General features: G+C 60.7%; 60 protein-coding genes, 1 other RNA gene and 1 riboswitch (2 of these 62 only partly in view). Of the genes, 38 read left to right on the top strand and 23 right to left on the bottom strand.

The genetic code is table 11. The features are described 5' to 3' along the window. The 4 genes in view from ACVWZP_RS15815 to ACVWZP_RS15800 are tightly spaced (at most 33 nt apart) and all read left to right on the top strand, a layout consistent with a single transcriptional unit that may run on beyond the window. Positions 1-933, top strand: the 3' portion of a protein-coding gene (locus ACVWZP_RS15815) for a class II fumarate hydratase (protein ID WP_457369921.1). Its footprint begins 444 nt before the window's first position; 933 of the gene's 1,377 nt are visible here — the last part of the coding sequence; its start codon lies beyond the left edge, outside the window; its stop codon occupies positions 931-933. A gap of 27 nt (positions 934-960) precedes the next feature. Further along, positions 961-1,389 (top strand): hypothetical protein, encoded by a 429-nt coding sequence (locus tag ACVWZP_RS15810; RefSeq protein ID WP_017845989.1) that lies wholly within the window; start codon positions 961-963, stop codon positions 1,387-1,389. Between the two features lies 1 nt (position 1,390). Continuing rightward, entirely contained in the window at positions 1,391-2,002 is a 612-nt protein-coding gene (locus tag ACVWZP_RS15805; RefSeq protein ID WP_457369920.1) for a superoxide dismutase, read from the top strand. Positions 2,003-2,035: 33 nt separating this feature from the next. Continuing rightward, positions 2,036-2,929, top strand: a complete 894-nt coding sequence (locus tag ACVWZP_RS15800) for a ZIP family metal transporter (protein WP_046384678.1) — start codon at positions 2,036-2,038, stop codon at positions 2,927-2,929. A 38-nt stretch (positions 2,930-2,967) separates the two neighbouring features. Here ACVWZP_RS15800 and ACVWZP_RS15795 read toward each other — a convergent pair whose 3' ends face one another. The 10 genes from ACVWZP_RS15795 to ACVWZP_RS15750 form a co-directional block, all read right to left on the bottom strand. Further along, on the bottom strand, positions 2,968-3,240 hold the full coding sequence (locus ACVWZP_RS15795; RefSeq protein WP_017845986.1) for an HPr family phosphocarrier protein: 273 nt from the start codon (positions 3,238-3,240) through the stop codon (positions 2,968-2,970). A gap of 16 nt (positions 3,241-3,256) precedes the next feature. Beyond that, entirely contained in the window at positions 3,257-4,114 is an 858-nt protein-coding gene (rapZ, locus tag ACVWZP_RS15790) for an RNase adapter RapZ (protein ID WP_017845985.1), read from the bottom strand. Between the two features lie 2 nt (positions 4,115-4,116). Continuing rightward, positions 4,117-4,581, bottom strand: a complete 465-nt coding sequence (ptsN, locus tag ACVWZP_RS15785) for a PTS IIA-like nitrogen regulatory protein PtsN (protein WP_057004257.1) — start codon at positions 4,579-4,581, stop codon at positions 4,117-4,119. 12 nt (positions 4,582-4,593) lie between these two features. After that, positions 4,594-4,899: a ribosome hibernation-promoting factor, HPF/YfiA family gene (gene hpf, locus ACVWZP_RS15780; RefSeq protein WP_017845983.1), complete on the bottom strand. Its 306-nt coding sequence runs from the start codon at positions 4,897-4,899 to the stop codon at positions 4,594-4,596. A gap of 75 nt (positions 4,900-4,974) precedes the next feature. Next, positions 4,975-6,468 (bottom strand): RNA polymerase factor sigma-54, encoded by a 1,494-nt coding sequence (locus tag ACVWZP_RS15775; protein ID WP_026139902.1) that lies wholly within the window; start codon positions 6,466-6,468, stop codon positions 4,975-4,977. 197 nt (positions 6,469-6,665) lie between these two features. Next, complete coding sequence (gene lptB, locus ACVWZP_RS15770) at positions 6,666-7,391, bottom strand: LPS export ABC transporter ATP-binding protein (RefSeq protein ID WP_017845981.1); 726 nt, start codon at positions 7,389-7,391, stop codon at positions 6,666-6,668. Beyond that, positions 7,391-7,924, bottom strand: a complete 534-nt coding sequence (lptA, locus tag ACVWZP_RS15765; RefSeq protein ID WP_457369919.1) for a lipopolysaccharide transport periplasmic protein LptA — start codon at positions 7,922-7,924, stop codon at positions 7,391-7,393. The genes lptB and lptA overlap by 1 nt, the downstream gene beginning before the upstream one ends. Then, complete coding sequence (gene lptC, locus ACVWZP_RS15760; protein WP_046384675.1) at positions 7,911-8,483, bottom strand: LPS export ABC transporter periplasmic protein LptC; 573 nt, start codon at positions 8,481-8,483, stop codon at positions 7,911-7,913. Before lptC ends, lptA begins: the two co-directional genes overlap by 14 nt. An 8-nt stretch (positions 8,484-8,491) precedes the next feature. Next, positions 8,492-9,016 carry a KdsC family phosphatase gene (locus tag ACVWZP_RS15755; RefSeq protein ID WP_017845978.1) on the bottom strand — a complete coding sequence of 175 codons (525 nt, stop codon included), beginning with the start codon at positions 9,014-9,016 and terminating at the stop codon, positions 8,492-8,494. Further along, positions 9,017-9,991, bottom strand: coding sequence for a KpsF/GutQ family sugar-phosphate isomerase (locus tag ACVWZP_RS15750; RefSeq protein WP_017845977.1), 975 nt, complete (start codon positions 9,989-9,991; stop codon positions 9,017-9,019). It abuts the gene before it with no gap. Between the two features lie 315 nt (positions 9,992-10,306). Between ACVWZP_RS15750 and ACVWZP_RS15745 the strand changes: the two genes are divergently transcribed. The 10 genes from ACVWZP_RS15745 to hisC all read left to right on the top strand — a co-directional run bounded on the left by ACVWZP_RS15745 (position 10,307) and on the right by hisC (position 18,537). Further along, the gene (locus ACVWZP_RS15745; RefSeq protein WP_003171811.1) at positions 10,307-11,116 is read left to right on the top strand and encodes an ATP-binding cassette domain-containing protein; all 810 of its coding nucleotides are present in this window, start codon (positions 10,307-10,309) and stop codon (positions 11,114-11,116) included. Continuing rightward, positions 11,116-11,913, top strand: a complete 798-nt coding sequence (mlaE, locus tag ACVWZP_RS15740) for a lipid asymmetry maintenance ABC transporter permease subunit MlaE (RefSeq protein ID WP_017845976.1) — start codon at positions 11,116-11,118, stop codon at positions 11,911-11,913. Before ACVWZP_RS15745 ends, mlaE begins: the two co-directional genes overlap by 1 nt. Next, on the top strand, positions 11,913-12,380 hold the full coding sequence (mlaD, locus tag ACVWZP_RS15735; protein ID WP_017845975.1) for an outer membrane lipid asymmetry maintenance protein MlaD: 468 nt from the start codon (positions 11,913-11,915) through the stop codon (positions 12,378-12,380). The genes mlaE and mlaD overlap by 1 nt, the downstream gene beginning before the upstream one ends. An 11-nt stretch (positions 12,381-12,391) precedes the next feature. Further along, positions 12,392-13,039 (top strand): MlaC/ttg2D family ABC transporter substrate-binding protein, encoded by a 648-nt coding sequence (locus tag ACVWZP_RS15730; RefSeq protein ID WP_046384674.1) that lies wholly within the window; start codon positions 12,392-12,394, stop codon positions 13,037-13,039. Further along, a complete protein-coding gene (locus ACVWZP_RS15725) occupies positions 13,036-13,341 on the top strand; it encodes an STAS domain-containing protein (protein WP_017845973.1) in 306 nt (101 codons plus the stop codon). The genes ACVWZP_RS15730 and ACVWZP_RS15725 overlap by 4 nt, the downstream gene beginning before the upstream one ends. 114 nt (positions 13,342-13,455) lie before the next feature. Then, positions 13,456-13,695: a BolA family protein gene (locus tag ACVWZP_RS15720; protein ID WP_017845972.1), complete on the top strand. Its 240-nt coding sequence runs from the start codon at positions 13,456-13,458 to the stop codon at positions 13,693-13,695. Between the two features lie 23 nt (positions 13,696-13,718). Beyond that, positions 13,719-14,984: a UDP-N-acetylglucosamine 1-carboxyvinyltransferase gene (murA, locus tag ACVWZP_RS15715; protein ID WP_017845971.1), complete on the top strand. Its 1,266-nt coding sequence runs from the start codon at positions 13,719-13,721 to the stop codon at positions 14,982-14,984. A gap of 156 nt (positions 14,985-15,140) precedes the next feature. Continuing rightward, on the top strand, positions 15,141-15,776 hold the full coding sequence (gene hisG / locus ACVWZP_RS15710) for an ATP phosphoribosyltransferase (RefSeq protein ID WP_017845970.1): 636 nt from the start codon (positions 15,141-15,143) through the stop codon (positions 15,774-15,776). Between the two features lie 379 nt (positions 15,777-16,155). Then, the gene (gene hisD / locus ACVWZP_RS15705; RefSeq protein ID WP_017845969.1) at positions 16,156-17,481 is read left to right on the top strand and encodes a histidinol dehydrogenase; all 1,326 of its coding nucleotides are present in this window, start codon (positions 16,156-16,158) and stop codon (positions 17,479-17,481) included. A 3-nt stretch (positions 17,482-17,484) separates the two neighbouring features. Continuing rightward, positions 17,485-18,537: a histidinol-phosphate transaminase gene (gene hisC, locus ACVWZP_RS15700; RefSeq protein WP_057004259.1), complete on the top strand. Its 1,053-nt coding sequence runs from the start codon at positions 17,485-17,487 to the stop codon at positions 18,535-18,537. Positions 18,538-18,666: 129 nt separating this feature from the next. On the opposite strand, the gene ACVWZP_RS15695 is transcribed toward hisC, so the two are convergent. Together ACVWZP_RS15695 and upp are read right to left on the bottom strand one after the other, a co-directional pair. After that, positions 18,667-19,941 (bottom strand): uracil-xanthine permease family protein, encoded by a 1,275-nt coding sequence (locus ACVWZP_RS15695; RefSeq protein WP_457369918.1) that lies wholly within the window; start codon positions 19,939-19,941, stop codon positions 18,667-18,669. A gap of 2 nt (positions 19,942-19,943) precedes the next feature. Then, positions 19,944-20,582, bottom strand: coding sequence for a uracil phosphoribosyltransferase (gene upp / locus ACVWZP_RS15690; RefSeq protein WP_017845966.1), 639 nt, complete (start codon positions 20,580-20,582; stop codon positions 19,944-19,946). 163 nt (positions 20,583-20,745) lie between these two features. Between upp and ACVWZP_RS15685 the strand changes: the two genes are divergently transcribed. From ACVWZP_RS15685 to ACVWZP_RS15670, 4 genes are all read left to right on the top strand, one after another. Further along, entirely contained in the window at positions 20,746-21,303 is a 558-nt protein-coding gene (locus tag ACVWZP_RS15685) for a hypoxanthine-guanine phosphoribosyltransferase (protein WP_010567709.1), read from the top strand. A gap of 3 nt (positions 21,304-21,306) precedes the next feature. Further along, positions 21,307-21,774, top strand: a complete 468-nt coding sequence (locus ACVWZP_RS15680) for a WbuC family cupin fold metalloprotein (protein WP_424800825.1) — start codon at positions 21,307-21,309, stop codon at positions 21,772-21,774. A 35-nt stretch (positions 21,775-21,809) separates the two neighbouring features. Beyond that, positions 21,810-22,295 (top strand): hypothetical protein, encoded by a 486-nt coding sequence (locus ACVWZP_RS15675; protein ID WP_457369917.1) that lies wholly within the window; start codon positions 21,810-21,812, stop codon positions 22,293-22,295. A gap of 191 nt (positions 22,296-22,486) precedes the next feature. Further along, positions 22,487-22,774 carry a PA4642 family protein gene (locus ACVWZP_RS15670; protein WP_017845962.1) on the top strand — a complete coding sequence of 96 codons (288 nt, stop codon included), beginning with the start codon at positions 22,487-22,489 and terminating at the stop codon, positions 22,772-22,774. Between the two features lie 62 nt (positions 22,775-22,836). Here the strand turns inward: ACVWZP_RS15670 and mqo are convergent, their stop codons facing one another. Together mqo and ACVWZP_RS15660 are read right to left on the bottom strand one after the other, a co-directional pair. Next, complete coding sequence (gene mqo, locus ACVWZP_RS15665; RefSeq protein ID WP_457369916.1) at positions 22,837-24,345, bottom strand: malate dehydrogenase (quinone); 1,509 nt, start codon at positions 24,343-24,345, stop codon at positions 22,837-22,839. 718 nt (positions 24,346-25,063) lie between these two features. After that, on the bottom strand, positions 25,064-25,297 hold the full coding sequence (locus tag ACVWZP_RS15660) for a hypothetical protein (protein ID WP_046384669.1): 234 nt from the start codon (positions 25,295-25,297) through the stop codon (positions 25,064-25,066). Positions 25,298-25,490: 193 nt separating this feature from the next. Here ACVWZP_RS15660 and ACVWZP_RS15655 point away from each other — a divergent pair, with 193 nt between their 5' ends. Beyond that, positions 25,491-26,075: a YajG family lipoprotein gene (locus ACVWZP_RS15655; protein ID WP_126587543.1), complete on the top strand. Its 585-nt coding sequence runs from the start codon at positions 25,491-25,493 to the stop codon at positions 26,073-26,075. A gap of 55 nt (positions 26,076-26,130) precedes the next feature. Here ACVWZP_RS15655 and ACVWZP_RS15650 read toward each other — a convergent pair whose 3' ends face one another. Continuing rightward, positions 26,131-26,340, bottom strand: a complete 210-nt coding sequence (locus ACVWZP_RS15650; RefSeq protein WP_017845958.1) for a hypothetical protein — start codon at positions 26,338-26,340, stop codon at positions 26,131-26,133. Positions 26,341-26,522: 182 nt separating this feature from the next. Between ACVWZP_RS15650 and ACVWZP_RS15645 the strand changes: the two genes are divergently transcribed. Next, the gene (locus ACVWZP_RS15645) at positions 26,523-26,780 is read left to right on the top strand and encodes a hypothetical protein (RefSeq protein ID WP_046384667.1); all 258 of its coding nucleotides are present in this window, start codon (positions 26,523-26,525) and stop codon (positions 26,778-26,780) included. A gap of 121 nt (positions 26,781-26,901) precedes the next feature. Here the strand turns inward: ACVWZP_RS15645 and ACVWZP_RS15640 are convergent, their stop codons facing one another. Then, positions 26,902-28,065 (bottom strand): 1-acyl-sn-glycerol-3-phosphate acyltransferase, encoded by a 1,164-nt coding sequence (locus ACVWZP_RS15640; RefSeq protein WP_169850554.1) that lies wholly within the window; start codon positions 28,063-28,065, stop codon positions 26,902-26,904. Between the two features lie 133 nt (positions 28,066-28,198). Here ACVWZP_RS15640 and ACVWZP_RS15635 point away from each other — a divergent pair, with 133 nt between their 5' ends. From ACVWZP_RS15635 to ACVWZP_RS15620, 4 genes are all read left to right on the top strand, one after another. Further along, positions 28,199-28,381 (top strand): CPXCG motif-containing cysteine-rich protein, encoded by a 183-nt coding sequence (locus tag ACVWZP_RS15635; protein ID WP_017845955.1) that lies wholly within the window; start codon positions 28,199-28,201, stop codon positions 28,379-28,381. Between the two features lie 11 nt (positions 28,382-28,392). Further along, on the top strand, positions 28,393-28,653 hold the full coding sequence (locus ACVWZP_RS15630) for a putative signal transducing protein (RefSeq protein ID WP_017845954.1): 261 nt from the start codon (positions 28,393-28,395) through the stop codon (positions 28,651-28,653). A gap of 36 nt (positions 28,654-28,689) precedes the next feature. After that, positions 28,690-29,310, top strand: coding sequence for an SOS response-associated peptidase (locus ACVWZP_RS15625; RefSeq protein ID WP_057004262.1), 621 nt, complete (start codon positions 28,690-28,692; stop codon positions 29,308-29,310). 136 nt (positions 29,311-29,446) lie between these two features. Continuing rightward, positions 29,447-30,265 carry a M48 family metallopeptidase gene (locus tag ACVWZP_RS15620; RefSeq protein WP_017845952.1) on the top strand — a complete coding sequence of 273 codons (819 nt, stop codon included), beginning with the start codon at positions 29,447-29,449 and terminating at the stop codon, positions 30,263-30,265. 80 nt (positions 30,266-30,345) lie between these two features. Here the strand turns inward: ACVWZP_RS15620 and ACVWZP_RS15615 are convergent, their stop codons facing one another. The 3 genes from ACVWZP_RS15615 to ACVWZP_RS15605 form a co-directional block, all read right to left on the bottom strand. After that, a complete protein-coding gene (locus tag ACVWZP_RS15615) occupies positions 30,346-30,930 on the bottom strand; it encodes a TMEM165/GDT1 family protein (protein ID WP_017845951.1) in 585 nt (194 codons plus the stop codon). Between the two features lie 88 nt (positions 30,931-31,018). Continuing rightward, a riboswitch (yybP-ykoY riboswitch) is annotated at positions 31,019-31,140 on the bottom strand. 50 nt (positions 31,141-31,190) lie between these two features. After that, positions 31,191-32,189 carry a class I SAM-dependent methyltransferase gene (locus ACVWZP_RS15610; RefSeq protein ID WP_288076599.1) on the bottom strand — a complete coding sequence of 333 codons (999 nt, stop codon included), beginning with the start codon at positions 32,187-32,189 and terminating at the stop codon, positions 31,191-31,193. A gap of 30 nt (positions 32,190-32,219) precedes the next feature. Continuing rightward, positions 32,220-33,185, bottom strand: a complete 966-nt coding sequence (locus ACVWZP_RS15605; RefSeq protein WP_017845949.1) for a 2-hydroxyacid dehydrogenase — start codon at positions 33,183-33,185, stop codon at positions 32,220-32,222. Between the two features lie 84 nt (positions 33,186-33,269). Between ACVWZP_RS15605 and ACVWZP_RS15600 the strand changes: the two genes are divergently transcribed. From ACVWZP_RS15600 to ACVWZP_RS15570, 7 genes are all read left to right on the top strand, one after another. Then, positions 33,270-33,902 carry a LysE family translocator gene (locus ACVWZP_RS15600; RefSeq protein WP_017845948.1) on the top strand — a complete coding sequence of 211 codons (633 nt, stop codon included), beginning with the start codon at positions 33,270-33,272 and terminating at the stop codon, positions 33,900-33,902. A 205-nt stretch (positions 33,903-34,107) separates the two neighbouring features. Further along, positions 34,108-35,790: a fatty acid--CoA ligase gene (locus tag ACVWZP_RS15595; RefSeq protein ID WP_017845945.1), complete on the top strand. Its 1,683-nt coding sequence runs from the start codon at positions 34,108-34,110 to the stop codon at positions 35,788-35,790. A 331-nt stretch (positions 35,791-36,121) separates the two neighbouring features. After that, positions 36,122-37,993 carry a DUF1302 domain-containing protein gene (locus tag ACVWZP_RS15590; protein ID WP_301555800.1) on the top strand — a complete coding sequence of 624 codons (1,872 nt, stop codon included), beginning with the start codon at positions 36,122-36,124 and terminating at the stop codon, positions 37,991-37,993. 29 nt (positions 37,994-38,022) lie between these two features. Then, a complete protein-coding gene (locus ACVWZP_RS15585; protein ID WP_079442873.1) occupies positions 38,023-39,387 on the top strand; it encodes a DUF1329 domain-containing protein in 1,365 nt (454 codons plus the stop codon). Positions 39,388-39,612: 225 nt separating this feature from the next. After that, entirely contained in the window at positions 39,613-42,342 is a 2,730-nt protein-coding gene (locus ACVWZP_RS15580; protein WP_108525389.1) for a LuxR C-terminal-related transcriptional regulator, read from the top strand. A 126-nt stretch (positions 42,343-42,468) separates the two neighbouring features. Beyond that, the gene (locus ACVWZP_RS15575; RefSeq protein WP_079442874.1) at positions 42,469-43,113 is read left to right on the top strand and encodes an MBL fold metallo-hydrolase; all 645 of its coding nucleotides are present in this window, start codon (positions 42,469-42,471) and stop codon (positions 43,111-43,113) included. Positions 43,114-43,324: 211 nt separating this feature from the next. Next, positions 43,325-44,098: an OmpA family protein gene (locus ACVWZP_RS15570; RefSeq protein ID WP_457369915.1), complete on the top strand. Its 774-nt coding sequence runs from the start codon at positions 43,325-43,327 to the stop codon at positions 44,096-44,098. Between the two features lie 69 nt (positions 44,099-44,167). Here ACVWZP_RS15570 and ACVWZP_RS15565 read toward each other — a convergent pair whose 3' ends face one another. The 4 genes from ACVWZP_RS15565 to ACVWZP_RS15550 form a co-directional block, all read right to left on the bottom strand. After that, positions 44,168-44,749: a BON domain-containing protein gene (locus tag ACVWZP_RS15565; protein ID WP_017845939.1), complete on the bottom strand. Its 582-nt coding sequence runs from the start codon at positions 44,747-44,749 to the stop codon at positions 44,168-44,170. Continuing rightward, positions 44,746-45,339 (bottom strand): phosphoheptose isomerase, encoded by a 594-nt coding sequence (locus ACVWZP_RS15560; protein WP_003171862.1) that lies wholly within the window; start codon positions 45,337-45,339, stop codon positions 44,746-44,748. Before ACVWZP_RS15560 ends, ACVWZP_RS15565 begins: the two co-directional genes overlap by 4 nt. Positions 45,340-45,431: 92 nt before the next feature. Beyond that, positions 45,432-45,803 (bottom strand): YraN family protein, encoded by a 372-nt coding sequence (locus ACVWZP_RS15555; protein ID WP_457369914.1) that lies wholly within the window; start codon positions 45,801-45,803, stop codon positions 45,432-45,434. Then, positions 45,803-47,614, bottom strand: coding sequence for a penicillin-binding protein activator (locus tag ACVWZP_RS15550; protein WP_457369913.1), 1,812 nt, complete (start codon positions 47,612-47,614; stop codon positions 45,803-45,805). The genes ACVWZP_RS15555 and ACVWZP_RS15550 overlap by 1 nt, the downstream gene beginning before the upstream one ends. A gap of 187 nt (positions 47,615-47,801) precedes the next feature. Here ACVWZP_RS15550 and rsmI point away from each other — a divergent pair, with 187 nt between their 5' ends. The 7 genes from rsmI to ACVWZP_RS15515 all read left to right on the top strand — a co-directional run. Beyond that, on the top strand, positions 47,802-48,707 hold the full coding sequence (gene rsmI, locus ACVWZP_RS15545) for a 16S rRNA (cytidine(1402)-2'-O)-methyltransferase (RefSeq protein WP_162231502.1): 906 nt from the start codon (positions 47,802-47,804) through the stop codon (positions 48,705-48,707). Between the two features lie 96 nt (positions 48,708-48,803). Then, positions 48,804-49,157: RNase P RNA component class A (gene rnpB / locus ACVWZP_RS15540), an RNA gene on the top strand. Positions 49,158-49,512: 355 nt separating this feature from the next. Continuing rightward, the gene (gene mraZ / locus ACVWZP_RS15535) at positions 49,513-49,968 is read left to right on the top strand and encodes a division/cell wall cluster transcriptional repressor MraZ (RefSeq protein ID WP_003171868.1); all 456 of its coding nucleotides are present in this window, start codon (positions 49,513-49,515) and stop codon (positions 49,966-49,968) included. Next, positions 49,965-50,912 (top strand): 16S rRNA (cytosine(1402)-N(4))-methyltransferase RsmH, encoded by a 948-nt coding sequence (rsmH, locus tag ACVWZP_RS15530; protein WP_010213048.1) that lies wholly within the window; start codon positions 49,965-49,967, stop codon positions 50,910-50,912. Before mraZ ends, rsmH begins: the two co-directional genes overlap by 4 nt. Beyond that, positions 50,909-51,202 (top strand): cell division protein FtsL, encoded by a 294-nt coding sequence (gene ftsL / locus ACVWZP_RS15525; protein WP_017845934.1) that lies wholly within the window; start codon positions 50,909-50,911, stop codon positions 51,200-51,202. The genes rsmH and ftsL overlap by 4 nt, the downstream gene beginning before the upstream one ends. Beyond that, positions 51,202-52,944 (top strand): peptidoglycan D,D-transpeptidase FtsI family protein, encoded by a 1,743-nt coding sequence (locus ACVWZP_RS15520; RefSeq protein WP_197089084.1) that lies wholly within the window; start codon positions 51,202-51,204, stop codon positions 52,942-52,944. The genes ftsL and ACVWZP_RS15520 overlap by 1 nt, the downstream gene beginning before the upstream one ends. Beyond that, on the top strand, positions 52,944-53,734 hold the 5' portion of the coding sequence (locus tag ACVWZP_RS15515) for a UDP-N-acetylmuramoyl-L-alanyl-D-glutamate--2,6-diaminopimelate ligase (RefSeq protein WP_017845932.1). Its footprint extends 673 nt past the window's final position; only the first 791 of its 1,464 coding nucleotides appear in the window; its start codon is at positions 52,944-52,946; its stop codon lies beyond the right edge, outside the window. Before ACVWZP_RS15520 ends, ACVWZP_RS15515 begins: the two co-directional genes overlap by 1 nt.

Raw genomic sequence — 53,734 nt, 5'->3', positions numbered from 1 at the left:
GTGCTGCATGAGCAAACGCTGCCGGCGTTGCTGCATCTGGTGCAGGTCATCGAACGGAAGGCCGAAGAGGTCCACCCCTTCATCAAGACCGGTCGCACGCACCTGATGGACGCCATGCCCGTGCGTATGAGCCAGGTGCTCAATGGCTGGGCGCAGCAGCTCAAGGCCAATATTGCGCACCTGCAGGACCTGTTGCCCAGCCTGCAAGCCCTGGCCCAGGGCGGCACGGCTGTCGGTACCGGGATCAACGCGCATCCGGAGTTTGCGCTGCGTTTCAGCCAGCAGCTGAGCAGCCTGACCGGTGTGCAATTCACGCCGGGCAAGAACCTCTTCGCGTTGATCGGCTCCCAGGACACCGCCGTCGCCGTCTCCGGCCAGTTGAAAGCGATCGCTGTGTCATTGATGAAAATCGCCAACGACTTGCGCTGGATGAATTCCGGGCCCCTGGCTGGCTTGGGCGAAATCGAACTGGAAGGGTTGCAGCCCGGTTCTTCGATCATGCCGGGCAAGGTCAACCCAGTGATTCCGGAAGCGACGGCCATGGTCGCCGCACAGGTCATCGGCAATGACACGGTGATCACCATTGCCGGGCAATCCGGCAACTTCGAGCTGAACGTGATGCTGCCGATCATCGCCCAGAACCTGCTCGGCAGCCTCGAACTGCTGGCCAATTCCAGCCGCCTGCTGGCGGACAAGGCCATTGCCAGTTTCAAGGTCAACGAGGCCAAGCTCAAGGAAGCGTTGTCGCGCAATCCGATCCTGGTGACCGCACTCAACCCGATCATTGGTTACCAAAAGGCCGCTGAAATCGCCAAGCAAGCCTATCAGCAAGGTCGCCCGGTGATTGATGTCGCCCTCGAGCACACCGACTTGCCGCGTAGCCAACTGGAAGTCCTGCTGGACCCGGAAAAGCTCACGGCCGGCGGCGTGTAATCACCGACCCTGCTTTGGAGGCTGACCATGGAGCATTGGAAACGCACGATCGAACGGGCCAATCGCTGCTTTATGCAGGGCGAGTTGGTCGACGCTCGCGAAGCCTATTTACAAGCCCTGGCTCTGGCTCAAGTGTTGTTCGAGCGCTGGGCGAACGCCGACGAAGCAGTGGCGGCTTGCGTCATTTCCCATCACAACCTGGCGGACCTGCACCTGCGCCTGAACCAGCCGGAAGAAAGCGCGGAATACCTCTGTGCCATCCACCAACGGCTGTTACAGGCGCTGCAGGACCAGCGCCTCAGCCCGCAACTGCGCGACGCGGCGTTGCGCCAGAGCAGCAAGACCTACGTCGAACTGTTGAATTTCATCAGCGATCACGGCGAATACCCCCGTACCCATCGCTTGCTGGGCGGTACTGCGGCGCAACCGACCCCTCCTCAATACGGAGCACACTGATATGTCCTACACCTTGCCTGCCTTGCCTTACGCCTACGATGCCCTGGAACCGCATATCGATGCGCAAACCATGCAAATTCACTACACCAAGCACCACCAGACTTACATCAACAACCTCAATGCCGCCGTGGAGGGCACCGAGTTTGCGGGCTGGCCGGTAGAGAGGCTGGTGTCGAGCGTCCAGCAACTGCCCAAGCAACTGCGCGCCGCGGTGATCAATCAGGGCGGTGGGCATGCCAACCATTCGTTGTTCTGGGCGGTGATGTCACCCAAAGGCGGCGGCAAACCCGATGGCGCGCTGGGCCAGGCGATCGATGAGCAACTGGGCGGTTTCGACAGCTTCAAGGAGGCCTTCACCAAGGCCGCATTGACCCGCTTCGGCAGCGGCTGGGCCTGGTTGAGCGTGACCCCGCAGAAGACCCTGGTGGTGGAGAGCAGCGGCAATCAGGACAGCCCGCTGATGAGCGGCAACACACCGATCCTCGGCCTGGATGTGTGGGAACACGCCTACTACCTGCTGTACCAGAACCGGCGTCCTGAATACATCAATGCCTTCTACAGTGTCATCAACTGGCCGGAAGTCGCCGCCCGCTACCAGGCCGCCCTGGCCTGATATCACGCCATACAACACGAGCTAAGGCCGACCATGGGTACTGAAACACTGGCGATCAGCAGCGTGCGAATGTTTCGTTACGCATTTGGCTCGCTGCTGCTATTGGCAGGTATTGCATTGCTGGTGGCTCAAGGATTCGCCTGGCTGGACCTGGAGCCGCGCATCCTGCGGGCCCTGCAGGGTGGGGCGATCTGTGCGCTCGGCACCGCGTTGGGCGCCGTACCGGTGTTGGTTATCCGGCGCATGCCGGCAGCAGTGAGCGATACCTTGCTGGGCTTTGGTGCCGGCGTGATGCTCGCGGCCACGGCGTTTTCGTTGGTCGTGCCGGGCATTGCCGCCGCTGAAGGCCTGGGGCTCAGCCCTTGGGGCGCGAGTGGCTTGATCAGCATTGGTATCATGCTGGGAGCGTTCGGCTTGTACCTGGTCGATCGCAAGGTCTCCGGGGCCAGCCCGGAAATGCTGGTCGGTACGCCGGAGCATCCGGTGATCCCGCCACGTATCTGGCTGTTCGTGTTTGCCATCATCGCGCACAACATCCCGGAGGGTATGGCGGTTGGCGTGTCGGCGGGCGGCGGCATGCCGGATGCCGACAGCCTGGCCATGGGCATCGCTTTGCAGGATGTGCCCGAAGGCCTGGTGATTGCGTTGGTGCTGGCCGGGGCAGGGATGTCGCGGTTCAAGGCGTTCCTGATCGGTGCGGCTTCGGGCTTGGTCGAGCCGATATTCGCAGTGCTTTGTGCCTGGTTGGTGAGTCTGGCGCAGGTGCTGCTGCCGTTAGGCTTGGCGTTGGCTGCTGGCGCGATGCTGCTGGTGGTCACTCACGAGGTGATCCCCGAATCGCGGCGCAATGGCCATGAAAAGCTCGCCAGCCTGGGACTGTGCATCGGGTTTTGCTTGATGATGGTGATGGATACTGCATTGGGCTGAAGCTGTTGCGGCTTCAGCCTCTGTCTCGTCGGGTGGGTTTATTCACCCTCATCAAAGAAGTTATTGATCAGCTTGGTCAAGGCGTCCATCGCTTCCTGCTCTTGCTCGCCTTCGGTCTTCAAATGAATCTTGGTGCCCTTGCCGGCGGCGAGCATCATCATCGCCATGATGCTCTTGCCGTCGACCATGGTTTCCGGAGTGCGTCCAGCGCGAACCTGGCAGGGGAACTGCCCGGCAATGCCGACGAACTTGGCTGAGGCGCGGGCGTGCAGGCCCAGCTTGTTGATGATTTCAATTTCCAGAACGGGCATCGCGGGGGTGTTCCTTTCAGCTAAGGTCGCGGTGGCGAACCTGGACGTTCTTGAGGGTTTGTTGCAGCATCTGGCCCAGGCGTTCGGTCAGGTAGACGGAACGGTGGTGGCCGCCGGTGCAACCGATGGCAATGGTGACATAGGCCCGGTTGCTGGCGGCAAAGCGCGGTAGCCATTTGAGCAGGTAGCTGGAGATGTCCTGGAACATCTCCTCGACATCCGGTTGCGCGGCCAGGTAGTCCGCCACCGGCTGATCCAGCCCCGACTGGTCCCGCAACTCCGGCTTCCAGTAAGGATTGGGCAGGCAGCGCACATCGAATACCAGATCGGCGTCCACCGGCATGCCACGCTTGAAGCCAAACGACTCGACCAGAAAGGCCGTGCCGGGCTCGGGCTGGTTCAGCAGGCGGAGCTTGATGGCATCGCGCAGTTGGTACAGGTTGAGGCTGGTGGTGTTGATCTTGAGGTCGGCGAGGTCAATGATCGGCCCCAACAGCTTGGTCTCGTCCTCGATGGCTTCGGCCAGCGAGCGATGCGGGCTGCTGAGGGGGTGGCGTCGACGGGTCTCGGAGAAGCGTTTGAGCAGGGTTTCTTCGTCTGCGTCCAGGTACAGCACATCACAGTGAATGTGCTTGGCGCGCACTTCCTCAAGCAGTGCCGGGAACCGCGAGAGGTGGCTGGGCAGGTTGCGGGCGTCGATCGACACGGCGACCAGTGGCTGTGCCAGTTCGGTGTGGATCAGCGCGCGCTCCGCCAACTCCGGCAGCAGGCCGGCGGGCAGGTTGTCGATGCAATAGAAGCCGTTGTCCTCAAGAACGTTGAGGGCGGTGCTTTTACCTGAGCCGGAGCGGCCACTGACGATGATCAAACGCATGATTACTGCTCGATTTGTTCAGCCAGGACAACCTGATACAACGCCTCATTGCTGCTGGCACTGCGCAGTTTGTCGCGTACTTCCTTGCGGTCAAGCATGCTGGCGATCTGCCGGAGCAGTTCCAGGTGTGCATCGGTGGCGGCTTGCGGGACCAGCAACACGAACAGCAGGTCGACCGGGGCACCGTCGATGGCGTCGAAATCGATGGGAGCGTCCAAGTGCAGCAGGGCGCTGACAGGTGTCTCGCAGCCTTTGAGGCGGCAGTGAGGAATGGCGATGCCGTTACCAAAACCGGTCGAGCCGAGTTTTTCACGGGCAATCAGAGCCTCGTAGACATCTTGCATCTCCAGCTCAGGCACTTGTTTGCTGATCAGGTTGGCAATCTGTTCGAGGGCTTTCTTCTTGCTGCCCCCCGGCGCGTTCACAAGGGAACGGCCGGGAGTCAGGATGGTTTCAAGTCGGATCATGGGTGGGGAGTGTTAGCGGCCGGTGCCCTGTAGGAGGCTCTGCTGCTTTTCCTTATGCTTTTTGATTTGGCGATCCAGCTTGTCGGTCAGGTCGTCAATGGCGGCATACATATCAGAATGCTCAGCATTGGCGACGACTTCTCCGCCGGGTATACGCAAGGTGGCTTCGATTTTCTGCTTCAGCTTTTCGACAGTCATAATGACTTGCACGTTGGTGATCTTGTCGAAATGCCCCTCAATTCGTTTGAGTTTTTCGCCGATATAGGTGCGCAGCGCGTCGGTCACTTCCAGTTGGTGTCCACTGATATTGACTTGCATACAGCTTCTCCTTCGTTGCCAGTGCATAAAGCGGCAGGCAGAGATGCCTGCCACTGGAACGCTGTGGCCTGCCCGTCACATCAAACGCTTACGCTCGCTGGAAGGCGCGATCCCAAGGGACTCGCGGTACTTGGCGACGGTTCGACGGGCGACCTGAATGCCTTGTGCCTCCAGTAAACCAGCGATCTTGCTGTCACTCAACGGCTTTTTCTGATTTTCCGCGGCAACCAGTTTTTTGATGATTGCGCGGATCGCCGTGGACGAGCATTCGCCGCCTTCGGAGGTGCTGACATGGCTGGAGAAAAAGTATTTCAGCTCATATATACCCCGTGGGGTATGCATGAATTTTTGCGTCGTTACCCGGGAAATCGTTGATTCGTGCATGCCCACCGCTTCTGCGATGTCGTGCAGGACCAGCGGTTTCATCGCTTCGTCGCCGTACTCAAGGAAGCCGCGCTGGTGCTCGACGATTTGCGTGGCCACTTTCATCAGGGTTTCGTTGCGGCTTTGCAGGCTCTTGATGAACCAGCGCGCTTCCTGCAACTGGTTGCGCATGAAGGTGTTGTCGGCGCTGGTGTCGGCGCGACGGACGAAACCGGCATATTGCGGGTTGACCCGCAGGCGCGGCACCGATTCCTGGTTCAGTTCCACCAGCCAGCGTTCGTTGTCTTTGCGCACGATCACATCGGGGACGACGTATTCGGCTTCGCTGGACTCGATCTGCGAGCCCGGGCGCGGGTTGAGGCTCTGCACCAGCTCGATGATGTGGCGCAGGTCGTCTTCCTTGAGCTTCATGCGGCGCATCAGCTGGCTGTAGTCGCGGCTGCCCAGCAGGTCGATGTAGTCGGTGACCAGGCGTTGGGCTTCAACGAGCCAAGGGGTCTTGGCGGGCAGCTGGCGCAATTGCAGCAGCAGGCACTCGCTGAGGTTGCGCGCGCCAATGCCGGCGGGCTCGAACTGCTGGATGCGGTGCAGGACGGCTTCGATCTCGTCCAGTTCGATGTCCAGTTCCGGGTCGAAGGCTTCAAGAATCTCTTCGAGTGTCTCGTCCAGATAACCCTGGTTGTTGATGCAGTCGATCAGGGTCACAGCGATCAGGCGATCGGTGTCGGACATCGGCGCCAGGTTCAATTGCCACAGCAAGTGGCTCTGCAGGCTCTCGCCGGCGGAGGTGCGGGTGGTGAAATCCCACTCGTCGTCATCATTGCTGGGCAGGCTGCTGGCGCTGGTCTGGTAGACGTCTTCCCAGGCGGTGTCCACGGGAAGTTCGTTGGGAATACGTTCGTTCCATTCGCCTTCCTCCAGGTTGTCCACCGTAGGGGCGGTTTCCTGGTAAGAGGGTTCCTGCACGTCGGAATTGGGTTTTTGCTCGATGTTGTCGGCCAGCGGGTCTGCATTATCGAAGTCGTCGCCTTCTTCCTGGCGTTCGAGCATCGGATTGGACTCCAGGGCTTCCTGGATTTCCTGTTGCAGGTCCAGTGTCGACAATTGGAGCAGGCGGATGGCCTGTTGCAGCTGCGGTGTCATCGTCAGCTGCTGGCCCATTCTCAGGACTAGCGATGGTTTCATGGCAGGGGCTTAACACCTTATTCGCCGGCGCAATGCGCCATCCACGACAGGGCGCGTGAGCGCCAAACATAAGCAAATTATATGCCTGATATCGGGGGCTTTGCCTAGAGCGCGGTAACAATAAAAATCCGGAGGTTTTCATTGACTCCCGCGCACCTTGGCGAACGGCCTGCCACCGCCTTTTTTTCCAGGCAGGCTTACAGGCGGAACTCGTGGCCCAGATACACTTCCTTGACCAGTTCGTTGGCCAGGATCGTGGCCGAATCGCCTTCGGCAATCAGTTGCCCATCGTTGACGATATACGCAGTTTCGCAGATATCGAGGGTCTCGCGGACGTTGTGGTCGGTGATCAGTACACCGATGCCCTTGGCCTTGAGGTGATGGATGATCTGCTTGATGTCGCCGACCGAGATCGGGTCGACACCGGCAAACGGTTCGTCCAGCAGGATGAACTTCGGTGCAGTGGCCAGGGCGCGGGCAATCTCCACGCGGCGGCGTTCACCACCGGACAAGCTCATGCCGAGGTTGTCGCGAATGTGGTTGATGTGGAATTCCTGCAGCAGGCTTTCCAGCTCCTTGCGGCGGCCGTCGCGGTCGAGTTCCTTGCGGGTCTCGAGGATCGCCATGATGTTATCGGCAACCGACAGTTTGCGGAAGATCGACGCTTCCTGGGGAAGATAGCCGATACCGGCGCGCGCACGGCCGTGCATCGGCTGGTGGCTGACGTCGAGGTCGTCGATCAGGATGCGACCTTGGTCCGCCTGGACCAGGCCGACGATCATATAGAAACAGGTGGTCTTGCCGGCACCGTTGGGGCCAAGCAGGCCGACGATCTGGCCGCTGTCGATCGACAAGCTGACGTCGCGCACGACCTGACGGCCTTTATAGGCCTTGGCCAGATGCTGGGCTTTCAGGGTTGCCATTACTCGGCCTTCTTCTTCGGCTGGATAACCATGTCGATACGTGGACGCGGTGCAGTCACCTTGCTGCCGTTGGCGCGACCGGCGTTGGCAACCTGCTTCACGGTGTCATAGGTGATTTTTTCACCTTCCGTGGAGTTGCCGTCGGGGCTGAGTACCTTGGCCTGGTCGATCAGCACGATGCGATTTTGCTGGGCGTGATACTGGATGGTTTTGCCGTAGCCCTTCATCGGGGCGGTGTCGGTGGCAGCCTGCTTCTGTTCGAAGTAGGCCAGGTTGCCCACCGAGGTCACGACGTCAATGTCGCCAGCAGGGGTGCGAGTCAGTGTCACCGTGTTGCCGGTGATCTTCATCGAGCCTTGGGTAATGATCACACCGCCGGTGTAGGTCGCGACGCCTTGCTTGTCATCGAGCTGTGCATCGTCGGCCGAAATGTGGATCGGTTGCTGGCTATCGTTCGGCAGAGCCCAGGCGCTCACGCTTCCCAGTGCTGCGCCCAGACTGAGCAAAATAGGGAGGGTTTTAACGAGCCTCATACTGTCCTCTTACGTTCGATAGCAGGTGTATCCTGCTTTCTTTCAAATACGCTTTCATTCCCTTGCCAGTCGATACACCGCCAGCGCCGTCGATTCTAACGTCTTGCTCGGTCTGCGCATATTGCTTCTGTGGGAATACGGTCATGCGACTGCTGGTGATGATGGTGTCGCGGTTCTGTGCGTCGGTCCGTGCGACGCGCACCGAGTCGATCAGTTCCACTTCGGTGCCGTCCGGGTTGACTTCGCCACGCTTGCTGGTGACGTGCCAAGGGAATTCGGTGCCGCGATACAGATTCAAATCGGGGTTGGTCAGCAGGGTGACTTCGGACGCTTTCAGGTGCTCGACCTTGTCCGAGTTCATTTCATACTGCACCTTGCCATCGGGCAGGAACTGCACGCTGTAGGCATTGGTGGCGTAATAGTCGATAGCGCCTTGGTCAACCTGCGCCACAGGCTGGTCGAGAAAGCGCTCCGGGCTGATATTCCAGTAGCCAACCGCCAGGAGCAGCGCGGCGATGACCCCGAATAGCAGGAAGTTGCGAATCTTTTTGCTCAGCATAAAACGCTCTATAGGTAGGCGGCGTGGGCCGCTTCAAGGCTGCCCTGGGCACGCAGGATCAACTCGCAGAACTCGCGGGCGGCGCCTTCGCCGCCACGGGCCGTGGTGATGCCGTGGGCATGCTCGCGAACAAATGCCGCCGCATTGGCGACAGCCATGCCCAGGCCCACCCGGCGGATCACCGGCAGGTCGGGCAGGTCGTCGCCCAGGTAGGCAACCTGCTCATAGCTTAGGTTCAGTTGGCCAAGAAGCTCGTCCAGAACGACTAGTTTATCCTCCCTGCCTTGATACAGGTGAGGAATCCCCAGGTTTTGTGCGCGGCGTTCCACAACCGGGGTTTTCCGACCGCTGATAATCGCGGTTTGCACGCCCGCCGCCATGAGCATCTTGATGCCCTGGCCGTCGAGGGTGTTGAACGACTTGAATTCGCTGCCGTCCTCGAGGAAGTACAGGCGGCCATCGGTCAGCACGCCGTCAACGTCGAAAATCGCCAATTTGATGTGCTTGCCGCGTTGCAACAGGTCGCTGGTCATTTACATCACTCCCGCACGCAGCAAGTCGTGCATGTTCAGGGCGCCGATCGGGCGGTCATTGCCATCGACCACCACCAGCGCGCCGATCTTATGGTCTTCCATGATCTTCAGGGCTTCGGCCGCCAGCATTTCTGCGCGTGCGGTCTTGCCGTGGGGAGTCATCACCGCATCAATGGTGGCGGTGTGGATATCGATAGTGCGGTCCAGGGTGCGGCGCAGGTCACCGTCGGTGAATACGCCGGCCAGGCGTCCGTCGGCTTCCAGGATCACGGTCATGCCCAGGCCCTTGCGGGTCATCTCCATGAGTGCGTCCTTCAGCAGGGTGCCGCGCTGTACGTGGGGCAGTTCATCGCCGGAATGCATGACGTTTTCCACTTTCAGCAGCAGGCGTCGGCCCAGTGCGCCGCCCGGATGGGAAAACGCGAAGTCTTCCGCCGTAAACCCACGTGCTTCCAGCAGCGCCACGGCCAGGGCATCGCCCATGACCAGCGCGGCGGTGGTGGAAGAGGTTGGCGCCAGGTTCAGCGGGCAGGCCTCAGCGGTCACATGAACATTCAGGTTCACTTCGGCGGCCTTGGCCAGCGTCGACTCCGGGTTGCCGGTGATGCTGATCATCTGGATGCCCAGGCGTTTGATCAACGGCAGCAAGGTCACGATTTCGTTGGTGGTGCCGGAGTTGGACAGTGCGAGGATGATGTCATCCTTGGTGATCATGCCCATGTCGCCGTGGCTGGCTTCGGCCGGGTGGACGAAAAACGCCGTGGTCCCGGTGCTTGCCAGGGTGGCGGCGATCTTGTTGCCGACGTGACCGGACTTGCCCATGCCGACCACGACAACGCGGCCTTTGCTGGCCAGAATCATCTCGCAGGCGCGTACGAAATCCACGTCGATATGGGCCAGCAAGCCTTCTACGGCTTCAAGCTCGAGGCGGATGGTGCGTTGTGCGGATTGGATAAGATCGCTGGATTGGCTCATGTCTGAAATCGTATAGCCTGACGAAAAGTCGACGATTATAACGATAATGATCAATTCCCTCACGCAAGTTCGTCAGTCTTTAGTCGTCAGGCGCTTCAGATTCATTCCTCGGTAACATAGCAAGCAACGGTTTTTCCCTGTCTCCAATCTGAACAAGCGCTGTTCCGGCCTTGGGGGCGCTGTACCAGCAGTGATATAGTTCGCCGCCAGTTCGGTCCACCCAGCCCATGTGGCTAACTATATGTTGGGCAACCGTTGCAAACGTTTGTCACAAGCGTGGTGTCTGAGTGAGAGGCTGCATCCCAAGGAGTTTAGATGAGTGCCGATAACGCCTACGCGGTCGAGCTGAAGGGCCTTACCTTCAAGCGCGGGACGCGCAGCATCTTCAATAACGTCGATATTCGCATTCCCCGCGGTAAGGTCACCGGCATCATGGGGCCTTCCGGTTGCGGCAAGACCACCCTGTTGCGCTTGATGGGCATGCAATTGCGCCCCAGTGCCGGCGAAGTGTGGGTCAACGGCCAGAACCTGCCGACGTTGTCGCGCAGCGATCTGTTCGATGCGCGCAAGCACATGGGGGTGCTGTTCCAGAGCGGTGCATTGTTCACCGACCTCGATGTGTTCGAGAACGTAGCGTTTCCGCTGCGGGTACATACCCAACTGTCCGACGAGATGATTCGTGACATTGTGTTGCTGAAGCTGCAGGCCGTGGGCCTTCGCGGCGCCATCGACCTGATGCCGGATGAACTGTCCGGCGGCATGAAGCGTCGTGTCGCCCTGGCGCGTGCCATTGCCCTCGATCCGCAGATTCTCATGTATGACGAACCCTTCGTGGGCCAGGACCCGATCGCCATGGGCGTGTTGGTGCGCCTGATCCGCCTGCTCAACGATGCGTTGGGGATCACCAGTATCGTGGTCTCCCACGACCTGGCCGAAACCGCGAGCATCGCCGACTACCTCTATGTAGTCGGTGATGGCCAGGTACTGGGGCAGGGCACGCCGGAAGAACTGATGAACGCTGACAACCCGCGCATTCGCCAATTCATGACCGGCGATCCCGATGGCCCGGTGCCTTTTCATTTTCCGGCAGCGGACTACCGCTCAGATCTTCTGGGGAAGCGCTGATGCGCAAGACATCTCTTATCGAAAAGGTGCGCCTTTTCGGGCGTTCCGGCATCGACATCATCGAAGTGCTCGGCCGTTCGACGATATTCCTGTTTCACGCCTTGCTCGGCCGTGGCGGCATTGGCGGCAGCTTCGGCCTGCTGATCAAACAACTGCACTCCGTTGGTGTGATGTCCCTGGTGATCATCGTGGTTTCCGGGGTTTTCATCGGCATGGTGCTGGCGTTGCAGGGCTTCAATATCCTGTCCAGCTACGGCTCGGAGCAGGCGGTGGGGCAGATGGTCGCCCTGACGCTGTTGCGTGAACTCGGCCCGGTCGTCACGGCCCTGTTGTTCGCCGGGCGCGCCGGTTCCGCGCTGACCGCCGAAATCGGCAACATGAAGTCCACCGAGCAGTTGTCCAGCCTCGAGATGATCGGCGTGGACCCGCTCAAGTACATTGTTGCCCCGCGCCTGTGGGCCGGCTTCATTTCCCTGCCGCTGCTGGCGATGATCTTCAGCGTGGTGGGTATCTGGGGCGGTTCGTGGGTGGCGGTGGACTGGCTGGGGGTCTATGAAGGCTCCTACTGGTCCAACATGCAAAACAGCGTGAACTTCAGCGGCGATGTGTTCAATGGCATCATTAAGAGCATTGTCTTCGCCTTTGTCGTGACCTGGATCGCCGTATTCCAAGGCTATGACTGTGAGCCCACTTCAGAAGGGATCAGTCGCGCCACCACCAAGACCGTTGTGTACGCCTCGCTGGCGGTACTGGGCCTTGACTTTATTTTGACCGCCTTGATGTTTGGAGATTTCTGATGCAAAACCGCACTGTGGAAATCGGTGTCGGCCTTTTCTTGCTGGCTGGCATCCTGGCTTTACTGTTGCTGGCCCTGCGAGTCAGCGGCCTTTCGGCCAGCCCCACCGCCGATACCTATAAACTTTACGCGTACTTCGACAATATCGCGGGTTTGACTGTCAGAGCTAAAGTGACCATGGCCGGTGTAACCATCGGCAAGGTCACGGCGATCGATCTGGACCGCGACAGCTTCACCGGGCGTGTGACGATGCAACTGGACAAGAAGGTCGATAATCTGCCGACTGACTCCACGGCATCGATCCTCACCGCAGGTTTGCTGGGCGAGAAATACATCGGTATCAGCGTAGGCGGGGAAACCGCTCTGCTCAAGGATGGTTCGACCATCCACGACACACAGTCGTCGCTGGTGCTTGAGGACCTGATCGGTAAATTCCTGCTCAATACGGTCAATAAAGACGCTAAATGAGGAATCTGTTCATGATCTCTACCTTGCGACGTGGTCTGCTGGTACTGCTTGCAGCACTGCCGTTGATGGCCAACGCGGCAGGTTCTGCGCACGAACTGGTGCAGGACACGACCAGCAGAATGCTGGCTGACCTGAAGGCCAATAAAGAACAGTACAAGCAAGACCCTACCAAGTTCTACGACTCGCTCAACACCATTGTCGGCCCGGTCGTGGATGCCGAAGGCATTTCGCGCAGCATCATGACGGTGAAGTATTCGCGCAAGGCGACACCTGCGCAGATGCAGACATTCCAGGAAAACTTCAAGAAGGGCCTGTTTCAGTTCTACGGCAACGCCCTGCTCGAGTACAACAACCAGGGGATCACTGTCGACCCTGCCAAGGATGAGTCGGGCGATCGCACCAGCGTCGGCATGACCGTCAAGGGCAGCAACGGCGCCATCTATCCAGTGCAATACACTCTGGAGAAGGTCAGCGGTGAGTGGAAGCTGCGTAACGTGATCATCAACGGCATCAACATCGGCAAACTGTTCCGTGATCAGTTCGCCGACGCGATGCAGCGCAATGGCAACGACCTCGACAAGACCATCAATGGTTGGGCCGGTGAAGTGGCCAAGGCCAAGGAAGAGACCGATAAAGCCGCCGGGAAGCCCGCGCAATGACCGAGGCGGCTGTTCGTATCGGCGATGCCGGCGAGTTGTTCCTCAGCGGCGTGCTGGATTACCGCACCGGGCCCGACCTGCGCAAGCAGGGGCAGGCGCTGATCCAGGCGAGCACCGCACCGTCGCTGGTGCTCGATTGCTCGGCGGTGACCAAGTCCAGCAGCGTCGGCTTGTCGTTGCTGCTGTGCTTCATGCGCGACGCCGAGGCGGCCAAAAAGCCGGTGAGCATTCGTGCGTTGCCCGATGACATGCGTGAAATTGCCGACGTTTCCGGTCTGACCGAGCTGTTGGCGCATCCTTAATACACATATTCAAGAAAGCCCCCCGTCAGAGTCCTGCTATGCGGGGTTCGCAGGCGCGGGGCTTTTTTGTATGATGTGCGACCCGCGCGCACTGGGCGCCGATAGAGGTTGAGCATGCAGGCCCTAGAAGTTAAGAGCTTCCTTGAAGGAAAGCTGCCGGAAACGAACGTAGAAGTTGAAGGCGAAGGCTGCAACTTCCAGCTGAATGTGATTAGCGATGAACTGGCGGCATTGAGCCCGGTCAAGCGTCAACAGCAGGTCTATGCCCATTTGAACCCGTGGATCACCGATGGCAGCATCCATGCGGTCACTATGAAATTTTTCAGCCGCGCGGCCTGGGCCGAGCGCACCTGAGCCCCCAAGGCGTCGAGATTCTTATGGATAAATTGATTATTACCGGTGGTGCCCGCCTTGATGGCGAGATCCGCATTTCCGGTGCGAAAAACTCCGCCTTGCCGATCCTGGCAGCGACCTTGCTGTGTGATGGCCCTGTGACCGTGGCCAACCTGCCGCACCTGCACGACATCACCACCATGATCGAACTGTTCGGTCGCATGGGCATTGAGCCGGTGATCGACGAAAAACTGTCGGTTGAAATCGACCCGCGCACCATCAAGACCCTGATCGCCCCGTATGAGCTGGTGAAAACCATGCGTGCGTCGATCCTGGTGCTCGGCCCGATGGTTGCCCGTTTCGGCGAAGCCGAAGTGGCCTTGCCTGGCGGTTGCGCGATCGGTTCGCGTCCGGTCGACCTGCACATCCGTGGCCTTGAAGCCATGGGCGCCACCATCGACGTCGAAGGCGGCTACATCAAGGCCAAGGCGCCGGAAGGCGGCCTGCGTGGCGCCAACTTCTTCTTTGATACCGTCAGCGTGACCGGTACCGAGAACATCATGATGGCCGCTGCCCTGGCCAACGGCCGCAGCGTCTTGCAAAACGCCGCGCGCGAGCCGGAAGTGGTCGACCTGGCCAACTTCCTGATCGCCATGGGCGCCAATATCAGCGGCGCCGGCACCGACACCATCACCGTCGAAGGTGTAAAACGCCTGCATTCGGCCACCTACAAGGTGATGCCGGACCGCATCGAGACCGGGACCTACCTGGTTGCCGCCGCCGTCACCGGTGGCCGCGTCAAGGTCAAGGACACTGATCCGACCATCCTTGAGTCCGTGCTGGAAAAACTCAAGGAAGCCGGCGCTGAAATCACCACCGGTGAAGATTGGATCGAGCTGAACATGCACGGCAAGCGGCCAAAAGCCGTCAACGTGCGGACCGCTCCGTACCCGGCGTTCCCGACCGACATGCAAGCGCAGTTCATCTCCCTGAACGCGATTGCCGAAGGCACCGGCGCTGTGATCGAGACCATCTTCGAAAACCGCTTCATGCACGTGTACGAACTGCACCGCATGGGCGCGAAGATCCAGGTCGAAGGCAACACGGCCATCGTGACCGGCATCGACAAGCTCAAGGGCGCGCCCGTCATGGCCACCGACCTGCGGGCCTCGGCCAGCCTGGTGATCTCCGCACTGTGTGCAGAGGGCGACACTCTGATCGACCGCATCTACCACATAGACCGTGGCTACGAGTGCATCGAAGAAAAACTGCAGATGCTCGGCGCGAAGATCCGCCGCGTACCGGGCTAGCCCCCGCTGCACGGGCGCAGGGATGCGCCCGCCCGGGGTGTGCAATTGCGTATTCCGGCTGAATGTGTTTCAAATCGAGGCTGTAATGGCCTCGATCTGTGTCTGGCGCCGTTTGCGACCAGACCGCAATAGCCTGATGAAGGACTGACGTTTCCCATGTTGACCATCGCACTGTCCAAGGGCCGCATCCTTGACGACACTTTGCCGCTTCTGGCTGAAGCGGGCATCGTGCCGACCGAGAATCCGGACAAGAGCCGCAAGCTGATCATCCCTACGACCCAGGACGACGTTCGTCTGCTGATCGTGCGGGCTACCGATGTGCCGACCTATGTTGAACACGGTGCCGCCGACCTGGGTGTCGCCGGTAAAGACGTATTGATGGAATACGGCGGCCAGGGCCTGTACGAGCCGTTGGACCTGCGTATTGCCCTGTGCAAGCTGATGACCGCCGGCCGTGTCGGTGATGTCGAGCCTAAAGGTCGCCTGCGGGTGGCCACCAAGTTCGTCAATATCGCCAAGCGTTACTACGCCGAGCAAGGCCGTCAGGTCGATATCATCAAGCTGTACGGCTCGATGGAGCTGGCGCCGCTGATTGGCCTGGCCGACAAGATCATTGACGTGGTCGACACCGGCAACACCCTGCGCGCCAACGGTCTGGAGCCCCAGGATTTCATTGCTGACATCAGCTCCCGGCTGATCGTCAACAAGGCATCGATGAAGATGCAGCACGCGCGTATCCAGGCGTTGATCGACACCCTGCGCAACGCAGTGGAGTCTCGACACCGCGGTTGACTCACCCGCGTAGCCAAACGGCTGCGCCCGTCTATCCGCCTCATAGCCAGAATTCTCAGGTGCCCAAGCGGATACGACTGCTGGGAAGGTGCGCTGACGTTCAATAACGAATCGCGCCTTACCCCAAAAGGCAAGTTATGTTAGTAGAAGATTTTTTTTCAATACCTAGCGACGCGTAGCAGCCTGCCTTTTGAGGCAAGGCCCTACGGGTTGGTACTGTGGCCGCGCCATGCCGCGTTGCGGGACTTGGTAAGGAAACAATCCCTTACCGGCGTCCCGCGCCTTGCCTGGCACGGCCACAGCACCAACGCGATTCGTTATTGAACGTCAGCGCACCTTCGGGCGCCTGAGTTTTTGCCAATCCTATGAGGCCCTCGCTATGACCACGTCCACTGCAATTGCCCGACTCAACGCTGCCGACCCGGATTTCGCCCATCATCTGGATCATCTGCTGAGTTGGGAAAGCGTGTCCGACGACTCGGTCAACCAGCGGGTGCTCGATATCATCAAGGCCGTGCGCGAGCGCGGTGACGCCGCGCTGGTGGATTTCACCCGCCAGTTCGACGGCCTGGACGTCAAGTCCATGTCGGACCTGATCCTGCCCCGCGAACGCTTGGAGCTGGCCCTGACGCGCATCACCGCGCCGCAGCGCGAAGCCCTGGAACTCGCGGCGGCGCGGGTGCGCAGCTACCACGAAAAACAGAAACAGGATTCCTGGAGCTACACCGAGGCCGACGGCACCGTATTGGGCCAGAAGGTCACGCCGCTGGACCGCGCCGGCCTGTACGTGCCGGGCGGTAAAGCCTCGTACCCGTCGTCGGTATTGATGAACGCGATTCCCGCCAAGGTGGCCGGTGTGACCGAAGTGGTCATGGTGGTGCCTACCCCACGCGGTGAGATCAACGAGCTGGTCCTCGCGGCCGCCTGCATCGCCGGTGTCGACCGCGTGTTCACCATCGGCGGCGCCCAGGCTGTCGCGGCGTTGGCCTACGGTACCGAAAGCGTGCCGATGGTCGACAAGGTGGTCGGCCCCGGCAACATCTATGTCGCCACCGCCAAGCGCCATGTATTTGGCCAGGTCGGTATCGACATGATCGCCGGCCCTTCGGAAATCCTCGTGGTGTGTGACGGCCAGACCGACCCGGACTGGATCGCCATGGACCTGTTCTCCCAGGCCGAACATGACGAAGACGCCCAGGCGATTCTGGTCAGCCCTGACGCCGAGTTCCTCGACAAGGTCGCCGCCAGCATCAACAAGCTGCTGCCGACCATGGACCGCGCCGAGATCATCGAGAAGTCGATCAATGGCCGTGGTGCGTTGATCCTGGTGCGCGACATGGAGCAGGCCATCGAAGTGGCTAACCGCATCGCGCCGGAACACCTGGAGTTGTCCGTGGCCGACCCACAGGCCTGGCTGCCGTCGATTCGTCACGCGGGCGCGATCTTCATGGGCCGTCACACCAGCGAAGCCCTGGGCGACTATTGCGCGGGCCCCAACCACGTGTTGCCGACCTCCGGCACCGCGCGCTTCTCCTCGCCGCTGGGGGTGTACGACTTCCAGAAACGTTCGTCGATCATCTTCTGCTCGCCACAAGGCGCTTCCGAGTTGGGCAAGACCGCCTCGGTACTGGCCCGTGGCGAATCCTTGAGCGCCCACGCCCGGAGCGCCGAATACCGCATCCTTGAAGACAATAAGGGGAACTGAGACATGAGCAAATTCTGGAGCCCCTTCGTCAAGGAGCTGGTGCCTTACGTACCCGGTGAACAGCCCAAGTTGACCAAGCTGGTCAAGCTCAACACCAACGAAAACCCCTACGGCCCGTCGCCCAAGGCGCTGGCGGCCATGCAGGTCGAGTTGAGCGACAATCTGCGCCTGTACCCGGACCCCAACAGCGACCTGCTCAAGCAGGCCGTGGCCCGCTATTACGGGATCGACGCCGGTAAAGTGTTCCTCGGCAACGGTTCCGACGAAGTCCTGGCACACATCTTCCACGCGCTGTTCCAGCACGACTCGCCGCTGCTGTTCCCGGATATCAGCTACAGCTTTTATCCGGTGTACTGCGGCCTCTATGGCATCAAATTCGACGCGGTGCCGCTGGATGAGCAGTTCCAGATCCGCGCGGCGGACTACGCCAGGCCGAACGGCGGGATCATCTTCCCCAACCCGAACGCGCCGACCGGCTGCGTGCTGGCCCTGGACGCGGTGGAGCAGATCCTCAAGGCCAGCCCGGATTCGGTGGTGGTGGTGGATGAAGCCTACGTCGACTTCGGTGGCGAAACCGCCATCAGCCTGGTGGATCGCTACCCGAACCTGCTGGTCACCCAGACCTTGTCCAAATCGCGCTCACTGGCCGGTTTGCGCGTGGGCCTGGCCGTGGGCCACCCGGACCTGATCGAGGCGCTGGAGCGGGTCAAGAACAGCTTCAACTCCTATCCGCTCGATCGCCTGGCGATTGTCGGCGCAGCGGCGGCGTTCGACGACCGCGAGTACTTCGAGAAGACATGCCGGTGGGTGATCGACAGCCGCAACAAGGTGGTCGCACAATTGGAAGGCAAGGGCTTTGAAGTGTTGCCATCGGCTGCGAACTTCATCTTCGCCCGCCACCCACGGCACGACGCCGCCGGCCTGGCGGCCAAGTTGCGTGAGCAGGGCGTGATCGTGCGGCACTTCAAGCAGGCGCGGATTGATCAGTTCCTGCGGATCAGCATCGGTACGGCGGAGCAGAACCAGGCGTTGATCGATGGCCTAGGCGAGCTCTAAGTCACACTGAAGATCTAACAATGTGGGAGGGGGCTTGCCCCCGATAGCGGCAGATCAGTCGATTAGATGTCGACTGGCACTCCGTCATCGGGGGCAAGCCCCCTCCCACATTCAGTTTTGCAGTGCTGGTTAGATCAACGGCTCATCCGGCTTCTTGTGCTTCCAGCCATCATTGCCCGGCAGCAGCAGGTTCAAGCCAATCGCTACCACCGCACACAGGGCGATGCCCTTCAGGCCGAAATCGTCCGGACCGGTGCCGGTGCCGATCAGCACACCGCCAATCCCGAACACCAGCGTCACCGACACAATCACCAGATTGCGGGCTTCGCCCAGGTCGATCTTGTGGCGGATCAGCGTGTTCATGCCCACGGCGGCGATCGAGCCGAACAGCAGGCACAGAATCCCGCCCATCACCGGCACTGGAATGCTCTGCAGCAGTGCGCCGAACTTGCCGATAAACGCCAGGCTGATGGCAAAGGTTGCCGCCCAGGTCATGATCTTCGGGTTGTAGTTCTTGGTCAGCATCACTGCGCCGGTCACTTCGGCGTAGGTGGTGTTCGGCGGGCCGCCAAACAGGCCAGCGGCCGTGGTGGCAATCCCGTCACCCAGCAGGGTGCGGTGCAGGCCGGGCTTCTTCAGGTAGTCGCGACCGGTCACGCTGCCCACCGCGATCACACCGCCGATATGCTCGATCGCCGGGGCCAGGGCCACCGGGACGATAAACAGAATCGCCTGCCAGTTGAACTCCGGCGCGGTGAAGTGGGGCAGGGCGAACCACGGTGCGGCGGCAATTTTGGCCGTATCGACCACGCCGAAGTAGAACGCCATGGCAAAGCCCACCAGCACGCCGGAGATGATCGGCACCAGGCGGAAAATGCCCTTGCCGAACACGGCCACGATCAGGGTGGTCAGCAGCGCCGGCATCGAGATCAGCATCGCCGTCTGGTAATGGATCAGCTCGGCGCCATCGCCGGATTTACCCATCGCCATGTTGGCGGCAATCGGCGCCATGGCCAGGCCGATGGAAATGATCACCGGCCCGATCACCACCGGCGGCAGCAGCCGGTCGATGAAACCGGTGCCCTTGATCTTCACCGCCAACCCCATGAAGGTATAAACGAAACCGGCCGCCATCACCCCGCCCATGGTCGCCGCCAGGCCGAACTGGCCCTTGGCGAGAATGATCGGGGTGATAAAGGCAAAGCTCGACGCCAGAAACACCGGCACCTGCCGCCCGGTCACCAGTTGGAACAGCAACGTGCCCAGACCAGCGGTGAACAGGGCGACGTTTGGATCAAGACCTGTGATCAGCGGCATCAACACCAACGCGCCAAATGCCACAAAGAGCATTTGTGCGCCAGACAGGATCTGGCGCCAAAGCGGGTCGTTGAATTCATCCTGCATGCTCACGCGTCCTTCTGCTTGGTACCGAAGATCTTGTCACCGGCGTCGCCCAGGCCTGGGATGATGTAGCCGTTTTCATTCAGGCGCTCATCGATGGACGCGGTGTAGATCTGCACGTCCGGGTGGGCCTTCTCGACGGCGGCGATGCCTTCGGGCGCGGCGACCAGCACCATGGCGCGGATGTCCTTGCAACCGGCCCTCTTCAGCAGGTCGATGGTGGCAACCATGGAACTGCCGGTGGCGAGCATCGGGTCGATGATCATCGCCAGACGCTCGTTGATTTCCGGTACGAGTTTTTCCAGGTAGGTGTGGGCCTGCAACGTTTCTTCATTGCGAGCCACGCCCACGGCGCTGACCTTGGCGCCGGGGATCAGGCTGAGGACGCCTTCGAGCATGCCGATGCCGGCGCGCAGGATCGGCACCACGGTGATTTTCTTGCCGGCGATCTTCTCGACCTGGACGGGGCCGGCCCAACCGGGGATCTCGTAGCTTTCCAGGGGCAGGTCTTTGGTGGCTTCGTAGGTGAGCAACGCTCCGACTTCCTGAGCAAGCTCACGGAAGTTCTTCGTGCTAATGTCGGCGCGGCGCATAAGGCCGAGCTTGTGTCGGATCAGCGGATGGCGGATCTCGCGAGTGGGCATGGGAAAGGCTCCGGCGGCGGGCAAAAAAACCGGCCTAGATTAATCTATCCGAGGGTGTTGTCCTATAGACATCTAGCACGTTAGTCCATTAAGGCTTGAACGTTGCGCCTCACATGCGTACCTTTGCCCGCTTTTCTTGCCACAGCACCCCCTGGAGAGCGCCATGTCCGCTGATCTCGAGCATATCCGTCAAATCATGCGCGAGGCTGACTGCCTGTACACCGAAGCGCAAGTCGAAGAGGCGATCGCCAAGGTCGGCGCACAGATCACCCGCGAAATGGCCGACACCAACCCGGTGGTCTTCTGCGTGATGAACGGTGGTCTGATCTTCGCCGGCAAATTGCTGACCCATCTGCACTTCCCGCTGGAAGCGTCCTACCTGCATGCCACGCGTTATCGCAACGAAACCAGCGGCGGCGACCTGTTCTGGAAAGCCAAGCCGGAAGTCTCGTTCATCGACCGCGACGTGCTGATCATCGACGACATCCTCGATGAAGGGCACACCCTGGGCGCGATCATCGACTTCTGCAAACACGCCGGCGCGCGCAAAGTCCACACCGCCGTGCTGATCGACAAAGACCACGACCGCAAGGCGCGCCCGGAAATGAAGGCCGATTTCGTCGGCCTGCCGTGCATCGACCGCTACATCTTCGGTTACGGCATGGACTACAAAGGTTACTGGCGCAACGCCAATGGGATTTACGCCGTTAAAGGGATGTAATGTATGGCCCGCTTTCTTGATCAGACGCTGTTTGCTGAATTGGCCGGGAAGGCGGCCGCCAGCCCCCGTGGTCGACACCACCACAACTTCCACGAGATGGAAGAACCCTGCCATCGCCTGGCCGTGGGCTTGCAACCCAGCACCTACGTGCCGCCTCATCGGCATCTGAGCGCGGACAAGGCGGAAACCCTGCTGGTGCTCCAGGGGCGCCTGGGGGTGCTGTTGTTCAGCGACAGCGGTGAAGTGATCGCCAAGCGCGTGATGCAGGCGGGCGGCGAGTGTTCGGGCATCGATCTGCCGCCGGGGGTATTCCACGGTTTGGTGGTGCTGGCGCCTGACACGGTGATGTTCGAGTGCAAGGCCGGGCCGTACCGACCGGTGGGCGAGGGTGAATTGGCCGACTGGGCACCTCGCGAAGGCGATGCCGATGTGGCCGAGTATCAACGCTGGATGCTTGCCCAGTTCGATTGAGCTACAGTGCTGGGCCATCTTTCCCGGAGCGGCCCATGAGCCTGTTGATTCGCACCTGCGCCGCCCTGGCGCTGACCCTCAGCTTGCCGCTGGCCGCCGCCCCGGCGCCGATGCACAGCCAATTCCTGCCGCCCGACGACCTGGCCCTGCGCGCCGAAGCGCCCGATCAGCAGCAACTGTTGCAAGTCACCGAGTATGCCGTGGTGGTAGGTAATCAGCGCCAATCCACGCAGCAGCCAATCCCGGTGACGTCGCCGTTGATGATTCGCCTCAAGGGTAAGTCCTTGAACAAAGGCGCAAGCATCGCCCAGGTGATCGTCAATTTCGACGCCGAAAGCAAAAGCCTGAAAAAGCCGGTGTTCGATGACAAGACCAAGACCCTGACCTTGTCCTACTCCGCGACCCAATACCGCGTGATCGTCGACCTGCTGCGCAATGACACGGTGTATGTGCAGTTCCTCAGTTATGCCAATGGGCATATCTGGGCGGATCTGCATACCGGCGTGGTACGCACCAAGTAGCCAGCACACAGACGAACCCAATGTGGGAGGGTGCTTGCTCCCGATGACGGTGTGTCAGTCGACATCTAATTGACGGGTCCAGCGCAATCGGGAGCAAGCCCTCTCCCACAGTGGTTCTCAGCGCTTTCGCCGCTCGCGCCTCGCAGGTAGACTTCAAACCCCATGTAAATGTCCGCAGGCTGGAGTCGGTAATGCGTAAAGATAAGAAACAGGTGATTGGTGACGAGATCGGCGACGATCAGATCAAGTTGTTCCTGGACTTCGAACCCGTCGACGCGACTTCACCCTCCCTGCACAAACTGATCAAGGCCTATCGTGGCCTGCGTATCGACGACTTCGAGCGCTTCCTGGGCTTCTTCAAGGCCGCCGGCCTGGACCTCGATGGCAAGGACGAGCATGGCCAGACCTTCGTCGACCTGATCAAGGACCAGCGTAACGCCGCCGAGTACATTGAATTGATCGATAACGCCCGCGGCTGATCGCAGGCGAAAAAAAGCCCCGCGGCTCATATCGAGAAGCGGGGCTTTTTTATTTCGAGGCCTTAAGCGTAGCTTTGGGCTTCGTTGTTTTGCTCAACCAGTTCCAGGCTGATGTTGTTCTGCGCGTTGATCTTGCGGTACAGCTCGGCATCGGTCTCCAGGACCTTTTCACGGGCCGGGAAGATCTCGTGCAGTTTGGCCGCCCACTCGCCGGCAGCCTTGGTCGGGAAGCAGCGTTCGATCAGTTCGAGCATGATCGACACCGTCACCGAAGCGCCCGGGGACGCGCCCAGCAGCGCCGCCAGCGAGCCGTCTTTGGCCGCGACCAGCTCGGTGCCGAATTGCAGCACACCGCCTTTTTTCGGGTCTTTCTTGATGATCTGCACCCGTTGGCCGGCCACTTCCAGGCGCCAGTCTTCGGCATTGGCTTGCGGGTAGAAGCGGCGCAGGGATTCCAGGCGCTGTTCCATGGACTGCATCACTTCGCTGACCAGGTACTTGGTCAGGTCCATGTTGTCCCGGGCCACGGCCAGCATCGGGCCGATGTTGCCGGCGCGCACCGACAACGGCAGGTCAAGGAACGAGCCGTGCTTGAGGAACTTGGTGGTGAAACCGGCGTAAGGCCCGAACAGCAGGGACGTCTTGCCGTCGACCACGCGGGTGTCCAGGTGCGGCACGGACATCGGTGGCGACCCCACGGCGGCCTGGCTGTAGACCTTGGCCTGGTGGTGCTTGACCACTTCCGGGTTGTCGCAACGCAGCCACTGGCCACTGACCGGGAAACCGCCGAAGCCTTTGCTTTCTTCGATGCCCGAGGCTTGCAGCAGCGGCAGGGCCGCGCCACCGGCGCCGAGGAACACGAACTTGGCGTCCACGTCGCGGCTGTTGCCGCTGTTGACGTCCTTGATGCTCACGGTCCAGCCCGCGCCATTGCGCTTGAGGCCGGTCACGCGTTTGCTGTACTTGACCTGGGCATCGGGCGCGCTGGTCAGGTGGTTCAGCAACTGGTTGGTCAGGGCGCCGAAGTTGACGTCGGTGCCGTTCTGCACACGGGTCGCGGCGATTTTTTCGTCGAGCGGGCGGCCTGGCATCATCAGCGGCATCCACTCGACCATCTCGTTGCGGTCTTCGGTATAGCGCATATCCGAAAATGCATGATGCTGGCTGAGGGTTTCAAAGCGCTTCCTGAGGAAGGCTACGCCTTTGTCGCCCTGCACGAAGCTCAGGTGCGGCACCGGGGTGATAAAGGACCTGGACGAGCCAAAGGTGCCTTTTTTGGTCAGGTACGCCCAGAACTGCTTCGACACCTCGAACTGGGTGTTGATGTGGACAGCTTTCTTGATGTCGATGGAACCATCGGCGACCTGGGGTGTGTAATTCAGCTCACACAGCCCGGCGTGGCCGGTACCGGCGTTGTTCCACGGGTTGGAACTCTCCGCGGCTCCCGAGTCCATCAGCTCAACGACTTCCAGCTTGAGGCCGGGGTCGAGCTCTTTGAGCAGTACGGCCAGGGTGGCACTCATGATGCCGGCCCCTACCAGTACTACGTCGACTGCTTCGTTATGCGCCATTTAACGCGTCTCCAAAATCTGCAGCACCAAATTGACGGCATGGCTGCCAGGAGTGACGGGGCGGTTCACGTGTTGCCCCAGGTTACCCATGGCCAGGATCGCCATGTCCGATTCGCAATTCTTTGCAAGTTCAGCGCACGCTTCCTGCCGGGCTAATCCGCCTATGAACGCATTCATGGGCTGCCGTGGCAATTCGACTTATGGTCAAAGCGTGCGATCCGTGCAATCAATCCGTAGCGGACAGGCTCAAGCCCCGGAGCACTCGGTCCTGTGTGATTGGGCTGTTCCAGACGCTGATGGTGCTTGTACAAACGCCAAACTATTCATTTGCTCGCCACACTCTTGTGAAGTTGTGAAAACCCGTTTTTTCACGCTCTTTTGAAGACGTGAACCTCAAAAAAGGGCTGCCCCAGCCTGGCACCTGGCCCGGAAAACCTTGCCGGCATGCGGCAAAACGGGCAAACAACTCAAGTGGCCGAGCGCAATGGCAGCTCTGGCAGATTCGGTAAAGGCGGGTGGTTTGCAAAGAAAACAGCAAGCGCGCCAGCTTCACACGATCTGTGTGGGCGGCTCTCTGTGGGCGATCTGGGGGGGCTAATACCGAAGCATTAACGATGTTGCGAGGCCCGATCAGGAGACGTCCTTATAATCGGGGGGAGATTGTAGCGAAGAACGCCAAGGAAATGGGCGTGTTTTATGACTTTTATTAGGCGTTCGGTCAGGCGGCCAACGGGTGGCGATGCGGCGACTGCGTCGCGCGTGGGCTGATACGGGCGCTGGCGGGCAGCGGGCGGTGCATCCAGCTCAAGCGGATTTCTTCGATTTCCACCCAGCCAGCGCCGACCGGTGGCTGGCTGCACTCTTTGAAAGCCTGGCAGCGACCTTGCACATCGAGCAGGGCAAATTGGCGAAGGGCGGGCTTGCGGGTAAACAGCGACCAGAGAAAATGCATGAAATCAGCCTCCTGAGATTGAGGCCAAGCATGCCTGCCGGGGATGACGGGCGCGTGTATCGGCTGTGACATATCGGTGACACCGAACCCCTACAATGCCTGCGGGTCTTAGGTTGTAACTGACGCTAGTTCCCGGCGAGGGCCGCCCGCTATACTGCCGGCCTGTCGGTACTCGATTTCTGGAGAGAAGAGCATGTTGCAACGCCTGTTGTTCGGTTTGATCACTGTGACCAGTTTGACCCTGGTTGGCTGCGCCAATAGCCCGCAACAACTCAGCCCGCAACCGAAGCTCACCACGCAGTTGGCCCCGGTGGGTCACGGTCAGCCGGTGTCGGTGCGTGTGGTGGATGGTCGTCCTTCGCCGACCCTGGGCTCCCGTGGTGGCCTGTATCCGGAGACCGCGCTGGTGTCGGTGAGCGGTGCCGATGTGCTCCCCAAGCTGCAAGCCCAGGCTGAAGCAGCGGTGCGGCTGCTCGGCTTTACCCCGGCCAACTCGCCGGGCGCGCCGCAGTTGACCATCACCCTGGCCGAGCTGAAATACCAGTCGCCCAAAGAAGGCCTGTACGTGACGGAGGCCACTATCGGCGCGACGTTCAGGTCCGACGTGAGCGCCGGCACCCGTCGCTACAGCGGCCGTTATGGTGCGTCCCTCAACCAGCGCTTCGGCATGTCGCCTAACCAGGAGACCAACACCAAGCTGGTCAGCGACGTCCTGAGCGACGCCTTGACCCGTCTGTTCAAGGACCCGAGCATCGGCCAGTTGCTCAGCTCGCAATAACGCTCAATAACAAGCCGGGCTCAGCGCTGAGCCCGGCTTTTTTGTGCCCGCCGTTTCATGCCGCGGTGTCGATACCGAAGTCGAGCAGGCTTATCCCGGTCAGCAGGTCCGTCTCCGGCAGGTCCGCATGCTGGTGCCCGCCAAGGGCGCAATACACCAGCCAGTGGCGGTCCTGGACGTTGAACGCGAGGCCGCCGATCAGCGCCTCTTGCTCATCGCTTGGGGCTATCAAATACAGTCGATCCTGGTTTTGCGCGTGCAACATGACAAGCTCCCGAGCGTTCGAAGGGCCACAGAGTGAACGGTTAAGGTGACGTTCAGGTGACGCCGTAAATTACTCGATACATTAGCCGTCAATGGGGGAAGGAGCTTTTAGGTGCAGGAGGCGACTTCCGTTCAGGTTTGTATCTGAATGGATACCAAGGCACTGTTTCAACGAGGTGTGTGATGGCGCTGGCCGGACTGCTGATCAATGTTGTTGCTCTATCAGTGGCCTGCTCTGGCGCTGCACTGCTATTCATTACCCGTTTGAAGGAACAGCGCGCCATGGCCAGGCTCGCCGCGCAAAGCGAAGAGCGCGCCATCGACCAACCCATGCTGTTTCTGGATGTACGCACCGAACGGGCGCATCGCCTGGCTTATCGTATTGGTTTCGCCTGCCTGGGGCTGGCGCTGCTGGTTTCATGGATCAGCACGCGTTTTTAGTTGCACCCTGAAACGACTGTGGGAGCGGGCTTGCACGCGATAGCGGAGTTACAGTCGGTACCGCTGTGACTGAACCACCGCATCGCAGGCAAGCCCGCTCCCACAGGTTTGGCTAGGTGTATTACAGCGGGATTCCCGCCTTGACCCGATATTGATTGCGCACTGGCGTTGCATATTGCACCACCAGGAACGGCCGGTGTTCGACCGGGCACTCGCTCAAGCGCCGCTCCCACTCTGCCTTGGCCTTGGCCAACTCGTCGGCCGGGAAGATATCCGCTGCCTTGGGCACCTGCAGTTGCGGGTCGGCGTCACTCCACTGGGCGTAGGCCAGGTAGTGAACCGGGAACAGGCGATAACCTCCGAGAATCTGCCGGTCCATTTCCACGGCGAGCAGCTTGGTGTCTTCGAAGCGCTCGGTGATCGGCGGCGCAAAGTTCACATGCACCCGGCCCTTGTAGCCGGTAATGCCCAGGGCAATGCTCACATCGTCTTCACCCGGCGCCTTGGTGTAGGTGCCGGTGGTGGCGCGGATGTACAGCTCGCGAGCCTTGGCCAAGTCGCATGGGTCGTATTCGTAGCTGATGGACACGGGCGTCAGGTTCAGCGACTGGATCACCTCGGCGAACGGCTCGTCCTTGCGGCTGACGTGGAACATCTTGAGGATCGCCGATTCGGTGCGGTCATCCCCATCCTTGGCGCGGCCTTCGGCCTGGGCGATCCAGATCGACTGGCAGTCGTGGCGGATCGAATGGTTGATGTAGGCCGACAGCAACTGGTAAGCCGCCATTTTTTCCTTTCGCCCGGTGATCGAGCGGTGCACGATGAAGCTCTTGTTCAGGCGCATCAGGTCGCTGACAAACGGCTTTTGCAACAGGTTGTCGCCGATGGCGATACGCGGTGTCGGCAGGCCGGCGTGGTACACGGCGTAGTTGACGAAGGCCGGGTCCATCACGATATCGCGATGGTTGGCCAAAAAGACGTAGGCGGTGCCCGATTTGAGCTGTTCCACGCCGGTATAGGTCACGCCGTCGGTCGCTCGATCAATGGTGTGGTCGACGTAATACTCGACTTTGTCCTGCAGCGTGGCCACGGTGGTGACGCCGGCGAATTCACGGCGCAGTTTGCGGGCGATCATGGGTTTGAGCAGCCAGCCCAGCGCGCCGGCAAAGCGCGGGAAGCGGAAGTGGGTCAGGATGTCCAGAAAGGCCTTGTCACTGAACAGCCGCTCCAGCACTGCCGGGACTTCGCTGTCGTTGTAAGGTCGGATGGTATCGAATTCGCCCATCATGCTCTCTTGTTAGAAACGGCTAGGGTAAGTAGAGGAAATACCAGGGTGCGGCCCGAGTAATGGGCTCGGCCGAAATATAACCCTGTAAATAGACCGGCGATTATACGCACAAGTCACTTGGGAGACTGCGATGCTGGAAACCGCGCTGTACGATTGTCCTTATTGTGGTGAAGTGGTGGAGACAACCGTGGATTTATCCGGCGGCGACCAGACCTATATAGAAGACTGTCAGGTATGTTGCCGACCGATCATTTTCAACCTGCAGGTCCATGGTGAAGAGTGGATGCTCGAAACTCGCAGCGAAAACGAATAGCAGGTACGCCCATGCAGCGAATCTACGAACCGGAAAACCTGATGGAAGGCGAGCTGCTGCAGCAGATGCTCGCCAGCGAAGGGATCGAGGCGCATTTGGTGGGGCGCCATTTGCTCGGCGGTAGCGGCGAGTTACCGATTTTCGGGCTGCTGGGGCTAGAGGTGGACAACGACCAGGCAGCCTGCGCGCGCGAGCTGATCACCGCGTATAACGGTGCGCAACCGTTGCCCGGCGATGAACCCGACAGCTTCCCCGACGTGTTGGTCTGTTAGGCTGTCGGTCGGTTTACCCAAGAGTCGTGTTGCCCCATGTGTGGACGTTATGCCCTGTTTCGCTGGAACCCCACGTTTGCTGCCTTGCCGGGCTTTCCGGCGGATCAGCAGGCCCAGTGGAATATTTCTCCCAATGATTCGGTGCTGATCCAGCGCGCCACCGACGGCCAGCGCACCCTGGCCCGCGCCCGCTGGGGCCTGACACCGCCGTGGCTGACGGACCTTTCCCGTACTCCGGCGCATGCCCGCGCCGAAACCCTGGCTGAGCAACCGATGTTCCGCGAAGCGTTTCGCCAGCGTCGCTGCCTGTTGCCGGCCAACGGGTTCTACGAATGGCGCGGCACCCAGCGCAAGCGGCCGTACTGGTTGACGCCAGGGGAAGGTTCGACGCTGTTTTTTGCGGCCATCTGGGAAGCGTATCCGGTGCAGGAGCAAGTGTGGCTGAGCACCGCGGTGGTGACCCAGGCGGCGCAGAGTCAGCGGCGGCCGTTGATTCTGGATGCGGCGGGGCAGGAAGCCTGGCTGAACCCCGAGACGCCGCTGCCGGTGTTGCAGGGACTGTTGGCCAGCGAGCCGGTCGCCTTGCGTGAACGGGTGCTGGCCAACATGGTCAACGATCCCAAGCTGAATGGGCCGGAGTGCCTGACTCCGGCTTGAGCCAGAAAATCCGCCACCGTTGTGGGATGTATCCGAAATTTAGCGTCTGCACGTCTGATGTATCTGGCGTCGATACAAATCACCGCCTAGGATACGCGCCATGTTTTCAGGGCGTCTTTTCAGGGAGAGTGTGTTGATGAAGAAATCATTGGCCGTAAGTGTATTGGCGGCAGCAGTGCTGCTGGCCGGGTGTCAGTCCGTCAACACCACCAGCGGCGGTGCCGTTGGGGTGGAGCGCAAGCAGTACATGTTCAGCATGCTGTCGAGCCAGGAAGTCGACCAGATGTATGCGCAGTCCTACCAGCAGACCCTGGGTGAAGCCAGCGGCAAAGGCCTGGTGGACAAGACCAGCGCCAACGCCAAGCGCGTGCAGGCCATCGCCAACCGCCTGATCGCCCAGGCGCCGACCTTCCGTCCGGATGCGGCGCAGTGGAAGTGGGAAGTGAACCTGATCAAGAGCGATGAGATGAACGCCAACTGCGGGCCGGGTGGCAAGATCTTCGTGTACAGCGGGCTGATCGATAACCTCAAGCTCAGCGATGACGAGCTGGCGGCGGTGATGGGCCATGAAATCGCCCACGCCTTGCGCGAACATGGCCGTGAAGCCATGTCCAAGGCCTACGGCATCGAGATGGCCAAGCAGGGCGCCGGCGCGTTGCTTGGTCTCGGCCAGGACAGCATGGCGCTGGCCGATACCGTGGCCAACTACGGCATGACCTTGCCCAACAGCCGCAGCAATGAAAACGAAGCGGACCTGATCGGCCTGGAGCTGGCGGCCCGCGCCGGTTACAACCCGAACGCCGCCATCACGTTGTGGAACAAGATGGCCAAGGCTTCGGAAGGCGCGCCTCCGGAGTTCATGAGCACTCACCCGGCCTCCGACAGTCGGATCGCCTCGTTGCAGGCGGCGATTCCGAAGGTGATGCCGTTGTATCAGCAGGCCAAGAAGTCCTGATAATCCAAGCCTCATGAAGATCCCAATGTGGAAGGGGGCAAGCCCCTCCCACATTGGATTGGGTTTGCAGGCTTGGATCCTTAGATCCAACCGCTGCTTTGCATGGCCTTGTACACCGCCACGATCGCCAGGACAAAAAACGCCGTAGCCGCCAGTCGACGAATCAAGGTCAACGGCAATTTCTCCGCGGCAAAATTCCCCGCCAGAACCACCGGTACGTTGGCAATCAACATGCCCAGGGTGGTGCCGATAACCACCAGCCACAGCTCAGGGTATTGCGCCGCCAGCATTACCGTGGCGATCTGCGTCTTGTCGCCGATTTCGGCGAGGAAGAACGCAATCAGGGTGGTCAGGAACGGCCCGAACTTGCGCGTGGTGCTGGCTTCGTCATCGTCGAGTTTGTCCGGCACCAGGGTCCACAGCGCCGTGGCGCAGAAACTCGCGGCGAGAATCCAGTGCAGCACCGCATCCGAGAAGAAACTGCCGAACCAGGCACCTACGGCACCCGCAGCGGCATGGTTCGCCAGGGTCGCGGCGATGATGCCGGCGATGATCGGCCAGGGTTTGCGAAAGCGTGCGGCAAGGATGAGCGCGAGCAGTTGGGTCTTGTCGCCGATTTCGGCCAAGGCAACGATTGCGGTAGGGACGAGCAGTGAATCCAGCATCAGGTAGGTTTCCAGGGGCGGGTCGACACGGCTATGACACGTACAGCCTTCCCGCCCCGGGTAAGGTGTGCGTGTCATAGGTCTTGTCAAACCCCGGTCCGTCTGAGCGGACTCCTGGGTCGCATACGCCATGGTCTGCTGACCAAGTATGTTGACGTATGCCGGACGAGCGTGGCGCTCGTGGGAGACTACTCCCCTAGGACGGAGCGGATTCTGCCTAGGCAAAATCCATTCGGCAAGTGTTCTTTTGCAAACGCCGATCAGCCGCGCTTGGCGCGATAGATGCGAAAACCATTGCCTTCGGCCTTGACCGCACACACGCCCAAGTGCTCTTCGATCAGCGGCTGGTACTTCAGGAAGCTGTTGGCAACCAGTCGGAGTTCGCCGCCTTTTGCCAGGTGTTTTGCGGCTTTTCGCAGCAAGTTCTCCGTGGCGAAGTAATCGGTGTGTACCCCGACATGGAACGGCGGGTTGCTCAGGATCGCGTTCAAGCCCATTGGCGCGGCATCGATGCCGTCTGCGGTCAGCACGTCGGCTTCCAGACCGTTGGCCGCCAGGGTCAGGCGGCTGCTGGCGGTGGCGAAGGCGTCCACATCCAGCATTGTCACCGTATTGTGCGGGTAGCGACGTTTGACCGTCGCGCCCAACACACCGGCGCCGCAACCGAAGTCCAGCAGGTGGCCGCTGGGCAGTTTGTCCAAATGCTCCAGCAACAACTCGGTGCCACGATCCAGGCGACCATGGCTGAACACGCCCGGCAGGCTCACCACTTTCAGCGGGCCTTCGGCCAGCGGCACTTCGAAAACCTGCGCCAGGCTCTCCAGCTCCACCGCTTGCGGCGCGTTGGCCACGGTGACCTGCCACAACTGGCAATGTCGTGCATTATCGAGTTTGCGCGGCTTGCCGAAGGGGATCATCTGTTTGGCGGCGCTTTCGATCCCGCCTTTTTTCTCCCCCACCAGAAACAGCTCGGCACCGGGCAGGCGTGCGGCCACGGCGTTGAGCAGATAGTCGGTGAGGTCCTTGGACTTGGGCAGGAAGATCACTGCCGCATCAAACGTGCGCTGCGGAACATTCACGCCGAACTGGCTGCGCTCGGGGAAACGTGCGTCGAGCGCAGCCTGGTCACCGGCATGCCAGCACCAGCCATGGGCGTTGGGCAGGCGGCCGAGCAAATCGTCGGCAGGCAACCCCACCAGCAGCAGGTTGCCTTGAAAAAGTTCGGCCTGACGAAGCAGTACTTCACTGCGCGGATCCATGGTCTGCTCCTTGAAAAGGGGCGCAGTTTATCAACTGACGACGCGCAGCGGGGCGCCGCTGAAAAAGCCGCGGGCGTTTTCAGCCAGTTGGCCGACAATCCGCTGCCGCGCTTCGCGACTGCCCCAGGCGTTGTGGGGCGTGACGATCAAGCGCGGGATATCGTCGGCCAGCAACGGGTTGCCATGCACCGGGGGTTCGACGCTCAGCACATCGGTCGCCGCGCCGCCCAGGTGGCCATTGCGCAAGGCGTCGGCCAGGGCCTGTTCGTTGATCAGGCCACCGCGCGCGGTGTTGACGATAAACGCGCCGGGCTTGAGCAACGCCAGCTCGCGAGCGCCGATCAAGTCGCGGGTGTGTTCGTTGAGCGGGCAGTGCAGCGTCAACGCGTCGACCTGCGCCAGCAGTTCATCCAGCGGCATGCGGTCGGCGCGGGCAGGGCGCCCGGGAATGGCGCCGAGTATGACGCGCATGCCAAAGGCCTCGGCCAGCCGTGCGACGGCACTGCCCAGTTCGCCATGCCCGAGCAAACCGAGGGTTTTGCCCTCCAGCTCGACGATCGGGTGGTCCAGCAGGCAGAACTGCTTGGCGGCTTGCCATTTGCCCGCGCTGACATCCCGTTGATAGTCCTTCAGCCGCGTCGCCAGGTTGAGCAGCAGCATGATCGTATGCTGCGCCACCGACGGCGTGCCGTAGCCCTGACAGTTACTGACGGTGACGCCATGGGCGCGGGCGGCTTCAAGGTCGACGTTATTGGTGCCGGTGGCCGACACCAGGATCAGTTTGAGTTCGGGGCAGGCGGCCAGGGTTTCGCTGTTGAGCGCAATCTTGTTGCTGATAGCGACCTGGGCGCCTTGCAGGCGTTCGACCACATTCTGCGGGGTGGTCTGCTCAAACAGCTGCAGCTCGCTGAAACAGTTGTGCAGCTCACTGAGATCGAGATCCCCCAGGTCGAGGGATGGGTGATCTAGGAAGACGGCGCGGCGATTGTTCGTCATCAACTGTACCTTTTGTGACAGGGTTCGAAGGCGTAATCTGCCGAGCCTATCAGATGAAATAATCCGTTACTTAATGGAGTGAGTATGTACGTCGCCGAGTTTTTGACCGTGGCCTTGATTCACCTGCTGGCAGTGGCCAGCCCCGGTCCGGATTTCGCGGTGGTGGTGCGCGAAAGTGTCACCCACGGCCGCCGCGCCGGGACCTGGACCGCATTGGGCGTGGGCTCGGCGATTTTCCTGCACGTGGGGTACTCGTTACTCGGCATCGGTTTGATCGTGTCCCAGTCCATCGTGCTGTTCAACGCACTGAAATGGGCGGCGGCGGCCTACCTGCTGTACATCGGCTTCAAGGCCCTGCGCGCGCAGCCGGCCAAGCCAGCCGCCGAGGGCGAACTGCACCGCGAAGTCGGCGAACGCACCCCACGCGGGGCGTTTACCGCAGGCTTTGTGACTAACGGTTTGAACCCCAAGGCCACGTTGTTCTTCCTGTCGCTGTTTACCGTGGTGATCAACCCGCACACACCGCTGGCGGTGCAGGCGGGTTATGGCGTGTACCTGGCGGTAGCGACGGCGGCGTGGTTCTGCCTGGTGGCGATGTTGTTCAGCCAGCAGCGGGTGCGTGCAGGGTTTGCGCGGATGGGGCATTGGTTCGATCGGACGATGGGGGCGGTGTTGATTGCCATCGGCGTAAAACTGGCGTTCACCAGCATGAAATAAATGATCTTCTCTCATTGAGGACAGTCCAAATGTGGGAGGGTGCAAGACCCTCCCACATTTGATCGCTATCGGCTTTGAGTGGTGGCGCAAAGCTAGCATCCAGCAGTCCCTACAAATCATTCCTTTGGCTGATTTGGTCGGCACCTAACGTCTCTACAGTGCAGGTCTTCAAGCCGAGACCGTGCAGTCATAAAAAGGGATTCGTATGTTGCAGACCCGTGTTATCCCGCCCGCCGAAGGTGCGTACCAATATCCGCTGTTGATCAAACGCCTGCTCATGTCCGGGGCCCGTTATGAGAAGACCCGGGAAATCATCTATCGCGACAAGCTGCGCTACACCTATCCAACCCTGATCGAGCGAGTCGCGCGCCTGGCCAATGTGCTCACCGAAGCCGGGGTCAAGGCTGGTGATACCGTTGCCGTGATGGACTGGGACAGCCACCGTTACCTGGAATGCATGTTCGCCATCCCGATGATCGGCGCGGTGATTCATACCATCAACGTGCGCCTGTCGCCGGAACAGATTCTCTACACCATGAACCACGCCGAGGACCGCTTTGTGCTGGTCAACAGTGAGTTCGTGGGGCTTTACCAGGCGATTGCCGGGCAGCTCACCACCGTCGACAAAACCTTGTTGCTGACCGATGCGGCCGAGAAAACCGCTGAACTGCCGAACCTGGTGGGGGAGTACGAAACCCTGCTGGCCGCCGCCAGCCCGAAATACGATTTCGAGGATTTCGACGAAAATTCCGTCGCCACCACCTTCTATACCACCGGCACCACCGGTAACCCCAAGGGTGTGTACTTCACCCATCGCCAATTGGTGCTGCACACCATCGGCGTGGCGACCATCATGGGCAGTGTCGACAGCGTGCGCTTGCTGGGCACCAACGACGTGTACATGCCGATCACGCCGATGTTCCACGTGCATGCCTGGGGCCTGCCGTATGTGGCCACCATGCTGGGCCTGAAACAGGTCTACCCCGGGCGTTACGATCCGGAATACCTGGTGGAGCTGTGGCGCAAGGAGAAGGTCACCTTTTCCCACTGTGTGCCGACCATCCTGCAAATGGTGCTCAACGCCAAGGCCGCCCAGGGCGTGGACTTTGGCGGCTGGAAAATCGTCATCGGCGGCAGCGCCCTCAATCGCACGCTGTATGAAGCGGCCAAGGCCCGTGGGATTCAACTGACCGCCGCGTATGGCATGTCCGAGACCGGGCCGTTGGTGTCCTGCGCCCATCTCAACGATGAGCTGATGGCCGGCACCGAGGACGAGCGCACCACTTACCGCATCAAGGCCGGAGTGCCCGGGCCGTTGGTGGAAGCGGCGATCATCGACAGCGACGGGCATTTCCTGCCCGCCGATGGCGAGTCCCAGGGCGAACTGGTGCTACGCGCGCCGTGGCTGACCGAGGGTTACTACAACGAGCCGCAAAAGGGCGCCGAGCTGTGGGAAGGCGGCTGGATGCACACCGGCGACGTGGCGACCCTCGACGCGTTTGGGGTGATCGATATCCGCGACCGCATCAAGGACGTGATCAAGACCGGCGGCGAATGGATCTCGTCCCTGGCTCTGGAAGACCTGGTCAGCCGCCACCCGGCGGTACGCGAAGTAGCGGTGGTGGGCATCGCCGATCCGCAGTGGGGCGAGCGCCCGTTTGCGTTGCTGGTGGTGCGTGATGGCCATGTGATAGGCGCCCGTGAACTCAAGGAGCACCTCAAGCCGTTCGTGGAGTTGGGCCACTTGAGCAAGTGGGCGATTCCAAACCAGATCGCCATTGTTACTGAAATTCCCAAGACCAGTGTCGGCAAGCTCGACAAAAAACGTATCCGCGTCGACATCATTGAGTGGCAGGCCAACAACAGTACGTTCCTCTCTACCCTTTGATACCTTTCGCCGTGCCCGTTCGGGCACGGCAATGCTCTATCTCGCGGCTTCACTTGTGATTTGCCGATTTTCAGCCATCCTTGCCGCGTCGGCCTTCGTCGACGTGGCAAAAGGGCTGTGGCAGACGGGTCGGTGATGCAAATCACACTTTAGAGGGATCAAGCGGTACCCCCTGCTGGCTATAGTCCCTCTCAGAGTTTTTCAAGGATGTTGCGCTTCGAGCCATGGGGGCTCGGTTGCCGGGCGGCATTGGAATCGTTGTATTCCGGCCGTTACATGCATCACCGAAAGAACTCACTGCCATAACAATAATGCACATGGAGTAGCGTCGATGACCTCAGTAAATCAGTTCTGGCGCCGGGCAAGATTGCCCCTGGCCGTCAGTCTCGCTTCTACGCTCGCCGGGCCGGCATTCGGCGTCAGTTTCAATATCGGTGAAATCGAAGGGAATTTTGACTCCTCTCTTTCCGTGGGGGCGAGTTGGTCGACAGCCAAGGCCAACCGCGATCTGATCGGCGTCAACAATGGCGGCAAGGGCTTGTCCCAGACCTCCGATGACGGCCATTTGAACTTCAAGCGCGGCGAGACGTTCTCGAAAATCTTCAAGGGCATCCATGACCTGGAACTGAAATACGGCGACACCGGTGTGTTTGTACGCGGCAAATATTGGTATGACTTTGAACTCAAGGACGAAAATCGTGAGTTCAAGGACATCAGTGACAAAGGCCGTCCTATGGGCGCCCGGTCTTCCGGCGGGGAAATTCTCGACGCCTTCATTTATCACAACTACTCGATTGCCGATGAGCCCGGTTCCGCGCGTTTCGGTAAGCAGGTTGTAAGTTGGGGCGAAAGTACCTTCATCGGCGGCGGCATCAACTCCATCAACCCGATTGACGTAGCGGCGTTCCGTCGCCCGGGTGCCGAGATCAAGGAAGGCCTGATTCCGGTCAACATGTTCTATGTGTCGCAGACACTGACCGAAAACCTGTCGGCGGAAGGCTTCTATCAGTTGGATTGGGAGAAGACCGTCACCGATAACTGCGGGACATTTTTCTCCCAGGCAGACGTCATTACAGGCGGCTGCAATGACAACCTGCGGTTGCTCAGCAAGCGCTCTGTGATAACCGCAGGCGGTGGTTTGCCGCTGATGAATCAGTTTGGCGTCAACATCAACGAAGAAGGTGTGCTGGTCAAGCGCGGCTCTGATCGCGACGCGCGTGATGGCGGGCAGTTCGGTGTAGCCATGCACTACAACTTCGAGCCGCTGGACACTGAGTTCGGCGCTTATTTCATGAACTACCACAGCCGTGCGCCGATTTTCAGCGCCAAGGGCGCATCGGCAGCGACTTACGCCGCGGCTAACGCATTGACGTTCACGCCAGCCAGTAATCTGCGTCCACTCCTTGTGGCCGGTAACTCCAGCTACTTCGTCGAATATCCAGAAGACATTCGCCTGTACGGTTTGAGCTTCTCCACGACCTTGCCTACCGGTACAGCGTGGAGCGGCGAGATCAGCTACCGGCCGAACGCTCCGGTTCAGCTCAACACCACCGACATCTTGTATGCGGGCGTTACGCCGTTGACAGGCTTGAACGGTGCTTCCCCGCTCAAGGGCGCCGCAGGTCAGGATCTGAATGGCTATCGCCGCAAGGAAATTACCCAACTCCAGACAACCTTTACGCACTTCTTTGATCAGGTCATGGGCGCCAGCCGGCTGACACTGGTGGGCGAAGTGGGGCTGACCCACGTCGGCGGCCTGGAAAGCAGCTCGAAAGCGCGCTACGGGCGTGATCCGGTATTTGGTCCTGGGGAAGGCCCACTGTGTGCGACGCTCAACGCGGGAACCATTGCGGGGGCAGGTGCAGGTACAGACCGCAGTAATCTGACGGCCAACTGCAACAATGACGGCTTTACCACCGCCAACTCCTGGGGCTATCGCGGCCGGGCAATCTGGGAATACCCGGACGTGTTCGCGGGTGTGAACCTCAAGCCCAACGTGGCCTGGTCCCATGACGTCAGCGGTTATTCGCCAGGCCCTGGCGGCAACTTCGAAGAAGGTCGCAAGGCTGTCAGTCTCGGCCTGGATGCTGAATACCAGAATACCTACACCGCGAGCTTGGCCTACACCAACTTCTTCGGCGGTAAGTATTCCACTGTGGACGACCGTGATTTCATCGCCCTCAGCGTCGGCGCCAACTTCTAAGCACACTGCATTTCAGGAAGAACCAGAACATGAAAATAACTAAAAGTCTGTTGCACGTCGGTGTGCTTGGGCTGTCGATCCTGGCGAGTAACGTCATGGCGGCGGTGTCGGCGGATGAGGCCGCCAAGCTGGGCACGACCCTGACCCCGATGGGCGCCGAAATGGCCGGTAACGCCGCAGGCACCATTCCTAAATGGTCGCCGTTGCCGACGAATGCCGGCGCCGTCGACGCCCGTGGTTTCCTGGCCAACCCTTATGCCAGCGAACAACCGCAATTCACCATCACCGCGCAAAACGTCGAGCAATACAAAGACAAGCTGGCGCCGGGGCAGTACGCGATGTTCAAGCGCTACCCGGAAACCTTCAAGATGCCGGTCTACCCGACCCATCGCGGCGCCACCGTACCGGCCGAGGTGTTCGCCTCGATCAAGAAGAACGCGACCAACACCAACCTGGTGTCCGGCGGTAACGGTCTGGAAAACTTCGAAACCGCCGTGCCGTTCCCGATTCCGAAAAGTGGCGTTGAAGTCATCTGGAACCACATCACCCGCTATCGCGGCGGCAGCGTGACCCGCCTGGTGACCCAGGCCACGCCGCAGACCAACGGGTCGTTCAGCCTGGTGTATTTCAAAGACCAGTTCGTGTTCCGCGACAAAATGAAGGACTTCGACCCGAAAAACCCCGGTAACGTGCTGTTCTACTTCAAGCAGCAAGTGACCGCGCCGGCACGTCTGGCCGGTGGTGTGCTGCTGGTCCACGAAACCCTCGACCAGGTGAAGGAACCGCGCTCGGCGTGGGTCTACAACGCCGGCCAGCGCCGTGTACGCCGGGCGCCGCAAGTGTCTTATGACGGGCCGGGTACCGCTGCCGACGGCCTGCGTACCTCCGACAACCTCGACATGTACAACGGTGCGCCGGACCGCTACGACTGGAAACTGGAAGGCAAGAAAGAAATCTACATCGCCTCCAACAGCTACAAGATTGACGATCCGAAACTCAAGTATGTCGACATCATCAAGGCCGGCCACATCAACCAGGACCTCGCACGCTACGAGCTGCGCCGCGTGTGGCATGTGGTCGCGACCCTGAAGGAAGGTCAGCGCCACATCTACGCCAAGCGTGACTTCTTCATCGACGAAGACACCTGGCAAGCGGCCGTGATCGACCACTACGACGGTCGCGGCCAACTGTGGCGCGTCGCCGAAGCCCATGCCGAGAACTACTACGACAAACAAGTGCCGTGGTACGCCCTGGAAACCCTCTACGACCTGCAGTCCGGCCGCTACCTGGCCCTGGGCATGAAGAACGAAGAGAAACAGGCGTATGACTTCGGCTTCACCGCCGGCATCAGCGACTTCAGCCCGGCGGCCCTGCGCCAGGACGGTGTTCGCTAAGCTGCACGCATAGCCAAATGTGGGAGGGGGCTTGCCCCCGATAGCGGTCTGACAGCCAAGAATTCTATTGGCTGCCCCAGCGCAATCGGGAGCAAGCCCCCTCTCACATTTCTTGTCGCAGTTCTTTTTCAGGCAAATGTTGCAAAGATCTACAAAACCGCCGCTTTTACCGCTAGTCTGCGGACATCTGCAATGCCGACAACAGCCTTCTACAAGAGCCCGGCGATGACTGATCTGTCCCGAATCCAGGGGCCTGCCAGCGCGGTGATCCCGACCCTGGAAGGTCGCTTCTACAGACCTCCGCTGCCTGACGGCTACGTGCTGCGACCGCGCCTGTGCGAACGGCTGAGCGCTGGCCTGGAAGGGCGATTGCTGCTGGTCTGCGCGCCGGCGGGGTTCGGCAAGAGTTCGCTGGCGGTCGAGTTCTGCCAGAGTCTGCCCGCCCATTGGCAAAGCCTTTGGCTGGGCCTGAGCCCACGGGATAACGACCCCGGGCGTTTCCTCGAGCGCCTGCTTGACGGCTTGCAGCAATACTTCCCGCAACTGGGTGCGCAATCCCTGGGCCTGCTGAAAATGCGTCAGCGTCATCAACCGTTTGCCTTCGAGGAATGGCTCGATGGCTTGCTCGATGAGCTGGCGCTGCAGTTGTCCACGCGTGCGCCTTTGTTGCTGGTGCTGGATGACTACCATTTGGCCCAGGGCCCGGTGCTTGATCGCTGCCTGCAGTTTTTCCTCAATCATTTGCCCGATGGCCTGCTGGTGCTGGTTACCAGTCGCCAGCGCCCGGACTGGCACCTGGCGCGCTTGCGCCTGTCTCGGCACCTGCTGGAGCTGCATGAGCAAGACCTGCGCCTGACCCACGCCGAATCCCTGGCGGTGTTGGATCGCCACAGCAGTTCGCTGCGCGGCGAGGCGCTGGATAACTTGATCCGGCGCAGTGAAGGCTGGGTCGCCGGCTTGCGTTTCTGGCTGTTGGCGGCCTCCGAAGCGGGGAATGAGGGCGCCTTGCCGCAGAGCCTGCACGGCGGCGAAGGCTTGATACGCGACTATTTGCTGGAAGAAGTGATTGATTGCCTGCCGGCGGAAGTCCAGGCATTCCTCTATGAAACCGCTTCGCAGGAACGCTTTTGCAGTGAACTGTGCGACGCCATACGCGATGCCCACGACAGCGCGGAAATCCTGCGTTACTTGCAGGCTCACCAGGTATTTCTGGTGCCGCTGGACGAGCAGGGGCACTGGTTCCGTTATCACCATTTGTTTTCCGACCTGCTGCGCACCCGGCGCGCGAGCAGCGCCGTGCTGCCGCCCGCCAGCCTGCACCTGCGCGCCTGTCGCTGGTTCAACGCCCAGGGGCTGATCGATGAAGCGGTCGAGCAGGCGTTGCGCGCCGGTCATCTGGATGTGGCGGCGAACCTGGTGCAGAACCTCTCCGAGGAGCAACTGCTGGCAGAGCAGAACGTCGGCATGCTCCTACGCTGGAAAATGGACCTGCCCGACAGCCTGCTGATCAGCACGCCCCGGTTGATCGTGCTGTACAGCTGGGCCTTGGGCCTGGCGTGTCAGTTGGATGCGGCGGAAGAACTGTCGGGCTACCTCAGCCGCTTCCTGCCAGCGCCATCGGCCACCGCGCAGAAGTCGATGCTGGCGCAATGGCTGGCGCTGAGCGGGATCATCGCCCGGGGCCGAGGCGACCGCGAGCTGACCCAGCGCTATTGCAGTGAAGCCTTGGAAAGCCTGCCGCAGCGCCGTTATGGTCAGCGCCTGATGTGCCTGTCGACCCTCTCCAACCTGGCGATCGTCGATGCCGACCTGTGGCGCGCCCGTGGCTTGAACCGCGAATCCCTCGAATTGGCGCAGCGTGTCGGCAACCCCCTGTTCGAGGCCCTGGCCCATTACGACCGTGCCCGGGTCTTGCAGGCCCGGGGTGAAATCCTGCGCTCGCTGGATGAAGTGCGTCAGGGCCTGCAACGCTTGCACGACCTTTCGCCCCAACGGTTGTACGCCGTGCGCGCCCGATTAGCGCTTTACGAAGGCTACCTGCTGCTCGCGCGTTGTCAGCCCGAAGCCGGCCTGGTCCGCCTGCGCGCCGGCCTGGCCGAAGCCCGCGCCTGCCGGGATATCAGCGTGCTGATCGGGCATTGCGTGATTGCCAACTTCGAAGGGCGCCGCGGCGACTTCCCCAAAGCCTTCGCCGAACTGGCCGAGGCCGAACGCCTGATGCACATCTGGGACGTGCCGCCGATTTACTACCTGGCAATGATCACCCTGATCAAATGCGAGCTCTGGTTGGCCCAGGGGCGTACCGACCTGGCCGACGCCTGGCTGACCCGCCTGGGGCAAACCTACAACGGCGCACACGCGGCGGCGGCCCCGGAGTTTCATCCGCACCTGCCGCAGCATATCGAGCTGCAGCAAGCCGCGTTGGATGCGATCCGCCATCAACCGGCGGCGGCCCTGCAGCGCCTCGAAGACCTGGCGCAACACGCTCATGGCAGCGGCCGCCAGATGATTGCCCTGATGGCGCTGACCCAGCAGGCGCAGTTGCTGCTGGAGAGCGGCCAGGAGGCCAAGGCGCGCGAGGTGTTGGTTCGCGCCCTGGAAGCCGGAGCCGGCGGCGCGCTGCAACCCTTCCAGCGCCTGCTTGAAGGGTATCCCGACTGGATGCGCGATCAACTCGGCCAAGACCCCCATGGTTTATTGAACCAGAGCCTGTTGGCGCTGCTGCCGGCCGTTGCTGTCAGCGAGCCGGCGCCCAACCATGAAACCCTGAGCGCCCGCGAGCTGGCGGTGCTGCAACTGATTGCCCAGGGCTGTTCGAACCAGGAGATCAGTAACCGCCTCTTCATCTCCCTGCACACGGTCAAGACCCACGCGAGCCATATCAACAGCAAGCTCGGCGTGGAGCGGCGCACCCAGGCGGTCGCGCGGGCGCAGGAGCTGCGGTTGATTGGTTAAAGCCTGAGTCTGCTGGCGAGCTTGCTTGCGTTGAGGTGCGACGCCGCTCCAGTCTGGTTTAATAGTGCAATCATTCTGGCGACAGTCGCCCGGAAACCCTATGCCGTTTGCACGAGAGGACCGTTCATGGACACCGCAAAGCCGACCCTTATCCGCGAAACCTTCCCCGTCGGCCCTTTGCAGTGCAACTGCACCATCATCGGCGACCCCATCAGTAAACAAGCCATCGTGGTCGACCCCGGCGGCAATCACGAGCTGATCCTGGCGCGGCTCGAGGCGCTGGGCCTCAAGGTGGTGAGCATCATTCACACCCATGCTCACCTGGATCACTTCCTGGCGTCCGGCCAGTTGAAGGAGAAGACCGGCGCGACCCTGCATTTGCACAAGGCCGACCAGTTCCTCTGGGATAACCTGGAGATGCAGTGCCAGACGTTTGGCGTGCCCTATACGCCGGTGCCGTCGCCGGACCGTTGGCTGGCCGACGATGAAGAGCTGGCTTGCGGTTGCGGCGTCGCACTGCATACGCCGGGGCACACGCCGGGGTCGATGAGTTTCTGGTTTGCCGATGCCAAGCTGCTGATCGCCGGGGATACGTTGTTTCGCCGGGGCGTAGGCCGCACGGATTTGTGGGGCGGGGACCAAGCGGCGATTGTGCGCTCGATCAAGCAGCGCCTGTATACGCTGGATGAGGCGGCGACGGTGGTGACCGGTCACGGGCCGGAGACGCGACTCGGTGACGAGATGCGCGAGAACCCCTTTGTGCGCGCATGATTGCGACGTAGGCGGTCAAGCTCTGTAGCAAAAAACTCAGCGTGTGTTCAGCGTGCGTCTGCTACGGTTTGTGTCGCGACGATAGTCCTGCGTTTTTTGTTACAGGTTAAGATACGTCCACGGAATTTTTACCGTTTGTCGCGTTCAAAACCCGGCAAAGATCCATTGTCCATATCCTCTGCACCCAGAGTGCAAAAGTAGGAGCTTCTCCATGTTCACTCCGCGTCGTCTGCTCGTTGTCGCTACTGCCGTAGCCATGTTATCTGGCTGTGCTTCACCCAATCCGTATGACGGTAGCAGCCAGGGACAGGCGAGTAATGAATCCGGTGGCATGAGCAAGACCGTCAAGTACGGCGGCCTCGGCGCCCTGGCCGGTGCGTTGGCCGGTGCAGCCATCGACCATAACAACCGTGGCAAGGGCGCACTGATCGGTGCCGTCGTCGCGGGTGCAGGCGCTGCGGGTTATGGCTACTACGCCGACCAGCAGGAAAAGAAACTGCGCGAAAGCATGGCCAATACCGGGGTTGAAGTTCAGCGCCAGGGCGATCAGATCAAACTGATCATGCCGGGCAACATCACCTTCGCCACCAACTCGGACGCGATCTCCAGCAGCTTCTATACGCCGCTGAACAACCTGGCCAACTCGCTCAAGCAGTTCAGCCAGAACACCATCCAGATCGTGGGTTACACCGATAGCACCGGCAGCCGTCAGTTGAACATGGACCTGTCCCAGCGTCGTGCGCAGAGCGTGGCCAACTATCTGACCTCCCAAGGCGTCAGCGCTGCCAACCTGAGCGCTCGTGGTGCCGGTCCGGATAATCCGATCGCCAGCAACGCCGACGTCAACGGTCGCGCGCAGAACCGTCGTGTAGAAGTGAACCTGGGCCCAATCCCAGGCCAGCAGTATGGCCAGCCGGCCGCCCAGCAACAGGCGCCGCAGCAGAACAACCAGTTCCAGGGCAACCCGTACTCGCAATACCAGTAATCTGCAGCCAGTAAAAAGGGCGCCGTGCAATCAATGCACGGCGCCCTTTTTTTGTGGCCGTCGGTTACATCAATCGATGTACTCGAACACCTTCACGATCTTCTGTACGCCGGACACACCCTGTACCAAGTTCGCCGCACGGGTCGCTTCTGCCTGGGTCAGCAGGCCCATCAGGTAAACGATGCCGTTGTCGGTGACGACTTTGATGCGTGAACCGGGAATGGCGTTGTCGGTCAGCATCTGCGCCTTGATCTTGGTGGTCAGCAGCGCATCGTTGCTGATGGCCAGCAGGGTGATCGGGTCCATTACCTGCAATTCGTTGTGGACCTTCTTGACCCGCTGCACGGCCGAGGCGGCTTGTTCGGCCTGAGCCTTGAGTTCGGCACGTGGCGTTTGGCCGGCGAGCAGCACCACGCCGTTGAAGCTGGTCACGACGATGCGCGACGCGCCATTGCCCAGGTCCGTAGCGGCCTTGGCGACGTTGACCTCGACCTTGGTTTCGATCAACGAGTCGTCAATCTTGCTGCCGAAGGTGCGGGTGCCCTTGTCGTCCTGGATGGGGGTGTCACGTGTCGCGGTGATTGCCGTGCTGCAGCCGCTGATGCCGAGGCACAGCGCAATCGCCAATAGGCTGAGGCGTTTAACGGTCATTCTTCACTCCCGAACAGTTGGCTGTCGATCAGATCGCACAGGCAGTGGATCGTCAGCAGGTGGACTTCCTGAATACGTGCGGTGACATTGGCCGGGACGCGAATCTCCACGTCCTCGGGCAGCAACAGCGAGGCCATGCCGCCGCCGTCGCGGCCAGTCAATGCTACGACAATCATTTCGCGATCATGTGCGGCCTGGATCGCCTGAATAATATTCGCCGAGTTGCCGCTGGTGGAAATCGCCAGCAGCACGTCACCCGGTTGCCCCAGGGCGCGGATCTGTTTGGAGAAGATTTCGTTGTAGCTGTAGTCGTTGGCGATCGAGGTGATCGTCGACGAATCGGTGGTCAAGGCAATGGCCGGTAAGCTCGGACGCTCGCGCTCGAAGCGGTTGAGCAACTCGGACGAGAAATGCTGGGCATCGCCGGCCGAGCCGCCGTTGCCGCACGAAAGCATTTTGCCCTCGTTGAGCAAGGCATTGACCATGACCTGACTGGCTTGCTCGATGTGCGGTGCAAGTACGTCCATCGCCTGTTGCTTGGTGTCGATGCTGGCCTGGAAAAGCTGGCGAATTCGGGATTGCATGTCCATCTGTGTGACCTTAAGTAGCGCGGCTATTTGGCACAGGAATGTGCAGCCCGCAAAGCAAAGAGCAAAAGTATGTGGTGAAGATGTCCGGCGAATCAGCTGTCGAAGGCATCTTTGAGCCAGTTCAAATCAGCTTTGCCAGACGGTGTGCTTTCAATGGCAACCACATCGAAACGGCAGGGGGAGTCAGCCCAGCGATGCTCCTTGAGCAGGAAAAACTGCGCGGCGAGTATCAGCTTCTGACGCTTGCGCCCGTCGATACTGGCGAGCGCGCCACCCCATTGTGCGTGTTTTCTGTAGCGGACTTCGACGAATACTACTGTATCGCCGTCAAGCATGACCAGATCAAGCTCGCCGCGTTTACACAACCAGTTCTGCGCCAGAAGGCGCAGACCCTGTTGTCGAAGGTACTCAAGCGCTTGAATTTCGGCATCCTTGCCGCTTTGTGCGCTGGACCGCTCGGGCATCAGCGTGGGGTATCGGGCAGACGCTGGACCTCGCCGCCGACGAACTTCGCCCACGGCATCTGGCGGTCAACGCGCTGGTGGGCGCTGATGCCCAGGTTGCCCGAGAGGCCGTCAATGCGCGTATCCGGCAATGCCTTGAGTTGGCCCACGCGTGGCGCCAGGCGGTAGGCATCGACGCCCATCGCGTACAGGCGGCCAAGGCTGCCATTGGCTTGCGGCCATTGTGCAGCGACCTGGTTGCGCAGCGGGTCGGTGGTGTTGAGCAGCCAAGGGGTTTCGCAGAACATCACGTTGGTCATGTCCAGGTACTGGTTCTTGTCGCCGCTGGCGCTGAACACGTGAGACGTCGCATACACCGGCACGTCGCCAGCGTACTGGAAGTTCAGGGTCGGCTTGATCTGCTGGGCCAGTTGCGGGGTGACGGCCAGGAAGATGAACTCGATATCCTGGCGACGCGAAGGTTGTGCGGCGACGTCGGTGCCGACGGCGCTTTGCAGGCTCTTGGCACGGCCTTCGCTTTTACGCAGTTGGAACAGATCGGCAATCTGCTGGGCGAGGGCGACCGGCTGGTCGACGTACTCGACGCCGACAACGGTGCCGCCGTTGGCTTCCCAGTCCTGGCGGAAGGCCTTGTAGACACGCTCACCCCATTCGCCACGGGGCACCATCGCAGCGGCGCGGTGCAGGCCGTCGGCACGGGCGCGGCGCGAGACTTCGCGAGCTTCGTCTTCAGCCGCCAGGCCGAACTGGAACAACTGCGCCGGGTTTTGATCGGTCTCGCTGTAGTTCAACGCCAGGGTGGTAATCGGCAATTGCGGGCGCGCGCTGAGCTGTTTGACCAGCGGCTTTTCCAGCGGCCCGACGACCAATTGCACGCCGGCAGCCTTGGCCTTGGCGTAGAAGTCGTCGAGGGAGGTCAGGCGCGAGCTGTCATAGAACTCGATGACCGGCGGCTTCTGCCCGGCTTGTTCAGCCTGGTAATGCGCGGCCATGAAGCCTTCGCGCAGGGCCTTGGCCACGGTGGCCAGTGGACCCTCCTGCGGCAGTAGCAGGGCGATCTTGTTCAGCGGCTGGCTCGCCAGTTCCTTGAGTTTGGTCAGCGGCGTCGGCAGTTGCACGGCGGCCGGATGGCCCGGGTTCTGCGCGCGCCAGGTGTCAATGGCGGCTTGCTGTTGCTCCAGCGTGCCGGCGCCCTTGACCGCCTGGGCCAGGGTGATCCAGCCGTCGAGCGTCGGGTTGCCGCTGGCTTGCAGTTGTTCGGCCGGCAGTGCGGCAATCAGCGCCCAGATGGCTTCATGGTTGCTCTTGGCGGCGTCGCCGGTCAGCAGTGGCGCCATGGTCACGCGCTCGCGAGCGGCAGCCAGGGTCTGGCCGTCGGCTTCATAGGCGCGTGCATGTACGGTGCCGGTGCGGACCTGCTGTTCGGCCGGCAGCTCCTTCAGGTTCTGCAGGCTGGAGTGGTTCAACGCCGCCAGCGCGGCCTTGGGCTGGTTACGCGTCATGGCCAGTTCGGCGGCCAGGGTGTTGGCGAACACCTGCGCGGCGGGCTTGAGAACATCCAGCGGCACCTGCGCAAGAATCTGCGACGAGCGGCCAGCGTTGTTCTGGTGGTAGGCCATGTCGGCCGCGCTCAGGCGCAGCAACGCAGCTTTTTCGGGCGTGTTGGCGGTAGTCGCCTGTTCGAGCAGTTGCTCGATACTGGCATCCGGGGTCCGTGGCAGGTCGCCAAGGCGGGACGAGGGCGAGCTGGCACAGGCGCCCAGCAAGGCAGCGAGGCAGAGGGCGGAGAGCAGCCGCAGGCAAGGGATCATGTAAGTGTTCCTGATACCGATCAAATTAGCGTGGAATTGTACCCAAGCACTGGCCCAGGCGCGATGTTACTGGCGTGAAACCGTGAATTTAGGTGGTGCAAATGTTGCGTTTGGGTGGCTAGGGCCGACCGACGGCTGAAACGGCATCCATCTCGATGGCATATTTCCACGGCGTCGACGCGCTACAATGTGGCTTTTGCCAACCATCGAGGTGTGCGTTTTGACTGCTCCAGGTCCTTTGAATTCCACTGCAGGCTCGCTTTTTGTCGTGGCGACGCCCATTGGCAACCTGGACGACATCAGCGCCCGGGCGCTTAAAGTGTTGCGCGACGTTAAATTGATCGCTGCGGAAGACACTCGGCACTCCCAGCGCTTGATGCAGCATTTCGGCATCAGTACGCCATTGGCGGCCTGCCACGAACATAACGAGCGCGAAGAAGGCAGCCGTTTTATCACGCGCCTGCTGGCCGGTGACGATGTGGCGCTGATTTCCGATGCCGGTACCCCGCTGATTTCCGATCCCGGTTACCACCTGGTCCGTCAGGCGCGTGCCGCGGGTATCAATGTAGTGCCGGTTCCGGGCGCATGCGCGTTGATTGCGGCGTTATCCGCCGCGGGGTTGCCGTCGGATCGTTTCATCTTCGAAGGTTTCCTGCCGGCCAAGGCGGTGGGGCGTCGCGCACGTCTTCAGGCGCTTAAGGAAGAACCGCGCACGCTGATCTTCTATGAAGCCCCGCATCGTATTCTCGAATGCCTGCAGGACATGGAGCTGGTGTTCGGTGGCGAGCGCCTGGCGCTGCTGGCCCGCGAGTTGACCAAGACCTTCGAGACGCTCAAGGGGCTGCCGCTGGAAGAATTGCGCGCGTTTGTCGAAGGTGACAGCAATCAGCAGCGTGGCGAGTGCGTGGTGCTGGTGGCGGGTTGGACGGCGCCGGAAAATGAAGATGCCGTCGGTGGCGAAGCCATGCGCGTTCTGGATCTGCTGCTCAAGGAGATGCCCCTTAAGCGAGCGGCGGCGCTGGCAGCGGAAATCACCGGGGTGCGTAAAAATGTGTTGTATCAGGCCGCGCTGGATAAACAGAAAGCCGAATAGTTCCGGGGTTAAACCGGTATTCCGTCTGAACGTGATGGCATTGCTGCACTTTTAATACTTGTCCTAACTCCGTCGTGCCGTTAACCTGCGCGGCGGAGAGTCGATTGGACAGTCGCTGCCCTCTATGAAAATTAGGGGGGGGAGGAAAGTCCGGGCTCCATAGGGCGAAGTGCCAGGTAATGCCTGGGAGGCGTGAGCCTACGGAAAGTGCCACAGAAAATAACCGCCTAAGCACTTCGGTGCCGGTAAGGGTGAAAAGGTGCGGTAAGAGCGCACCGCACGTCTGGCAACAGTTCGTGGCTAGGTAAACCCCACTTGGAGCAAGACCAAATAGGGTCCCAAGGCGTGGCCCGCGCTGGGACCGGGTAGGTTGCTAAAGATGTCCAGTGATGGCCATCGTAGACGAATGACTGTTCAAGACAGAACCCGGCTTATAGATCGACTCTCCACCTTTTTTCCTTCTGTCCGAATCTCGTGCAGAAACCCGGTAGTAACGCAAGAATCCCTCCCTGCCAAATCATTGGCAGATGCATCTTGGTAATACCAAAAAAATCTTACTCTTAATAAATTACTTTAACTTTGAAGCATAGCTCTTTGAGCTATTTGTGCTTATTGAGCCAAAAATACCGCTGAACTCTGATTTCTCCTCCTCTTGCGCTCCTAAATCTCCGTTCTGTAAGGCTTTTCCTTGAATCCGCGCCTTGACGGTGTGGTGGGCGCATTCCTATAGTGTGCGCAAGTGGCGGAAAGTGGCACAAAGTGGGTTTTTTGAACGTAAAGCGCTAAAATTTGGAGAAACGCATCTGTGTTTCGCGGAGCTAACGCTATCAGTCTCGATGCAAAAGGCCGTCTCGCTATGCCGAGCCGGTATCGTGACGAGCTGATTTCGCGAAGTTCCGGGCAGTTAATCATCACGATTGATGCCGTTGACCCTTGTTTATGCGTTTACCCCCTCGATGAGTGGGAGTTGATTGAAACCAAACTGCGTGCCTTGCCTTCATTGCGTGAAGAAAACCGCCGTCTGCAGCGTTTGCTGATCGGTAATGCCGTCGACCTCGAACTCGATGGCAGTGGTCGTTTCCTGGTGCCTCCGCGTCTGCGCGAGTACGCCAAGCTCGACAAGCGCGCAATGCTGGTGGGCCAACTGAACAAGTTCCAATTGTGGGACGAAGATGCCTGGGATGCTGTTTCTGCAGCTGACCTGGCTGCTATTCAACAACCGGGCGCCATGCCTGATGAACTGCGTGATTTGATCTTGTGACTATTGATAGCGGCTTTAACCACATCACCGTACTGCTTGACGAAGCCGTTGAGGCTCTCGCCGTACGCGCGGATGGCTGCTATCTGGATGGTACCTTCGGCAGGGGCGGGCACAGCCGGTTGATACTCAGCCAGCTCGGGCCCGACGGTAAACTCCTCGGGTTCGACAAAGACCCCCAGGCGATTGCCACCGGGCAAGCGCTAGCGGCCGAAGACGGCCGCTTTGTCGTTGTACAACGCAGCTTTGCCGAGCTGGGTGCCGAAGTCGCCGAGCGCGGCATGGCAGGCAAGGTGGCCGGGGTTTTGCTCGACCTGGGCGTGTCCTCGCCGCAGCTCGATGACCCGGAGCGCGGTTTCAGTTTCATGAACGACGGCCCGCTGGATATGCGTATGGACCCCACCCGTGGTGTCAGTGCCGCCCAGTTCATCGCCACCGCGCCGGTGGAAGAAATCGCCCGTGTGTTCAAGGAATACGGCGAAGAACGCTTCGCCGGTCGCATGGCGCGCGCCGTGGTCGAGCGCCGCGAAATCCAGCCGTTCGAGCGCACCGCCGACCTGGCGGAAGTGCTGAAAGTCGCCAACCCTGCCTGGGAAAAGGGCAAGAACCCGGCGACCCGTGCGTTCCAGGGCCTGCGCATTCACGTCAACAATGAGTTGGGCGATCTGGAAGCCGGCCTCGAAGCCGCGCTGGAAGCCTTGGAAGTGGGCGGGCGCCTGGTGGTGATCAGCTTCCACTCCCTGGAAGACCGCATCGTCAAACTGTTCATGCGTCGCCTGGTCAAGGGTGAATCCGACAACCTGCCACGCAACCTGCCGGTGCGTTTCGAAGCCTTCGTGCCGAAAATCAAAATCCATGGCAAGGCGCAGTTCGCTTCCGAAGCTGAACTCAAGGCCAACCCACGCTCCCGTAGCGCCGTCATGCGCGTCGCGGAGAAGTTGCGGTGAGCAGGCTCTTCGCCAAGCCCCTCCCGGGCGGCAGCTTCTTTATGTTGCTGCTGTTTATCGGCGTGCTGGTGTCCGCGATTGCGGTGTCCTACAGCGCCCATTACAACCGCCAACTGCTCAATACCCTGTACGGCGAATTGAGTGTGCGTGATAAAGCGCAGGCGGAGTGGGGCCGGTTGATCCTCGAGCAAAGCACCTGGACCGCCCACAGCCGCATCGAAATACTGGCCACCGAACAGCTGAAGATGCACATCCCTGGCGCGGCCGAAGTTCGAATGGTGGCGCCATGATGAAACTCGAAGGCGCACTTTACCCGTGGCGCTTCCGCCTGATGCTTGGCTTGCTGGCCTTGATGGTCGGCGCCATCACCTGGCGGATCATCGACCTGCAGGTGGTCGACCGCGACTTCCTGATCGGCCAGGGCGATGCCCGTAGCCTGCGACATATTCCGATTCCTGCGCACCGCGGCCTGATCACCGACCGTAACGGTGAGCCCCTGGCCGTCAGTACGCCGGTGACCACGCTGTGGGCCAACGCCAAGGAATTGCAGGTAGCCAAGGACAAGTGGCCACAACTGGCTGCCGCGTTGGGTCAGGACCCGAAAGCCCTGGCCGAGCGCCTGGAAGCCCAGGCCAATAAAGAATTCATCTACCTGGTTCGCGGCCTCACCCCCGAACAGGGCCAGCAAGTGCTCGACCTCAAGGTCCCCGGTGTCTATGGCATCGAGGAATTCCGCCGTTTCTACCCGGCCGGTGAAACCACTGCGCACATGGTTGGCTTTACCGACATCGACGACCATGGTCGCGAAGGGGTTGAGCTGGCCTACGATGAATGGCTGGCCGGCGTGCCCGGCAAGCGACAGGTCATCAAGGATCGGCGCGGCAGACTGATCAAAGACGTCCAAGTCACCAAAAACGCCAAGGCCGGCAAGCCCTTGGCGTTGTCGATTGACCTGCGCCTGCAATACCTGGCCAACCGCGAGCTGCGTAACGCGATCATCGAGAACGGCGCGAAGGCCGGCAGCCTGGTGATCATGGACGTGAAGACCGGCGAGATCCTCGCCATGGTCAACCAGCCGACCTACAACCCGAACAACCGTCGCAACCTGCAACCGGCGATGATGCGCAACCGCGCGATGATCGACGTGTTCGAGCCGGGTTCGACCATGAAAGCCATCTCCATGAGTGCCGCCCTGGAAACCGGGCGCTGGAAGCCCAGCGACAAGGTCGAGGTCTACCCCGGCACCCTGCAGTTGGGCAAATACACCATTCGTGACGTGTCGCGTACCGAAGGCCCGGTGTTGGATCTGACAGGTATCCTGATCAACTCCAGTAACGTGGGCATGAGTAAGGTCGCCTTCGATATCGGCGGCGAAACCATCTACCACCTGGCGCAAAAGATCGGCCTTGGCCAACCCACCGGCCTGGACTTTCCGGGTGAGCGCGTGGGCAACCTGCCGAACTACCGCGACTGGAAAAAAGCCGAGACCGCCACGCTGTCCTACGGCTATGGCCTGTCGGTGACCGCGATCCAGCTGGCCCACGCTTTCTCTGTATTGGCCAATAACGGTCGGATGGTTCCGTTGAGCCTGATCCACGTCGACGAAGCGCCGAAAGCGACCCAGGTGATTCCGGAAAACGTCGCTAAGACCATGCAAGGCATGCTGCAACAAGTGATCGAAGCACCGCGCGGCGTATTCCGCGCCCAGGTGCCGGCGTATCACGTGGCCGGCAAGTCGGGTACTGCGCGTAAGACCTCGGTCGGCACCAAAGGCTATGCCGAGAACTCCTATCGCTCGCTGTTCGCCGGTTTCGGCCCGATGAGCGACCCACGCTATGCCATCGTCGTCGTGATCGATGAACCGAGTAAAGCGGGCTACTTCGGTGGCCTGGTGTCGGCGCCGGTGTTCAGCAAAGTGATGTCCGGCACCCTGCGCCTGATGAACATCACGCCGGACAACCTGCCGCCGACCCAACAAGCGAACGCCGGACCACCGGCCGCCGCGGTAAAAGCCAATGGAGGGCGCGGCTGATGTCTCTTAGCCTGAACAAGATTTTTGCCCATGCCGGTCGCGATCTGCTGATCCGCGAGCTGACGCTGGACAGTCGTAATGTACGCGCCGGGGACCTGTTCCTGGCGGTGCCTGGCGGTAAATACGATGGCCGCGCGCACATCGCCGATGCCCTGCAACGCGGCGCCGCCGCCGTGGCGTATGAAGTGGACGGTGCCACCGTGCTGCCGATCACCGACGTGCCGTTGATTCCCGTCAAGGGCCTGGCCGCGCAACTGTCGGACATCGCCGGGCGTTTCTACGGCGATCCGAGCCGCCACCTGAACCTGATTGGCGTGACCGGCACCAACGGCAAGACCAGCGTGACCCAACTGGTCGCCCAGGCGCTTGACCTGTTGGGCCAGCACTGCGGCATCGTCGGCACCCTGGGCACCGGTTTCTATGGCGCGCTGCAAAGCGGCCTACACACCACGCCGAACCCGATCGCCGTGCAAGCGACCCTGGCCGACCTGAAAAAGGCCGGTGCCAAGGCGGTTGCCATGGAAGTGTCGTCCCACGGTTTGCACCAGGGCCGCGTTGCTGCGCTGGCTTTCGATGTGGCGGTGATGACCAACCTGTCCCGCGATCACCTGGACTACCACGGCACCATGCAAGCCTACGCCGCCGAGAAGGCCAAGCTGTTTGCCTGGAACGACCTGAAGTGCCGCGTGGTGAACCTGGATGACGCGTTCGGCCGCGAGCTGGCTGCCCAAGACAGCGAAGCGCGCCTGATCAGCTACAGCCTGGAAGACTCCCGCGCCTATCTGTATTG

The sequence above is a fragment of the Pseudomonas sp. TE36184 genome (assembly GCF_054060055.1).
The sequence above is the reverse complement of the archived record's forward strand: the minus strand, read 5'-3'. Positions and strand labels throughout refer to the sequence as shown.

What these genes read in the sequence shown, in the direction of transcription:
- ACVWZP_RS15810 (WP_017845989.1), top strand. Translation starts at nt 961, where the DNA reads ATGGAGCATTGGAAACGCACGATCGAACGGGCCAATCGCTGCTTTATG.
- ACVWZP_RS15805 (WP_457369920.1), top strand. Translation starts at nt 1,391, where the DNA reads ATGTCCTACACCTTGCCTGCCTTGCCTTACGCCTACGATGCCCTGGAA.
- ACVWZP_RS15800 (WP_046384678.1), top strand. Translation starts at nt 2,036, where the DNA reads ATGGGTACTGAAACACTGGCGATCAGCAGCGTGCGAATGTTTCGTTAC.
- ACVWZP_RS15795 (WP_017845986.1), bottom strand. Translation starts at nt 3,240, where the DNA reads ATGCCCGTTCTGGAAATTGAAATCATCAACAAGCTGGGCCTGCACGCC.
- rapZ (WP_017845985.1), bottom strand. Translation starts at nt 4,114, where the DNA reads ATGCGTTTGATCATCGTCAGTGGCCGCTCCGGCTCAGGTAAAAGCACC.
- ptsN (WP_057004257.1), bottom strand. Translation starts at nt 4,581, where the DNA reads ATGATCCGACTTGAAACCATCCTGACTCCCGGCCGTTCCCTTGTGAAC.
- hpf (WP_017845983.1), bottom strand. Translation starts at nt 4,899, where the DNA reads ATGCAAGTCAATATCAGTGGACACCAACTGGAAGTGACCGACGCGCTG.
- ACVWZP_RS15775 (WP_026139902.1), bottom strand. Translation starts at nt 6,468, where the DNA reads ATGAAACCATCGCTAGTCCTGAGAATGGGCCAGCAGCTGACGATGACA.
- lptB (WP_017845981.1), bottom strand. Translation starts at nt 7,391, where the DNA reads ATGGCAACCCTGAAAGCCCAGCATCTGGCCAAGGCCTATAAAGGCCGT.
- lptA (WP_457369919.1), bottom strand. Translation starts at nt 7,924, where the DNA reads ATGAGGCTCGTTAAAACCCTCCCTATTTTGCTCAGTCTGGGCGCAGCA.
- lptC (WP_046384675.1), bottom strand. Translation starts at nt 8,483, where the DNA reads ATGCTGAGCAAAAAGATTCGCAACTTCCTGCTATTCGGGGTCATCGCC.
- ACVWZP_RS15755 (WP_017845978.1), bottom strand. Translation starts at nt 9,016, where the DNA reads ATGACCAGCGACCTGTTGCAACGCGGCAAGCACATCAAATTGGCGATT.
- ACVWZP_RS15750 (WP_017845977.1), bottom strand. Translation starts at nt 9,991, where the DNA reads ATGAGCCAATCCAGCGATCTTATCCAATCCGCACAACGCACCATCCGC.
- ACVWZP_RS15745 (WP_003171811.1), top strand. Translation starts at nt 10,307, where the DNA reads ATGAGTGCCGATAACGCCTACGCGGTCGAGCTGAAGGGCCTTACCTTC.
- mlaE (WP_017845976.1), top strand. Translation starts at nt 11,116, where the DNA reads ATGCGCAAGACATCTCTTATCGAAAAGGTGCGCCTTTTCGGGCGTTCC.
- mlaD (WP_017845975.1), top strand. Translation starts at nt 11,913, where the DNA reads ATGCAAAACCGCACTGTGGAAATCGGTGTCGGCCTTTTCTTGCTGGCT.
- ACVWZP_RS15730 (WP_046384674.1), top strand. Translation starts at nt 12,392, where the DNA reads ATGATCTCTACCTTGCGACGTGGTCTGCTGGTACTGCTTGCAGCACTG.
- ACVWZP_RS15725 (WP_017845973.1), top strand. Translation starts at nt 13,036, where the DNA reads ATGACCGAGGCGGCTGTTCGTATCGGCGATGCCGGCGAGTTGTTCCTC.
- ACVWZP_RS15720 (WP_017845972.1), top strand. Translation starts at nt 13,456, where the DNA reads ATGCAGGCCCTAGAAGTTAAGAGCTTCCTTGAAGGAAAGCTGCCGGAA.
- murA (WP_017845971.1), top strand. Translation starts at nt 13,719, where the DNA reads ATGGATAAATTGATTATTACCGGTGGTGCCCGCCTTGATGGCGAGATC.
- hisG (WP_017845970.1), top strand. Translation starts at nt 15,141, where the DNA reads ATGTTGACCATCGCACTGTCCAAGGGCCGCATCCTTGACGACACTTTG.
- hisD (WP_017845969.1), top strand. Translation starts at nt 16,156, where the DNA reads ATGACCACGTCCACTGCAATTGCCCGACTCAACGCTGCCGACCCGGAT.
- hisC (WP_057004259.1), top strand. Translation starts at nt 17,485, where the DNA reads ATGAGCAAATTCTGGAGCCCCTTCGTCAAGGAGCTGGTGCCTTACGTA.
- ACVWZP_RS15695 (WP_457369918.1), bottom strand. Translation starts at nt 19,941, where the DNA reads ATGCAGGATGAATTCAACGACCCGCTTTGGCGCCAGATCCTGTCTGGC.
- upp (WP_017845966.1), bottom strand. Translation starts at nt 20,582, where the DNA reads ATGCCCACTCGCGAGATCCGCCATCCGCTGATCCGACACAAGCTCGGC.
- ACVWZP_RS15685 (WP_010567709.1), top strand. Translation starts at nt 20,746, where the DNA reads ATGTCCGCTGATCTCGAGCATATCCGTCAAATCATGCGCGAGGCTGAC.
- ACVWZP_RS15680 (WP_424800825.1), top strand. Translation starts at nt 21,307, where the DNA reads ATGGCCCGCTTTCTTGATCAGACGCTGTTTGCTGAATTGGCCGGGAAG.
- ACVWZP_RS15675 (WP_457369917.1), top strand. Translation starts at nt 21,810, where the DNA reads ATGAGCCTGTTGATTCGCACCTGCGCCGCCCTGGCGCTGACCCTCAGC.
- ACVWZP_RS15670 (WP_017845962.1), top strand. Translation starts at nt 22,487, where the DNA reads ATGCGTAAAGATAAGAAACAGGTGATTGGTGACGAGATCGGCGACGAT.
- mqo (WP_457369916.1), bottom strand. Translation starts at nt 24,345, where the DNA reads ATGGCGCATAACGAAGCAGTCGACGTAGTACTGGTAGGGGCCGGCATC.
- ACVWZP_RS15660 (WP_046384669.1), bottom strand. Translation starts at nt 25,297, where the DNA reads ATGCATTTTCTCTGGTCGCTGTTTACCCGCAAGCCCGCCCTTCGCCAA.
- ACVWZP_RS15655 (WP_126587543.1), top strand. Translation starts at nt 25,491, where the DNA reads ATGTTGCAACGCCTGTTGTTCGGTTTGATCACTGTGACCAGTTTGACC.
- ACVWZP_RS15650 (WP_017845958.1), bottom strand. Translation starts at nt 26,340, where the DNA reads ATGTTGCACGCGCAAAACCAGGATCGACTGTATTTGATAGCCCCAAGC.
- ACVWZP_RS15645 (WP_046384667.1), top strand. Translation starts at nt 26,523, where the DNA reads ATGGCGCTGGCCGGACTGCTGATCAATGTTGTTGCTCTATCAGTGGCC.
- ACVWZP_RS15640 (WP_169850554.1), bottom strand. Translation starts at nt 28,065, where the DNA reads ATGGGCGAATTCGATACCATCCGACCTTACAACGACAGCGAAGTCCCG.
- ACVWZP_RS15635 (WP_017845955.1), top strand. Translation starts at nt 28,199, where the DNA reads ATGCTGGAAACCGCGCTGTACGATTGTCCTTATTGTGGTGAAGTGGTG.
- ACVWZP_RS15630 (WP_017845954.1), top strand. Translation starts at nt 28,393, where the DNA reads ATGCAGCGAATCTACGAACCGGAAAACCTGATGGAAGGCGAGCTGCTG.
- ACVWZP_RS15625 (WP_057004262.1), top strand. Translation starts at nt 28,690, where the DNA reads ATGTGTGGACGTTATGCCCTGTTTCGCTGGAACCCCACGTTTGCTGCC.
- ACVWZP_RS15620 (WP_017845952.1), top strand. Translation starts at nt 29,447, where the DNA reads ATGAAGAAATCATTGGCCGTAAGTGTATTGGCGGCAGCAGTGCTGCTG.
- ACVWZP_RS15615 (WP_017845951.1), bottom strand. Translation starts at nt 30,930, where the DNA reads ATGCTGGATTCACTGCTCGTCCCTACCGCAATCGTTGCCTTGGCCGAA.
- ACVWZP_RS15610 (WP_288076599.1), bottom strand. Translation starts at nt 32,189, where the DNA reads ATGGATCCGCGCAGTGAAGTACTGCTTCGTCAGGCCGAACTTTTTCAA.
- ACVWZP_RS15605 (WP_017845949.1), bottom strand. Translation starts at nt 33,185, where the DNA reads ATGACGAACAATCGCCGCGCCGTCTTCCTAGATCACCCATCCCTCGAC.
- ACVWZP_RS15600 (WP_017845948.1), top strand. Translation starts at nt 33,270, where the DNA reads ATGTACGTCGCCGAGTTTTTGACCGTGGCCTTGATTCACCTGCTGGCA.
- ACVWZP_RS15595 (WP_017845945.1), top strand. Translation starts at nt 34,108, where the DNA reads ATGTTGCAGACCCGTGTTATCCCGCCCGCCGAAGGTGCGTACCAATAT.
- ACVWZP_RS15590 (WP_301555800.1), top strand. Translation starts at nt 36,122, where the DNA reads ATGACCTCAGTAAATCAGTTCTGGCGCCGGGCAAGATTGCCCCTGGCC.
- ACVWZP_RS15585 (WP_079442873.1), top strand. Translation starts at nt 38,023, where the DNA reads ATGAAAATAACTAAAAGTCTGTTGCACGTCGGTGTGCTTGGGCTGTCG.
- ACVWZP_RS15580 (WP_108525389.1), top strand. Translation starts at nt 39,613, where the DNA reads ATGACTGATCTGTCCCGAATCCAGGGGCCTGCCAGCGCGGTGATCCCG.
- ACVWZP_RS15575 (WP_079442874.1), top strand. Translation starts at nt 42,469, where the DNA reads ATGGACACCGCAAAGCCGACCCTTATCCGCGAAACCTTCCCCGTCGGC.
- ACVWZP_RS15570 (WP_457369915.1), top strand. Translation starts at nt 43,325, where the DNA reads ATGTTCACTCCGCGTCGTCTGCTCGTTGTCGCTACTGCCGTAGCCATG.
- ACVWZP_RS15565 (WP_017845939.1), bottom strand. Translation starts at nt 44,749, where the DNA reads ATGACCGTTAAACGCCTCAGCCTATTGGCGATTGCGCTGTGCCTCGGC.
- ACVWZP_RS15560 (WP_003171862.1), bottom strand. Translation starts at nt 45,339, where the DNA reads ATGGACATGCAATCCCGAATTCGCCAGCTTTTCCAGGCCAGCATCGAC.
- ACVWZP_RS15555 (WP_457369914.1), bottom strand. Translation starts at nt 45,803, where the DNA reads ATGCCCGAGCGGTCCAGCGCACAAAGCGGCAAGGATGCCGAAATTCAA.
- ACVWZP_RS15550 (WP_457369913.1), bottom strand. Translation starts at nt 47,614, where the DNA reads ATGATCCCTTGCCTGCGGCTGCTCTCCGCCCTCTGCCTCGCTGCCTTG.
- rsmI (WP_162231502.1), top strand. Translation starts at nt 47,802, where the DNA reads ATGTGGCTTTTGCCAACCATCGAGGTGTGCGTTTTGACTGCTCCAGGT.
- ACVWZP_RS15520 (WP_197089084.1), top strand. Translation starts at nt 51,202, where the DNA reads ATGAAACTCGAAGGCGCACTTTACCCGTGGCGCTTCCGCCTGATGCTT.